Annotated in this window: 50 protein-coding genes (1 of these 50 only partly in view); 9 read left to right on the plus strand and 41 right to left on the minus strand. The window is 50.6% G+C overall.

Annotated elements, in window-relative coordinates; genetic code table 11:
* Positions 1 to 221: 221 nt before the first annotated feature.
* Together B9D94_RS25825 and B9D94_RS25830 are read right to left on the minus strand one after the other, a co-directional pair.
* Positions 222 to 593: a hypothetical protein gene (locus B9D94_RS25825; RefSeq protein WP_006207923.1), complete on the minus strand. Its 372-nt coding sequence runs from the start codon at positions 591 to 593 to the stop codon at positions 222 to 224.
* Between the two features lie 100 nt (positions 594 to 693).
* On the minus strand, positions 694 to 1278 hold the full coding sequence (locus B9D94_RS25830; protein ID WP_036643872.1) for a nitroreductase family protein: 585 nt from the start codon (positions 1276 to 1278) through the stop codon (positions 694 to 696).
* Positions 1279 to 1605: 327 nt separating this feature from the next.
* On the opposite strand from B9D94_RS25830, the gene B9D94_RS25835 reads away from it, so the two are divergent.
* Positions 1606 to 3606 carry an alpha/beta hydrolase family protein gene (locus B9D94_RS25835; protein WP_076151189.1) on the plus strand — a complete coding sequence of 667 codons (2001 nt, stop codon included), beginning with the start codon at positions 1606 to 1608 and terminating at the stop codon, positions 3604 to 3606.
* A gap of 242 nt (positions 3607 to 3848) precedes the next feature.
* Here the strand turns inward: B9D94_RS25835 and B9D94_RS25840 are convergent, their stop codons facing one another.
* The 15 genes from B9D94_RS25840 to B9D94_RS25905 form a co-directional block, all read right to left on the minus strand.
* Positions 3849 to 5009 carry an N-acetylglucosamine-6-phosphate deacetylase gene (locus B9D94_RS25840; protein WP_148248331.1) on the minus strand — a complete coding sequence of 387 codons (1161 nt, stop codon included), beginning with the start codon at positions 5007 to 5009 and terminating at the stop codon, positions 3849 to 3851.
* A gap of 97 nt (positions 5010 to 5106) precedes the next feature.
* The gene (locus B9D94_RS31810) at positions 5107 to 5229 is read right to left on the minus strand and encodes a hypothetical protein (RefSeq protein ID WP_006207919.1); all 123 of its coding nucleotides are present in this window, start codon (positions 5227 to 5229) and stop codon (positions 5107 to 5109) included.
* 88 nt (positions 5230 to 5317) lie between these two features.
* Entirely contained in the window at positions 5318 to 6055 is a 738-nt protein-coding gene (locus tag B9D94_RS25845; protein WP_148248332.1) for a glucosamine-6-phosphate deaminase, read from the minus strand.
* Positions 6056 to 6085: 30 nt separating this feature from the next.
* Positions 6086 to 7360, minus strand: coding sequence for a Gfo/Idh/MocA family protein (locus tag B9D94_RS25850; RefSeq protein ID WP_063478464.1), 1275 nt, complete (start codon positions 7358 to 7360; stop codon positions 6086 to 6088).
* Positions 7353 to 9473 carry an alpha/beta hydrolase family protein gene (locus B9D94_RS25855; protein WP_148248333.1) on the minus strand — a complete coding sequence of 707 codons (2121 nt, stop codon included), beginning with the start codon at positions 9471 to 9473 and terminating at the stop codon, positions 7353 to 7355. Before B9D94_RS25855 ends, B9D94_RS25850 begins: the two co-directional genes overlap by 8 nt.
* Positions 9470 to 10711: a Gfo/Idh/MocA family protein gene (locus B9D94_RS25860; RefSeq protein WP_148248334.1), complete on the minus strand. Its 1242-nt coding sequence runs from the start codon at positions 10709 to 10711 to the stop codon at positions 9470 to 9472. Before B9D94_RS25860 ends, B9D94_RS25855 begins: the two co-directional genes overlap by 4 nt.
* A 16-nt stretch (positions 10712 to 10727) precedes the next feature.
* Entirely contained in the window at positions 10728 to 11558 is an 831-nt protein-coding gene (locus tag B9D94_RS25865) for a carbohydrate ABC transporter permease (protein ID WP_063478461.1), read from the minus strand.
* Complete coding sequence (locus B9D94_RS25870; protein ID WP_006207913.1) at positions 11551 to 12432, minus strand: carbohydrate ABC transporter permease; 882 nt, start codon at positions 12430 to 12432, stop codon at positions 11551 to 11553. The genes B9D94_RS25865 and B9D94_RS25870 overlap by 8 nt, the downstream gene beginning before the upstream one ends.
* Positions 12433 to 12512: 80 nt before the next feature.
* Positions 12513 to 13826, minus strand: coding sequence for an ABC transporter substrate-binding protein (locus B9D94_RS25875; protein WP_148248335.1), 1314 nt, complete (start codon positions 13824 to 13826; stop codon positions 12513 to 12515).
* Positions 13827 to 14153: 327 nt separating this feature from the next.
* On the minus strand, positions 14154 to 15194 hold the full coding sequence (locus tag B9D94_RS25880) for a LacI family DNA-binding transcriptional regulator (RefSeq protein WP_006207911.1): 1041 nt from the start codon (positions 15192 to 15194) through the stop codon (positions 14154 to 14156).
* A 194-nt stretch (positions 15195 to 15388) separates the two neighbouring features.
* Positions 15389 to 16765, minus strand: coding sequence for a glycoside hydrolase family 5 protein (locus B9D94_RS25885; RefSeq protein WP_148248336.1), 1377 nt, complete (start codon positions 16763 to 16765; stop codon positions 15389 to 15391).
* Positions 16766 to 16956: 191 nt separating this feature from the next.
* A complete protein-coding gene (locus B9D94_RS25890) occupies positions 16957 to 18177 on the minus strand; it encodes an asparaginase (protein WP_148248337.1) in 1221 nt (406 codons plus the stop codon).
* Positions 18178 to 18753: 576 nt separating this feature from the next.
* A complete protein-coding gene (locus B9D94_RS25895; protein ID WP_148248338.1) occupies positions 18754 to 19569 on the minus strand; it encodes a hypothetical protein in 816 nt (271 codons plus the stop codon).
* Positions 19559 to 20101, minus strand: a complete 543-nt coding sequence (locus B9D94_RS25900; protein WP_006207907.1) for an RNA polymerase sigma factor — start codon at positions 20099 to 20101, stop codon at positions 19559 to 19561. The genes B9D94_RS25895 and B9D94_RS25900 overlap by 11 nt, the downstream gene beginning before the upstream one ends.
* A 154-nt stretch (positions 20102 to 20255) precedes the next feature.
* Positions 20256 to 21650: an MATE family efflux transporter gene (locus B9D94_RS25905; protein WP_148248339.1), complete on the minus strand. Its 1395-nt coding sequence runs from the start codon at positions 21648 to 21650 to the stop codon at positions 20256 to 20258.
* 156 nt (positions 21651 to 21806) lie between these two features.
* Here B9D94_RS25905 and B9D94_RS25910 point away from each other — a divergent pair, with 156 nt between their 5' ends.
* Together B9D94_RS25910 and B9D94_RS31180 are read left to right on the plus strand one after the other, a co-directional pair.
* A complete protein-coding gene (locus B9D94_RS25910) occupies positions 21807 to 22676 on the plus strand; it encodes an AraC family transcriptional regulator (RefSeq protein WP_148248340.1) in 870 nt (289 codons plus the stop codon).
* 188 nt (positions 22677 to 22864) lie between these two features.
* A complete protein-coding gene (locus B9D94_RS31180; protein WP_006207904.1) occupies positions 22865 to 23017 on the plus strand; it encodes a hypothetical protein in 153 nt (50 codons plus the stop codon).
* A gap of 117 nt (positions 23018 to 23134) precedes the next feature.
* On the opposite strand, the gene B9D94_RS25915 is transcribed toward B9D94_RS31180, so the two are convergent.
* From B9D94_RS25915 to B9D94_RS25965, 12 genes are all read right to left on the minus strand, one after another.
* Entirely contained in the window at positions 23135 to 23686 is a 552-nt protein-coding gene (locus B9D94_RS25915) for a hypothetical protein (protein ID WP_148248341.1), read from the minus strand.
* Between the two features lie 141 nt (positions 23687 to 23827).
* Positions 23828 to 25411 (minus strand): response regulator, encoded by a 1584-nt coding sequence (locus B9D94_RS25920; protein WP_148248342.1) that lies wholly within the window; start codon positions 25409 to 25411, stop codon positions 23828 to 23830.
* Positions 25383 to 27311 (minus strand): cache domain-containing sensor histidine kinase, encoded by a 1929-nt coding sequence (locus B9D94_RS25925; RefSeq protein WP_253806046.1) that lies wholly within the window; start codon positions 27309 to 27311, stop codon positions 25383 to 25385. Before B9D94_RS25925 ends, B9D94_RS25920 begins: the two co-directional genes overlap by 29 nt.
* A gap of 191 nt (positions 27312 to 27502) precedes the next feature.
* On the minus strand, positions 27503 to 29167 hold the full coding sequence (locus B9D94_RS25930; protein WP_006207900.1) for an extracellular solute-binding protein: 1665 nt from the start codon (positions 29165 to 29167) through the stop codon (positions 27503 to 27505).
* Between the two features lie 135 nt (positions 29168 to 29302).
* Complete coding sequence (locus tag B9D94_RS25935) at positions 29303 to 30184, minus strand: carbohydrate ABC transporter permease (RefSeq protein WP_006207899.1); 882 nt, start codon at positions 30182 to 30184, stop codon at positions 29303 to 29305.
* A gap of 22 nt (positions 30185 to 30206) precedes the next feature.
* Positions 30207 to 31202, minus strand: a complete 996-nt coding sequence (locus tag B9D94_RS25940) for an ABC transporter permease (protein ID WP_036643917.1) — start codon at positions 31200 to 31202, stop codon at positions 30207 to 30209.
* Positions 31203 to 31505: 303 nt separating this feature from the next.
* Complete coding sequence (locus tag B9D94_RS31185; protein ID WP_172964001.1) at positions 31506 to 31679, minus strand: hypothetical protein; 174 nt, start codon at positions 31677 to 31679, stop codon at positions 31506 to 31508.
* A gap of 190 nt (positions 31680 to 31869) precedes the next feature.
* Positions 31870 to 32106: a cold-shock protein gene (locus B9D94_RS25945; RefSeq protein ID WP_006207897.1), complete on the minus strand. Its 237-nt coding sequence runs from the start codon at positions 32104 to 32106 to the stop codon at positions 31870 to 31872.
* A gap of 96 nt (positions 32107 to 32202) precedes the next feature.
* On the minus strand, positions 32203 to 32403 hold the full coding sequence (gene cspD / locus B9D94_RS25950) for a cold-shock protein CspD (protein WP_006207896.1): 201 nt from the start codon (positions 32401 to 32403) through the stop codon (positions 32203 to 32205).
* A gap of 303 nt (positions 32404 to 32706) precedes the next feature.
* Entirely contained in the window at positions 32707 to 33171 is a 465-nt protein-coding gene (locus B9D94_RS25955) for a hypothetical protein (RefSeq protein WP_006207895.1), read from the minus strand.
* 28 nt (positions 33172 to 33199) lie between these two features.
* Entirely contained in the window at positions 33200 to 34840 is a 1641-nt protein-coding gene (locus tag B9D94_RS25960) for a cellulase family glycosylhydrolase (protein WP_148248344.1), read from the minus strand.
* Between the two features lie 194 nt (positions 34841 to 35034).
* Positions 35035 to 36216: an acyltransferase gene (locus tag B9D94_RS25965; protein WP_076151208.1), complete on the minus strand. Its 1182-nt coding sequence runs from the start codon at positions 36214 to 36216 to the stop codon at positions 35035 to 35037.
* A 170-nt stretch (positions 36217 to 36386) separates the two neighbouring features.
* On the opposite strand from B9D94_RS25965, the gene B9D94_RS25970 reads away from it, so the two are divergent.
* The 6 genes from B9D94_RS25970 (at position 36387) to B9D94_RS25995 (ending at position 40812) form a co-directional block, all read left to right on the plus strand.
* Positions 36387 to 37136 carry an amino acid ABC transporter ATP-binding protein gene (locus tag B9D94_RS25970; protein WP_036643923.1) on the plus strand — a complete coding sequence of 250 codons (750 nt, stop codon included), beginning with the start codon at positions 36387 to 36389 and terminating at the stop codon, positions 37134 to 37136.
* A gap of 82 nt (positions 37137 to 37218) precedes the next feature.
* The gene (locus B9D94_RS25975) at positions 37219 to 38028 is read left to right on the plus strand and encodes a glutamate ABC transporter substrate-binding protein (RefSeq protein WP_006207891.1); all 810 of its coding nucleotides are present in this window, start codon (positions 37219 to 37221) and stop codon (positions 38026 to 38028) included.
* Positions 38029 to 38156: 128 nt separating this feature from the next.
* Entirely contained in the window at positions 38157 to 38816 is a 660-nt protein-coding gene (locus B9D94_RS25980) for an amino acid ABC transporter permease (protein ID WP_006207890.1), read from the plus strand.
* Positions 38817 to 38858: 42 nt separating this feature from the next.
* The gene (locus tag B9D94_RS25985; protein WP_006207889.1) at positions 38859 to 39509 is read left to right on the plus strand and encodes an amino acid ABC transporter permease; all 651 of its coding nucleotides are present in this window, start codon (positions 38859 to 38861) and stop codon (positions 39507 to 39509) included.
* A 214-nt stretch (positions 39510 to 39723) separates the two neighbouring features.
* Positions 39724 to 40221 carry a hypothetical protein gene (locus B9D94_RS25990; protein ID WP_148248345.1) on the plus strand — a complete coding sequence of 166 codons (498 nt, stop codon included), beginning with the start codon at positions 39724 to 39726 and terminating at the stop codon, positions 40219 to 40221.
* 156 nt (positions 40222 to 40377) lie between these two features.
* Complete coding sequence (locus B9D94_RS25995; protein WP_036643928.1) at positions 40378 to 40812, plus strand: DUF6376 family protein; 435 nt, start codon at positions 40378 to 40380, stop codon at positions 40810 to 40812.
* An 86-nt stretch (positions 40813 to 40898) separates the two neighbouring features.
* Here the strand turns inward: B9D94_RS25995 and B9D94_RS26000 are convergent, their stop codons facing one another.
* From B9D94_RS26000 to B9D94_RS26055, 12 genes are all read right to left on the minus strand, one after another.
* On the minus strand, positions 40899 to 42002 hold the full coding sequence (locus tag B9D94_RS26000; RefSeq protein ID WP_253806047.1) for a hypothetical protein: 1104 nt from the start codon (positions 42000 to 42002) through the stop codon (positions 40899 to 40901).
* 179 nt (positions 42003 to 42181) lie between these two features.
* Positions 42182 to 42808, minus strand: a complete 627-nt coding sequence (locus B9D94_RS26005) for a nitroreductase family protein (RefSeq protein ID WP_006207884.1) — start codon at positions 42806 to 42808, stop codon at positions 42182 to 42184.
* A 523-nt stretch (positions 42809 to 43331) separates the two neighbouring features.
* A complete protein-coding gene (locus B9D94_RS26010) occupies positions 43332 to 45737 on the minus strand; it encodes an arabinan endo-1,5-alpha-L-arabinosidase AbnB (protein ID WP_148248346.1) in 2406 nt (801 codons plus the stop codon).
* A 273-nt stretch (positions 45738 to 46010) separates the two neighbouring features.
* Entirely contained in the window at positions 46011 to 47234 is a 1224-nt protein-coding gene (locus B9D94_RS26015) for a family 8 glycosyl hydrolase (RefSeq protein ID WP_148248347.1), read from the minus strand.
* A 400-nt stretch (positions 47235 to 47634) separates the two neighbouring features.
* Complete coding sequence (locus B9D94_RS26020) at positions 47635 to 48657, minus strand: zinc-dependent alcohol dehydrogenase (protein WP_148248348.1); 1023 nt, start codon at positions 48655 to 48657, stop codon at positions 47635 to 47637.
* A gap of 20 nt (positions 48658 to 48677) precedes the next feature.
* Positions 48678 to 50918, minus strand: a complete 2241-nt coding sequence (locus B9D94_RS26025; RefSeq protein WP_148248349.1) for a helix-turn-helix domain-containing protein — start codon at positions 50916 to 50918, stop codon at positions 48678 to 48680.
* Between the two features lie 65 nt (positions 50919 to 50983).
* Positions 50984 to 51862 (minus strand): carbohydrate ABC transporter permease, encoded by an 879-nt coding sequence (locus B9D94_RS26030; RefSeq protein ID WP_006207879.1) that lies wholly within the window; start codon positions 51860 to 51862, stop codon positions 50984 to 50986.
* Complete coding sequence (locus B9D94_RS26035; RefSeq protein ID WP_148248350.1) at positions 51856 to 52821, minus strand: ABC transporter permease; 966 nt, start codon at positions 52819 to 52821, stop codon at positions 51856 to 51858. Before B9D94_RS26035 ends, B9D94_RS26030 begins: the two co-directional genes overlap by 7 nt.
* A gap of 80 nt (positions 52822 to 52901) precedes the next feature.
* A complete protein-coding gene (locus B9D94_RS26040) occupies positions 52902 to 54518 on the minus strand; it encodes an extracellular solute-binding protein (RefSeq protein WP_148248351.1) in 1617 nt (538 codons plus the stop codon).
* Positions 54519 to 55045: 527 nt separating this feature from the next.
* Complete coding sequence (sdaAA, locus tag B9D94_RS26045; protein ID WP_063478445.1) at positions 55046 to 55978, minus strand: L-serine ammonia-lyase, iron-sulfur-dependent, subunit alpha; 933 nt, start codon at positions 55976 to 55978, stop codon at positions 55046 to 55048.
* A complete protein-coding gene (gene sdaAB / locus B9D94_RS26050; protein ID WP_006207873.1) occupies positions 55975 to 56658 on the minus strand; it encodes an L-serine ammonia-lyase, iron-sulfur-dependent subunit beta in 684 nt (227 codons plus the stop codon). The genes sdaAA and sdaAB overlap by 4 nt, the downstream gene beginning before the upstream one ends.
* A gap of 39 nt (positions 56659 to 56697) precedes the next feature.
* Positions 56698 to 57671, minus strand: the 3' portion of a protein-coding gene (locus B9D94_RS26055; RefSeq protein WP_006207872.1) for a dihydrodipicolinate synthase family protein. It continues 109 nt past the right edge of the window; the window shows 974 of its 1083 coding nt (coding positions 110-1083); its start codon lies beyond the right edge, outside the window — the gene reads right to left on this strand; it ends in the stop codon at positions 56698 to 56700.

Raw genomic sequence — 57671 nt, forward strand, 5'->3', positions numbered from 1 at the left:
ATACTGCGGTTAAAAGCCGCTCTCTTAAGTATATCAAAAGCCCAGTATCCCGCTCAATGTTACATCACATGCCAGGGCTTCATGTTCGGTTTGTGTTTTTTTCCATCTGATCCGGTTGTGATCACGCTTATTAGAGAAAAAAGGGCCGTCCCCAGCAGCCATCAGCCACTTCCAGGTCCAGCCCTTGATTCTTATAATTTGCATGTGCATGCAGCAGGAATCTAATATTTGCGTTTGAAAATCCCAAAACTCAGCAGCCCGCACGATACCATGAACAGATACGGCCCCGCAGCAGCCCCTCTGATTGTCTGCCCAAAAAAATCGACCGTTTTGGACGATACGTACATCATGGTCAAGATAATCGCTGCAAGCGCAAAAGCGTATGCAATAATCTTGTTCATCTTCTTCTCGCGAACCACTTTCAGAAATGGATAGATAAAACATACTATGAAAAACGCGCCGCCCTGCAAAAAGCCGTTCTCTGCAGCCACGCCAATATCCAGCCATTTAAAAAAGAAGGAAGCCAGCGCTAAACAGGTTGCTATAAAAATAAGTTTACTGCCCAGATCCCACAACTTGAATCGAAATTTCATCCATGTACACTCCCCTAGTGTCAATCGCCCGGATGCCATTACACCCTTCGACAAACTTAGGGTTAATTATACCGGATTTTCGCTGCCGAGGGTAGATAAACTACAGGTCTGCAGCACTATTCAGCCATACGGTCTTATTCGCTGCCGGTTGACGTTTTCCTTGCTTCGGCTCCATATCCGGATATCCGATGTACAGGAAGCCCAGCATTTTATCGTCTGGTTTCAAACCAAACGCTTGGTTCATCAGGGCATGAAAGCACGGCTCACCCGTTCTCCACACGGCACCAAGACCAAGCTCATGGATTTGCAGAAGCATATTCTGAGTTGCTGCAAACACCGCTCCGTACTCTTCAAGCTCAATCACCTTCGGGTCCGTGGAAGGCTCAACCGCCACACCGATGACAAGCGGTGCACGATAGGCCTTCGTGCGTCCCGATTCACGAGCTGCAGCTACCACCTCATCGCTGGTATCGTCGCCACCTGCAACCTGTATGTCTCCAAGAGCATTACCCAGCACGTCCCGTCCCTCTCCTTGCATCACAAAAAACTTCCACGGCTCCGTGAGCTTGTGGTTCGGCGCCCAGGTCCCTGCTTCTAAGATTTGCTCAATCCATTCCTGCGGCACGGCGTCAGGCTTGACTTTGCCAAGGCTGCGGCGCGTACGGATCGCTTCACTTACATTCATATCTGATTCCTCCCGAGCTATATATAGTTGATCTTTTTTACATACTCCTAATTGAGAGTCTATCTCAATTATAACAAAAAGAGAAGAGGAACTGCTGCGGAGTCTATCAACCACATTTCATATATAAATTGACCAGCAGAAAATTAACTGGACCTTTTCACTACGAAACCGCTATCTCATTACCTAGTATTATTGTAATTTCCCCCTCTATTTTACTAGCATTTGGATTGAAATGTTCACAATCTACCTCTTTCTTTTGTCTAGATTTTCATACCATTATCTGGGATAATAAAGGTTAACTCACAGAGAAGATTAGGAGGATGATTCATGACTGATAAGCGACTTATAACCCCGGAGGATTTGTACCGGATGCACTGGGTAAATGACCCCGTTGTCTCTCCCGCAAGCGGAGCTATAGCATACGTACATAAATCCGTCAGCGAAAAGTTCGACGGCTACCGCTCCCACATTCGTCTGCTGCCTGCAGTTGGAACCCAGGACATTCCCTTCACATCCGGCGAAGCCGATGCTGCACCTGCTTGGTCCCCCGACGGGTCAGAGCTCGCCTTCCTGCGTAAAAAAGGCGACAAGCCACAGATATGGATCATGCCTGCCAACGGAGGGGAAGCCCGCCCGGTTACCGACATGAAGCATGGTGTCAGTGCATTTAAATGGTCACCGGACAGCACGCGCCTTCTGATTCGAAGTGAGGCGGAAGCAGCGGAGTCTACCGAAAGCGAAGACCAAGGCAAAGACGATAAAAATAAGCTGCCCGAAGAAAAGATCATTAACCGCATTAAATATAAAGCCGATGGCGGCGGATTGTGGAATGGACGTAGAAATCATCTATATATCGTGAATCCGGCAACGGAGGAATGCAAGCAAATAACTGATGGCGATTATGACGTATATGCCTTCGCCTGGTCGCCGGATGGCGGCCACATCGCATACAGCAACAGTCTAGCCACGGAGCAGTTCCCGGATCCCGATCTGCGTTTGACCAACGATGTATTCGTGATGGACCTCACGGACAAATCCGTAACCGAAATAACGGACGGAACGCTGTCGATCGGGTCCATTGTTTTCACTCCGGATGGGCAGTATGTTCTTATGCTCGCCAGCGATCTCAGCTGCGGGTTTGCCACGCTGACCAAGATTCATCTCGTTCCGCTCTCCGGTGGAGAATCCCGTGTCCTCTTTACGGACATGGATGTTCAGCTAGGGCACGCCGCTGTAAGTGATATGAGATCCGGTGCAGGAACGCCTCCTCTGTTCAGCAAGGACGGTCAATCGGTATACCTCCAGCTTAGCCAGGACGGCGGCGTGCATATCGGACGTTTTGCACTGGACGGCTCATCTTTTGACCTGGTGGTATCGGGTGAACGCGAGGTATATCAATTTGCTTTAACTCCTGAGGATACAATCATTTTTGCCGCTGCTGACCTGCTCCAGCCCGGCGATCTGTTCAGCTACTCTGCAGCCGAGGACAAAGAACGCCGCCTGACCCACTGCAATGAAGAGCTCTGGAATGAGATTACGTTAAGCACGCCGGAGTCCTTTACGTTCCATACCTCCGATGGCTGGCCGATTCAAGGCTGGATCATGAAGCCTGCAGGCTTTACCGAAGGCTCCAAAGTTCCGGCCGTGCTTGAGATTCACGGTGGACCTCAAGCCATGTACGCTCACACGTTCATGCACGAATTCCAGCTGCTTGCTGCAGCCGGTTATGCTGTATTCTATACAAACCCCCGGGGCGGGCACGGGTACGGTCAGGTACACGTTAATACTGTCAGAGGAGATTACGGCGGACGTGACTATCAGGACCTGATGGAAGCTGTGGATTATGTTCTCGATACCTACACATATATTGATGCCTCCCGTCTTGGTGTCACCGGCGGCAGCTACGGCGGCTTCATGACCAACTGGATCGTGGGTCATACCGACCGCTTCCAAGCGGCAGTAACCCAACGTTCAATATCGAACTGGATTTCCTTCTACGGGGTCAGCGATATCGGTTACTCATTCACGCAGGATCAGATTTGGGGCAATCCGTGGGATGACCTGGAGAAGCTGTGGAAGCATTCACCTCTCGCTTACGTGAAGGACATGAACACCCCGCTCCTCATCCTTCATGGAGAACAGGATCTCCGCTGCCCGATCGAGCAGGGCGAACAGCTGTTCATCGCCTTGAAGCGGCTCGGGCGGGAAACCCAGCTGATCCGCTTCCCGGGAGCGGACCACAACTTGTCCCGTAGCGGCCACCCGCATCTGCGGGTAAAACGCTTGAGCCATATTGTCCGCTGGTTCGAAGAACATATCGAAAAATAGAACAAAGCCAAAAAACATCCCCGTGTGTGTCGCGCCACATCGGGGATTTTTTATGGCTGTTCGGCTGGGCGAAGGAGCGCGGCTGATCTGTAGAGCCTGCGAGCGCGGCGGTCGCTCTGCAAGTCCCTTTTAGGGACTTGCGCGGCCTGCGGGCGCGGCGGTTCGCGCTCATACTTTACACTCACACCCCGACGGAAAGTGAAATACTTCCCACGCTTCCCCTCTCGTTCACCATCCGGACATCAAACAGATCTATACACCGTCTCACCTGCAACTACGGTCTCCCGGATAGACATATTCGTCCCGTCCGCATGGCAATCGAACAGTGTCAGGTTCGCCGGACGACCAATGTCCAGCTCACCTAATTGCGGCACATTCAACACCATTGCCGGGCGGCTTGTGACCGCGCTTATCGCTTCCGCCAGCATCATGTCCGTATAGCGAATCGCATTCGCAACACCGACGTCCAGGGAAGAAGCGGAACCGGCCAGTATCGCCGGATTCTCTACCGTATGCAGGCGGCCGTCTGCCGTCAGTTCCACTGCGCCTCCGATGAGGCTGCTGTACTGTCCGGGGGCCATGCCGCCGAACATGACGGCATCGCTAACGAGCACTGCTTTCTCCCGTTTAGCTCGCAGCATGGCTTTCAGCACGGACGGTGCCAGATGGTGTGTATCCGGGATAAAGGTTGCCCATAACCGGTCATCAGCCAGCTGATGCCAGATATAGTTGGGGTGCCGCGGCAGAATCGGCTGTGAGCCGTTCCCCAGATGGGTCGACACCGTCGCCCCTGCCTGCACCGCTTGCTCGATCTGCTCCCCTGTAGCCATCGTATGCCCGATCGCTGCCACAACGCCTGATTTAACCAGTTTCTCAATAAAAGGAACCGCCCCCTCACGCTCCGGCGCAAGTGTTACCATCCGAATTAGCCCGTCCGCCGCATCCTGGAGCCGCTGAAACTCATCCCAATCCGGATTTCGGACGTACTCTCTCGGATGCGCCCCACGACTGCCGTCTTCACCGGATAGATAAGGTCCCTCCATATGAATGCCTGCAATTGAGGCACTTCCCAAATGCCTGGATTGGACATATTGGGATAAAGCGGTGAATGCCTGACGCATCCGGTCGTAACTGCCTGTAATGACGGTTGGCAAATAGGAAGCAACGCCCCGGCGATGCAGCGCCAGCGTCACGCCTTCGATATCACTCCTCGATGTCACGGTGCCGTTCAAATCGTAGCCGCCAAAACCATTGACCTGCAAATCGATCCAGCCGCAGCTGATCCAGGGCAGCTTCGCCGATGTCTCATGCTGACCCAACGGCCGCACATCCGCGATTCGTCCATCTAAAGCCTCTATTTCTACCAGTGCCCCGGTGTGCGGGAGCTTACCTCGCCACAACATAGGCGTCCCCCTAACTGTTCTATACTTGTTCTTCGCATAAATGAACTCGATATCTGTGCAAGTTCATTAAATTACACAATTACCCTCACAGGTTTGTTCATATGACGCTTTCCCAGGCAGCGGAAGCGGTGATCATGGCTTCATCGACATGCTCCTCCGCTCCAGACAGAGAACAGATGAGCATAACTTTCGGTTCACCCGCTTTGCGCGCTCTTTTCATGCTGCCGAGCACACCGGATGGTTTACACACTCGTATAACGGAATCAGCAGCTCTGCACGCATTACACCAGCATCCCTAATCTGAATAATTAAGCCCACTGATAAATCGGCGCTGCCGATGCTTTATCCAGATACAGCATCCAGCTTGGATGGGTCTTCAATATCGTGGCGGGCACCTGGTTATCTACTCCGCCTTGAATGGTATTCAGAATAGCAGCCGCCTTTGCCTGATGAGGCACAACCGATACGATATGGCGGCTCTTCAAAATCTGTTTGACCGTCATCGTAATCGCTTGCTGAGGCACTTTCTCATTCGATGCAAACCAGCCCTCCCTGACCTGCTGGTTCTTGCACGTATCGCTCAGGTTCACGATTGTATAAGGCGACTCGTTATCAAAATCAGCCGGCGGATCATTAAAGGCAATATGCGCATTTTCTCCGATTCCAATCAAGGCCAGATCCACAGGCGCTTTCACAATTTCCTCATTCAACCGCTTCACCATGTCCTCAGGATCGCCTTCGCCGTTAATCAGCCATGCCTTGCCGACATTCGCGTAGGCCAGAAAGCGTTCCTTCAAATATTTACGGAAGCTCGCGGGGTGAGATTCCGGCAGTGCGATATATTCATCCAAATGGAACATCTCGATCTTATTCCATTCCATATCCAGCTTCACAAAATGCGACAAAAACTCAAACTGTGACGCGCCTGTTGACAGGACGATGCGCGCACTTCCTTTTTCCGCGATCGTATCGCTAAGAATGGCCTCGCAAGCGCGGGCTGCCTCTAAACCTGCTTGCTCCGCATGCTCCAATATGTTCAACTGCATAATGATAATTCCTCCTTGTTGTACAGAAATTCAAGCCAGAGCGCCGCTATGCAAAAATTCCTCCAGCCTCACCATGCGCTTCTCTACTCGGGAACGCTCGGCGGCAAACGCCATCAGGTGGCTCTGTATCGACGCCTTGGCCGAAGTGGAGCTGTCATGCTGGCCCTGGGACCCCACCGACTTCACAAAATCCTGGATCAAGCGCATATCCCCGCCGCCATGGCCTACATGGCCTTCCGGATCGACGAGTTGAATCACTTCCGACTTGCCGCTGCCAAAGCGGCGGATCTCGATTTCATTGGTCTCCATCGTGGCCCGAATCTCGCCTTCGGTACCCATAAGCTTGATCGTGCGGTTGCATTTTTCCGTGAATGCACTCATCGTGAACACCGCCGTAATGTCATGCTCGAACTCCATGCTGACCACCTGATGGTCCACGACATCGTTATCGCAATGATAGACGCACCGGCCAAAAGGCCCCTCCAGCATCGCTTGGTAACGGGCCTCATAACTTGGATCGTTGCTTGCCGCCTCGCCCTTCCAGCCTGCGTTCTCGATCAGATAGGTGTTCGGCGCATAATACTGGCATTCATGGGACACCGGACATCCGTCCAGGCAGCGCTTCGGCGCGCCGGGCGGAGCGGATTCCGGGCGAAAATGAGACAGATGGCCATAGGATGCCACACTCAGGCATTGGCCTCCGGCCAGCCATTGCATGATGTCGAGATCATGACAGGATTTCGCCAGAATCATCGGGCTGGAGGACTCGGTGTTATTGAAATATCCACGCACGTACGAGTGCGCCTGATGCCAGTAGCCGACGTTCTCATTATGCTGGATCGACATCAAACGGCCGATCCGTCCTTCATCGAGCAGCCGCTTAAGCTCCTGGAAAAAGGGGGCGTACCGAAGAACATGGCAGATCGTTAGCGTACGGTCATAGGCTTCCGCCTGCCGGCCCATATCGATGCATTCCTGCCATTCCGGCGACATCGGCTTCTCCAGCAGCACATGGTATCCCGCCGCCAACGCCTTCATGGTCGGCTCATAATGATCCCGATCCCTTGTGCAGATAAAGACGGCATCCGATTGCCGCGGCCTTGCAAACAGCTCATCCCAGCTCGTAAAGCATCGCTCATCGGCCAGCCCGAACTTGGCCTGGCAGCGGCTTCGCCGCACCTCATCCGGATCGGCAACCGCCACAATCCGCATCTCATCCGGCCGCTGGAGTGCATAACTGCTATAGATCATGCCCCGGAGTCCGGCTCCGATCAGTGTGACGGTCAGTGGTTTTGATTTACTCATGTCCTTCCACTTCCTTTCTCTCTCGTTGCCCGCGGTCATCGCCCTGCGGTTCGTTTAGCTCGGGAAGATCAAGCACCTTCAACATGCCGGGAAACACAACGCTCATCGCTCCCTCTTCCTCAAGCTGCCGTGCACTGGCCAACTTCGAGATGCTGCTCAAAGAGTCAACGGCCTTAACCTGTCCAATCCCCGGATCGATCACAGCCGCAAGCTGCACGTAAAGCCCTTCCCGTCCCACGGCATAGAACGGGATGACTCCTCCCTGCCATTCATCAAAGTGCGAGACGGCTTCTACACATCGAAGTACATCGAACGTGCGCAGTGCGGCCAGGCTATCCCCGAGCCAGATCAGATCATCGGCCAGCTTATGCAGCACCCCGAAATAGGAATGTGCAGGCTTTCCGTATATCGGATAAGGCTCATGGGGACCGACCCCGGACGTATTCAGCACCAGTACAGCGCAGCCGGATCGACACGTCTCCTGAATCCATTCCCAGTGCTCCTTCAATCGGCGGGTCCCTCCCCGCCAAACAGCAACGGTCAACGGCTGTTTTCGCCCGACTGCACCCCCGGCAAGTCGGAATACATAACCGCTGTTCATGATGCCTTCCTGCGACCACCACAGACGGTAATCGGCCTCAAGACCCTCCACCACGCCTAGCCGGATCACGCGCGGATTCAATTCGCAAGGCTTGCGGAAAGCGTAGATCCTCTCCTGCAGCCACTTCCTTGCTTGATCCTGTCTTTGCTGCGTGGGCAGCAAGGACCGCGCCTGGGCCAGTCGATCGCAGCGATCCTCATTGAAATTCCTGATCGATCTTGCATCCGCATAATCCCGGTACACCTGACCGCTGGAGCAGCACCACAGATTTTCCGACGGCAATGCCTCTATCTTCATTTCATAAGCTGCATTCACCCTCACCTGAAGATGCTGAACAAAAAATGCTGCCGCGGCCTCTGCCAATCGGTCCGTATAGCGATGCGTGGAGGCATCGGTCACAAGCTGCACATGGTCTAGGTGACCCAGCAGCTCCCAGAAACGCCGGCTGCGATCAACGGTACGCCGCGTACCTTCAATCGGGAAGAAATCATATTCCACCGCCAGCACAAGCAGCGGCTTCGGCGCAAAGGCGATGAGCAGATCCTCATGGTCATAACCAAGTCTGGTTAATCCCGGCCATACCTGCTCGGCATCCTGCACGCCCCCGGCATGCATATACAGCTGCCGGTTCATGATGAAGGTGGCGGGAGCTGCCGCCGCAATGCGTTCATCGCAGACCATCATCATGGCCGTCTGGGTTCCGCCGCCGGAGTTTCCCGTTACGCCAATCCTTGCCTCATCCACCTCAGGCCGCTCGCACAAATAATCCACGGCCCGCATGGCATCATGAACGAAATAGCGTGCAATGCTGTCTCCGAGCCAGTGACACTGAAACCCGCATTGCTGATGCTCTTGCGTGCCCCAAATGCGGCTCCCTTCCTTCTCCTCCGAGTTACAGAAGCTAAGGCGCTCTCCCTGTCCTATCGGATCGATAGCCATCACAATCAGGCCCGCCCGGACAAATTGCTGGATGACACGCTGATAATAAGCGTTGTGCTTGCCTTCGAACTCGTGACCGCTCAGGAAGAGGACGGCCGCGGACCGCTCCTCCCGATGATCGGGCAGGTACAGATTCGAGGTGACATAATATCCCGGACTGGACTCAAACACGACTTTCTCTACCTGAAAGCCAGCCCCACGAGTCACACCGGTCGTGCGCCCCTTAAGGAAGGGATCCGATCTGACACCTGACGCTTCACCGAACCCCCTCGCCGTCCGGATCGAACGTCCCTTAAGCGGAGCGCTGTCAAGCGATTTATCCTCCCCGGTTGTCGGCCCTTCCTCCGTTTCCGGATTCGCAGAGACATCGGGAAGCCCGCCGATGGACCTCAGGAAAGCCTCCCTGATCTCCACCTGTCGCACTCTTGCCGCCTCGGGCGTGACGATGGCATCCCGTATGGCGTCCCCGGCTGCAAATGCAGCATCGGAGCGGTCAAATACATGCGTCTTCAACTGATCCCGCGTGTCATATAAAGTACAGATATACTGCTCCAGTTCCTGCACGCTGTTCATCTCAACGAGCTCCCATTAACGAAATTCGGTGATATATCCGGGAGTGTAAGGGCCCTGCCTTCGGCAATGGAGCGGTTGGCCGTAGCGCCGATCAGAAGGGATTCCGCGCCTACCGAGCTATCCGCTTGCTGCCCCAGCGGGTCGTCAATTCCCCCTTCAAACAGCGCCTTGCGCAGCTTCTCATCACCGCCACCATGACCGGCGGCCGAGGTATTAACCTCTACAACCTCCTCGGAGCCATCGGTTCGGTAAATATGAATCCTGCTTGCTTCCCCTTGCTTCATATCCGCATTACTGTATATATTTGAGACTTCAATTCGCCCTTTACTGCCGTTGATTGCGGCGCGCCATCCCTCATACGGGCTGTACGCGACCAGGGAATAGGTAAGCATCGCATCATTGTCATACCGGACGTTGACCGACATCGTATCGTAAATATCGATCCGGCTGTCAAACAGGCAGCGGTCCCGAATATATCCGTCCTCTTCTTCAGCCTGATGATAGTATTGTTCAATGAACGGGTCCTTCTCAATATCCATATAGAACTCGCAATCGGCTTTCCGGTGACAGGTCAGACACCTTGCTCCATGCTCCTGCCGATCGTCACCATACACCCGTCTCGTTCCGAAAGCATGCACTTCAGCGGGACGGCTGTCCATCCACCAGTTCATGATGTCAAAGTGATGCGTGGACTTGTGCACCAGCAGTCCGCCGCTGTTCTTCATCTCGGCATGCCATCTGCGGAAGTAATCCGCTCCATGCCTTCGGTCCAGAAACCACTCCAGATCCATATGGTAGATCTCGCCGATCGCCCCTTGAAGCAGCAGTTCCTTCACGGCTGCAAAATATGGCGCAAACCGCAGGTTGAAGGTGACCGTCACCTTCTTGCCGCTCGCCTGCTCCGCTTGCAGAATTTCACGGCATTTGTCTTCATCAATCGTCATCGGCTTCTCGCTGATGACATCACACCCGGCGCTCAAAGCTTGCACGATATAAGTGTGGTGCGTATAATCCGTACTCGCCACGATGACCACATCCGGCTTCACAGCCGCGATCATCTCGTGGAAATCGTCATATACGGGAATTCCTCCACACTCCTCGCTAAGAAGGCGCGCCCGCAGCGGATTGGCATCATATACGCCTTCAAAGGCCGCGATGTGACTCCAGTCCGTTACCATCGGCTTAGCAAACATATACAGCGCTCTGGATCCAGCGCCGACCAGCACGTACTTCTTCATGTCGTAAGTTCCTCCTTCAGCCCTTCATCCCTGTCGAAGCGATACCCTGAACAAATTGCTTCTGCGCGAACAGATAAACCAAGACAACAGGCAGTGTCGTAATGACGGCCCCTGCCATCAGCAGCGCTTGGTTGACATTCTCCGATTTCAGGTAGAGCAAGCCGAGCGGTAATGTATATAATTCCTTGTCTTGCAAGTAAATCAAGGGTCCCAGCGTGTTGTTCCACGCGCCCATGAAGGTGAATACCCCCAGCGCAGCCAGTGCCGGCTTGCACAGCGGCAGATAGATTTTGAAGAATATGCCCGGAGGGCTGCAGCCATCAATCGTAGCCGATTCATACAGCTCTTTAGGCAAGGACTTGATGAACTGGTGCATCAGGAAAATACCGAACGCCCCGCCCAGAAAGCTGGGCACAATCAAAGGGTAATACGAGTTCAATGCGCCAAATTCTTTCCAGATGAAATAGGTTGGAATCATCGTCACTTGAGACGGTATCATCAAGGTTGCCAGCATGATCATATAGATGAGACCCCGCAGACGGAAGGTGAACATCGCAAGCCCAAAGGCCACAAATGCGCTGGAGACCAAGGAACCCACCATCTCGATCGAAACGATGAAAAAACTGTTCATGGTGTAACGACCGAAGTCGATTTTGTTCCATATCGTCATATAGTTATCCCAATTCATCGGATTCGGGATTAACTGCGGCGGCATCTGCGAAATGGCGCCTACCGTTTTCAGCGACGTAGACAACATCCATATGAATGGGAACACCATGAACACCGAACCAACGATCAGCAGCAGGTACATAAGCACCTTAAGTAAGGGGTGAGTGGTCTTAGTCATAGTGCACCCACTTCTTCTCGAAATACTTCTGGAACAGGGTGAAGACTAGAATGATGACAAACAGCAGCCACGCCGTGGCGGATGCAGGGCCCATTTTGAAGAGCAGGAACGCATCCCGGTACACCAGCAGATTCGGAACCATATTCCGTTCCGGGATCCCCGTGGTGATGGAACCGAACAAACCGAGGAACACATCAAATGCCTGAAACGCCGATATGGTCGACAAAATCATCACGAGATACACCATCGGCGTTACCATCGGGAACACAACCTTCGTCAGCTGCTTCCAGCCATTGGCGCCATCGATTTGCGAGGCTTCCAGCACCTCCTTCGGAACATTTTGCATGCCTGCCAGAATCATGATCATGGATTGTCCTACGCCCTTCCAGACCTGAACGATTGCGATGCTGGAGATCACCATCAGCCAATTACTGCTATCAATCCATTTCACAGGGTCGAGCCCCATGGATTCCAGTGCCCAGTTGATGACACCGTATTGGTAGTTGAACATCCATACCCATACCACGCCGCCGGCGATCCACGGGGTTACGACGGGCAGGAAGTAGAACAGGCGGAACAATCCCTTTGCCCGAATGGCCTGATTCAGCATAAAGGCGATCACAAACGCCATGATTGTCTGAATCGGTACGAAAATGAGCGCAAACACAAATACATTTCGGATGGACACCCAGAACTCATGTTTGTTCAAGACGCGAACCCAGTTGTCCAGCCCGATCCATCTCGGCGCGTTAAACAAATCCCACTCCGTGAAGGAAATATACGTGGAGAACACAATCGGAAATAAGAGGAATACCACGACGTTAACGACAAATGGCAATGTGAATATATAGCCCCAGTATCCTTGTTTCTGCATGACACACCTACCTTTCGATAGCGGGAAAGAGATGCAATCCGCTACTTCGTCAAGACTGCACCCGCTCTGATCCCATGAAGCTATTTACTGGAGTCCAGCACTTCCTGAACCTTGGTATGAATATCTTTCGCGCCTTCCTCAACTGAAACATTGCCTACCATGATTTCATTGACCACCTGCTGCACCAGAATGCGCCATTCGCTCCAGGTAGCATTCTCATCCAGGGTAACGCCGCCTTCATCAATGCCGTCCGTGAAAGCTGCCTTGTTCAGCGGTTTCGTTGTACTGTCCTTCAATTGATCCAACGCCGACTTCTTCACAGGCAATGTGGAACCCGTCTTGACGATCATGTCCTGTACTTCGTCGCTGAGATAATATTTCAGGAACTCCCAGGCAGCATCCTTGGATTCCTGCTTCGCTCTGGAGGAGACAAGCCAAGTGTTGGCTACCATTGGAACATAACGCTTGCCGTCAACGCCTTTCGGAATTTTGACAACATCCCAGTTCGTATCCGCAAAGCTCTCGTTCATATTCACCTGCAAGCTGTATTGGAGGAAATACATCGCCGCCTTGCCGCTTGCAAATACTTCGAGCTCGCCGCCGTTCGCTTTCAGAAAGTCGATGTCCGCAAAATATCCCTGGTCCAGCCCATCGTACAGCTGCTGCAACCCGGTTGCAGTCTTGGGGTCGTCAAACCGCGATTTCGTCAAGGTATCATCCAGTGCGGATCCGCCTGCCTGCTTGATCCAAGGGAACCATCCGTTGGTTATGGAGAACGATCCGATAAATCCGAATTGACTCGTTCTGTCTCCTTCCTTGACCGTCAGTGCCTTGGAGGCTTCGATCAGATCGTTATAGGTCCAGTCATCCGTCGGCACCGCGACGCCAGCTTTCTCGAAAACATCCTGGTTATACGCGAGTGCAATCGGATTAATGCCATGAGGCACACCCCAGACCTTGCCGTCGGGTGCCTTGGCCGAGAACAAACCGTCGATATATTCGTCTGCCTTCAGATCTGCTTCAATGTAGGAGGATAGATCCTCTGCTACACCGCGCTGTCCGTAGCTAAGTATGGTAGCGTTCTCTTGGAACCAGACATCCGGCATCGTGTTGCCTGCGATTTGTGTGGCGATCTTGGATGTGAAGTCCCCCCACGGCGCTTCTTGAATTTCAACCTTAATGTGCGGATGGGAGGTTATAAATCCATCGATAATCTCCTTGCTCGTCACCTCGTAGCTTCCAGGCAGCCCAATCTTCAGGGTCACTTTCTCTTTATTGTCTGTTGATTGATCAGGTGATGCCTCCCCATCGGTTGACCCGCCGGATGAGGAGCATGCGCTGAAAATCATCATAAACGCCAGCATCAGGGAGATCGCACTAAACTTCTTCGACATTGAAAACCCTCCTTTTTTTGTTTAAAAATAGGATTGCGTGTTTTCTGCTCCAGCTCATTCCAAATGTTTTAAAATTTATAGTAATCGATTTCTGTACCGAGTATAGCATGGAAGCCCTTTCTTGAATAGAGTTTTCTATTATCTAAATAATGATTTTTATTTCACAAGTCCGAGGTCAGGCTTTGTATAAGGTATTACGAGGTTTATTAGGCATAGTTTTCCACATGTTGTTACTGAATGGGATCAAGTCATTATTCAGTAATCGATATCTTTTTAACGCAAAAAATAAAGCCCGAGCAATACCTGCTCAGGCTTTATTCCGCTGCATCATTTCCCCTCGCCCCGGATATCCCGGATCGACTTTCTCTCCAGCAGCTTAGGTTGAAGCATCACGTCAAACATCGGGCTGTCATCGCCCTGCATCATATCCAGCAGCATTTTGCAGGCCATCTTCCCCATCTCATAATCTGGCTGCTTAATCGTCGTGAGCGGCGGATGAATCATCTGTCCCACGTCGATGCCGTCAAACCCCATAACCGAAACCTGCTCCGGCACCTGAATATCGCGCTGGGACAGCTCGTTGATCACACCGAAGGCCATCATGTCATTGCATGCAAAAATCGCCGTCGGCTGCGGCGAGTGCTCCAGCAATTTCTGCGTCAGCTGCTTGCCGGTATCGAATTCGGTGATGGCATTGTACACTTCCTCAGTCTGAGACTCGACCACCAGCGGCTTCAAACCCGCGTCCTTCATGGCCGACATGTAACCCTGGTGAATGCTTCGGCGGCTAGGACGATCCAGCTTGGAAGTAACATAACCAATGCGTTCATGCCCCTTCTCCTGCAGATGCTTGGTCGCCAGGTAGCCTGCTTTATGGTAGTCGAACTCAATCTGATTGACGTTGTCCTCATCGATCTTCTGGTCAATTGCGATGACATTCAAGCCAAGCTTCATCAATTGTGTCAGTTGACTCTTGTCCTTGGAAATCGAGGAGATAATCAAGCCCTTGACCTGTTTCTCCATGATCGTCCTTAAATATTCATCCTCCAGCGCAGGATCTTGCAAGGAATTGCACACGATAACGGTAAAGTTATTCTGCCGGGCTACCTCTTCGATCCCGAAAATGACGGAAGAATAAAACGGATTCACAATAGAAGGAATGATGACTCCGATCGTATTGCTGCTATTCTTCTTCAGCTGTTTACCCAGCATATTCGGGATATAATTGGATTCCTTCGCGATTTGCTGGATACGCTCCTTAAGCTCCTTGCTGACAGGATAGCTGCTGTTGCTCAACACGCGTGAAACCGTCGCCGAAGAAACGTTTGCCATCTTGGCTATATCATGTATCGTGGTCGGCTTCTTCATAGTATCCCTCACTTGTAGTAATCGTTTACTATAGTAAAGTATACAAATAGCTGACATAGAAAGCAATAGAAGCTGGAGGACTTTCGTTTGCCCATCAACTTACTCAGTCAAGCGGCAGCAGACTGATAAATTGAAATGGCGGTACAAGGATTACCCTGAGCACCGCCATTTCTCTATTTAACATTTTTCGGCAACTACTGCTTATCAAGTCCCTCTTTCAGAGCATCCCACATCGGACTGTCGATCTCTATTCGAGGCGGCTGCTCTCCCTTTTCAATTGCCTCCCAGTACTTCCAATTCGGCTTTTTATCTCCCATCTCGTAATCCATCCCGTCCCAAGTGTCTTCTCTGAATGCGTAGAACGCCCAATGCCAGCCATATTCGTTAAATATGGATATCAAATCGGCTAGATATTGATCTGCTCCGGTTACCATCCGGTTAATCCCGAACTCCTCGGCAATAATCCGATTGGCAGGAACGTTATGTTCAGCCGCCCATTTGGCAACGGGCTCCAGAAATTGTTTTAAAGTTTCTTTGTTGAATTCCTTTTCTGTTTGCTGTTCTCCAACCTTCACTTTTCCCGGATATTCAATTGCAAGGCCCTTTTTCTTGTTCTGACTTGTCAGTTCATAAGGCTCATACATATGGAAAGCGTATAACACGTTATCATCCTGCACCGGCTTCAAATATTGGAATGCCCACGGCGTGGCATATAGGCCCGAGTTTAAAATAATGGGTGTGTCGGAATCCACCGTTCGAATGGCCTTGACGATAGTATCGTACAGCTTGTTCAAGTCTGCGGCTGTGCCCTCAACCCCCTTATACCATTCGGCATAATCCTCAGTCCAGAAATCGTGAAAGCCCGTCGCCGTTTCGGGATGCGGCTCGTTGATCAGATTGTAACCAATCACCGCCGGGTGATCCTTCAATCGGCTTGCAAGATCTCTCCAGAAAAGTGCTGCTTGTTCATGATAAGTTTCATCTTCCCATATCCGATCATCGTTCTTCTTGTTATTAAACTGCCTCCAGCGGTCTCCCGGGAGACTGAGGACAGTCAGCACTACTTTGGAGCCGCGAGCTTCAGCCGCATCCAGATCGCCCTTTAATTTAGCAAAATCCTCCTCCACCAAGCCTTCATATTGATCTGCATTCCCGATAAGGAAGTCACGGTTCGGCTTCGAGTCCGGCTGGTCATTAAACAGAAAATCACGGTCCTTGGCCCATTTGTCCGGGGCAAGCCGAATAAACTCGATATAACGTTCCTTGGCGGCTTCGTAATTCTCCGGCAGCGATTCGGAATTCATAAAGTTTGTCCCTTTGCGCTGCTGGTTCCAAAATGTAATTTTGCCCTTGGGCTCCTCTTGTATTTGCCCAGATCCATTCTCCCCATTTACCGGGGGCTTGGTGTTAGGGGCAGATTCACCGCATCCGGCTACGAGCATTACAATGGATGCCAGGAGGAGCAGCCCGGAGGCTCTCCAGCGCCTCTTCACCCGGTGCCTTACCGCACTTTGGGAACTAACGCGTTGCGAAATACCTCCTGCGTTTCTTTTTTTGAATTGTATTTTCATATCATCACCTCAGAACCTACTCTAACCCCGGTTTGTTACACGAATGTGACAATCCATCATGCCCATTGGTCTTACTGCTGTCTGCATGCACAAAAAAAGACCGCCAGGGTATCCCTGGCGGCAAAATATATGGTGGAGGAAGGAACTTCATCGTTCAGTAGGAATAAGGAGCAGCTAAAAAATGACTGAGATTACACTTCAGGCGTTCCGTAAGTTGCAAACCAGCCTTTGATGGTATTGAAATCATCTGTAAAGGACAGGGAGAGCTGCAGCAGCACACGCGCTTGTTGAGGACTCAGGTTGTCACCTGAAATGATGCCTTCCCCGCCGCTGTATACGCTACCGGAGCCTGTCCGGGTCGTTGTTACGAAAACCACCCCCTTCTCGATCGCTTCTTTACGGGCCGCACTCATCTCTCTCGAGATACCGCCTGCGCCGGTACCGGAAGTGACGATGCCTTTTGCTCCGTCGGCAACAAAGCCTTTAATCGCGCCGCCGCCAGCTTCCTGATAGGAAACCGCAATCTCAACCTTCGCCAAATCCGCTTTCGTGATTTTGCTCAGGTCAAATACCGGCTTCCCTTCTCCCTCTGCCTTCATTGCACGAAGCGGGGCACGATATATCCGGATATTCTCATCATCGATATATCCGACTGCGCCGAGCATCGGCGTTTCGAAAGTGTCGGTGCGGTAGTCATTGGTTTTGGTTACGCCGCGCGCCAGATGGATCGTATCATTCAGCATGAGCACGGTACCGAAGGATTCTGTGCGGCCGCTTCCGGCAAGCTTGATGGCATTGTACAGGTTCGCTTGGGCATCGGAACCGATAACCGTCCAAGGTCTCATGGAGCCTGTAATCACCACAGGCTTATCGCTTTGCACGGTCAGATCAAGGAAGTACGCAATCTCTTCCATCGTATCTGTTCCCGTTGTGACAACAACGCTGTCATACACCTTCAGGGCTTGGTCGACGGTCTGGGATAGATCATACAAATCCGCCATCGTATAGGCGCTGGATCCGGAGTTGCCGAACTGGAGAGTGCTGATATCCGCAATCTTGTCCGTGTTCGGGAGTTCACCCACCATGTCTTCAATCTTCAGCGTACCCGCCCGGTAAGATTGGAAGCTAGTGGCATCTGTCGATTGACCTGCCAATGTCCCGCCTGTCGCAACTACCAGAACGTTAGGTTTCGCCGACTGCTTGGAAGCTTGCGATAATGGAGGAACCGTCGTATTTCTCCCAGGCGCTGCAGGGGTCTGTGCAGGGGCTGGCGTACTAACCGTTCCCTTGACTTCCGTCACCGCAGCAGCGTGCGCCGCATAACTTCCGATCGGGGATAAGGAAATAACAAAAGCAGTTAATGCAGCGGTACTCCAGACGGCTATGGGACGTTTTGACTTTGGTTTCATCATTGCACTCTCCTTTGATGTAAGGTTATGTCATATTAACTGACTCAATAATATGTATTCGTTAGCGTTATTCTATTTAATGTTAGTTAATATAACAAAATTGACATGTAATAGAAAAAGCGTTTACAAATAGAGATATGAAACGATATTCTTATATTTTTAGCCATTTTCAACAAATTGAAAATATTAAATTCCAAGATTCGGGAGAGCTTCTATTTATATATAAACCTTATCAATGTGTTATATAACACTACATATAAGGTGATGTATTTATCATTGATAAAAAAAAGGATAGCCCACACCATCCGGTTGGACTATCCTTTTGCAACTCACTCTTTATCCATGTTAATCCGACAACATCGCAGGTTTGCTTCATTCAGCGAATACGCTTCGGCCTCAATCTGCCTGCCCCGGTTTCTCCATAGCCCCTTCCTGTGTCATCCGATACACCCTTATTCAAGTCCTTGCACGGAAGTGTCAACCGGAGGCTCTGCCAAAGGCGGTTTCATTGCTGCATCCCCCCATAACAAGGGCTGACACTGACGCTATCAACATCATTCTAATTTTATTCATAAATCCTTACTCTTTATCGTCCTTTGTATTTGTATTCGAGGTAATATGGAACTCTTCCATCATGTTCCGGAAACGTACGCCGAAGCCTTCCGAGGCCTCCAGGAAATACTGCTGCTTCACAACAAAGCTGCCGCCCTGCCCGTTATCAAAAACATAATACCGCACTACCGGATCGTCCCACTCTTTACCGCCGGTTCCGCCAATGGCACGCACTTCCCAGCCTTGAACCGGTTCCTCGACCAGATTCGACTCTACCTTCGGATAGTCTTGCAACTCACCCTGGATTCGCTCCGCTGCAGCTTTAGGGGCGATGCCCTCCTGCGAGATTTCCATGAACACTTCCGGATAGCGGTCATCCGTCGGCTTCTCCTTCAATTCAATGCGGTCAACGTCCGCTCCATGAACCATCTTAAACCGGCTCTCATCTATATAAATCACGTAATCCGCACCCTCATGCAAGGAATCCACACTTGTTTCCGGCATCCCTTCAAGCTCCTGCTCCACCGTTTTCTCTGGAGCAAACCATTCCTTCACCTGATCGATAAAAGCCTGGACAGGCACCGTCTGAAAGCTGACGGCAAACACGATCGCTGCTGCGGCTGCGGTTCCCACGATCCAGCCGGCAGCTCTTCGCCGAGGCCGGCGCCTTACCTTCGACTCGCGCGGAGTGAATGGCGCTTCGGATTCGGCCTTTTGCGGCGCAGGCTCACTATGAATACGCTCTTTAATCGACGTCCATATCTCATCTTTATATTGCATCGCATCATCCGTACCCTTCTCTAAGCTGTCTTTAAGCTGTTTATCCAATGGATCACGTCCCATGCTGATTCCCTCCCCTTTTTTGCAGCATCCATTCCTTTAACTTCTTTCTTGCTCTGAACAATCTGGATTTCACCGTGTTGACGTTCAGCTCCATCATGTCGGCAATATCCTTCTCGGCAAAATCATTCAAATATTTCAGAATCACCGGGATCCGATGCTCGTCATCAAGCCGCTGTACCATCTCGTACACCTCACCATGCCGGTCGAAATCGTAGGTGTCGGTTTCCGAAGGAAGATCCCGCTCCTCCGAAATCTCGGAGGGCACCATCCTCGAATGTTTCTTCAAATACCGGTTGCACTCATTATAGAGAATCCGGTTGAACCACGGATCGAAGGGCCTGCTCAAATCATAGGACCCCAGATTGCGGTAAACCCGGATAAAGGTTTCCTGGACTACATCGGCAGCGCTTGCCGCACTTCCGGTTACCGCCGTTGCCGTGCGAATCGCCCGATCCGCATATAACCGGTACAGCTCTTCAAAACCTTCATCGCTGTATTCTGTTTTTAGTCGTTGTATAAGGTCGTGTACCAAACCGTGTTTCCCTCCTTCCACTTGGCCAATCACTTATAATACCCTGCCATGCCGGAGAAAAGTTTTCGATATTTATTTTTTTTGTATCTCACAAAAAAAGGATACCTCGATGCCGCACGGCCGAAGTATCCTTTATCTATATTATACCCTGAAATTACACCTGTGCCGGTATCGGCTCGATTGGGGTCGTGTGATGGTTCATCGGCTCTGCCTGCCGCTCTGCCTTGCGCAGGTACTTCTGATTGCGCCAGCGGAAGTAAGACAGTGCACCTCTCAGATATTCGTCAGCGATCATGCACGAATAGATACCGATCAGTCCCCAGCCCATATGAACGCCGAGCACGTAGGACAGCACCGTGGCGACCAGCCACATCGAACCAAGGGAAATATACATCGTGAACCTCGTATCGCCCACAGCATTGAGTGAGTTGCCTAGTGCCATGTTGAGCATTTTGCCCGGCTGAAGAATCAGGTTCATGCCCAGCAGAGAGGCCCCGATTGCGATGATGGTCTGATCATTGGTAAACATGCCAAGCAGCTGCTTGCCGAATACAAACAAGATAAAGCCGTTAACAACAACATAAATCGTGCCGAAGCCCAGCGCGCGGTAGGCGCTTCGGTAGGCCTCCTTCGTACGTCCTGCCCCGAACAGATGGGCAATTTGAATTTGGGCGGCCATCGCGATGGACGAGCCAAGCAGGAAGCAGAAGGATTCGAGTGTATTCATATACGTGCGGGCAGCGAGCTCCGCAGCGCCAAGCGTAGCAATGAAGGTGTAAATGATGAGCTGCGAGAACACCCAGCAGGACATATTCACCCCGAGCGGCCAGCCGATTTTTAATACCTCGCCAAACAGCGGACGGTCAAACACTCGGAATTCTCTCCACTTGACCCGGTATTCAAACGAACGCAGGAATATATAGAGCAGCAGCAGCACAGCAAGCAGACGGCTGACCACCGTCGAAATTGCCACACCGGTTAGCCCCCACTGCGGGAAGCCAAAGGCCCCAAAAATAAAGCCGTAGTTCATAATCACGTGGATAATGTTCATCCCAATGGCTACGTACATGGGGGCTCGGGTGTTCCCGGTATTGCGAATGACGGTGCTCATCGTCGCCATCATGGCAATCAGCACCATGCCGCCCCCAACAATCGAGATATAGGTGCCGGCAAGTGGAAGCAGGTTCTCCGGCAATTGAAGGACAGCGGCAATCTGCTCCGGCACAGCAAATAAGATCACGCTGCATACGATGCCGATTAAGGTAGTCACACTTAGTGCCATAATCGCGATCGTTCGGGCATCCCCTGATTTGCTGGAGCCGATTTTTTGCGCAATGAGGATACCGGCACCGCTGGCAACTGTCATAAACAGCGTTGTCATCGCCTGAAAGAGCTGATTGGAGAAGCCTACCACCGCAACCGCGTCATCAGATATACGGCTAACCATCAATGTATCGACTGCTCCAAGCAGAAACTGCAGGAACAGCTCAATAAATATAGGCCACGCAAGGACCCATAGTGTAAATTTGCTTGTGTTTTTATCCAACATTCCAACCTCCACCCATGATGTAAGGGTTAAACACAATTCATGATAAAACGGTCTTTAACCTTCTCAAATTATAGATGGTATACTGGAGTTATAATATCATTTTCCGAACGAAAAATATAAAAATTCAAACCTCGAGGATCACGAAAGGGCTTTCCTATGACCATCCTGAATTTCACCGTTCCGCCGCTTCCGGAATATATCAATAGCGGTCTCACCCGGGCTCCCATCCATGGTGGACATCCCAACCGCAAGAACATCGGCATTTTCGATCTGCTCGTTGTCATGAAGGGTCGGCTTGATGTTACAGAGAATGGAAATCCCTATGAGATCAAACCGGGCATGTATCTCATCCTGCGGCCCGATACGCATCATTTTGGTACAAACGGATGTACCGAAGAGACCGATTATTACTGGCTCCATTTCCAGACCTCCGGGGACTGGCATGCCGACGAGACCGTCCAGGCGCCAAGAAAAGAGGAGGTGCCGGAGCTGAAAGCGATGGCGCCGAACTATTTTACCGTCAAAATCCCCCAGTTCGGCACCCTGCCTCAACCGGAGAAAGCCATGGAGCTTCTGGCAACCATGTCCTCGCTGGTTCAGTACGGCCATCAGGCCAAATTTTTATGGCGGCAGCAGGTGGTTTTTCAAGAGCTCATTGAACAGCTGACCGCCGCACTCGATACGCCGGTATCCTCGCCTTCGTCCGCTTGCGCCGAACGGGCCGCGGCTTATTTGCGGAAGCATTATCGTGAGGAATTCAAGGTGCAGGAGCTTGGTGACCGCATCAACTTTCACCCTGTGTATATTGCGCGCTGCATGCAGAAGGAATTCGGCTGCTCGCCTGTTGAATATTTGCAGCGCTACCGGATCGAGCAAGCCAAGATGCTGCTGATGCAGACGGATTTCAATATCAGTCGTATCGCAGAGGAGGTCGGATTCAACCATGCGGCCTACTTTACCTCCTGCTTCACGAAGCAGGAAGGCATATCTCCGCGGAAATATAGACAGCGGTTCTTTATGAATTAAAATCATTTTCGAAAAATTCGAGAAAGTGACTTGCATCCCGTGCGGGAAGTCTTTATAATGAGAATTAGCCACATGATAATGATTATCATTACCGGACAAGTGAGAATGTGTTGAGAATCTATGCAACACTTGAGGTTACACCTGTTTCGCTTGGAGAGTCTATAGATAAAAGGAGAGCCGATTGACTTATGAAAACGACTTCCCGCCGCTGTTCTCTGCAAATGGATGACTATCTGGACCTGCTGAATCTCGCCATCCAGCTCGGAGACGTGAAATGGCAGAAAGAAATCACCCGCAAAATGGAAATGACGCTGTCCATGCTGGAAACAGCCGCTCAGTAAATATAGAAGACACAAGGATTACATAATCCTGTATATAGGAAAGACACCCATCGCTAATTCCAGGCAGGAACCAGGAACCCCGGTAAGGTGTCTTTTTTTGCTATGTATGAATGCCTTCTACTTGACCGAATAACCATGAAGATCTTGCCCCAAACGTTTGTTAAGCGCTACCAATCCATCGTAATTGGATATATTCAGCGTCACCTCGGCACCCTCCTGCGACTCTGGTAGATAGTATACCTCGCTCATAAGGGAGAGCAGCGCTTCCGAATCCCGCATGATGAGAGCGTATTTATCCTCGTCAGCTTCCAGGAAACGACCGTTCTCTGCGTAGCTGTCCCGAATGCTATCCGACAAGGCCAGCATCTTCTCCGCAATCGGGTTTAACAATGAAGAATGGACAGCCTTATCCGCCGTCCTGGAGTATGCTTCAATCGCCGCAAGCTTCAATCGAACCTCCGCCAGGCGCGCTTCATGAAGCGGCATCGACTTCAGCTTCAGGATGTCGGTATAGTGGCTCCATATTTGAGCAAGAGACGTCCCCAATACGCTTTGCAGGGTCATTCTCGCCCCCTGCTCCATCCTCTTCTGATGTTCAAGCACAACAACGGTACATACAACAATTAAGGCTACAATCCATACCCAGACCCATTTGGCCGATTTCGACATGACACACCTCCAACAATTTATTTTACCATAAAAAGGATAAAGCAAGAGGTTGGATATCTCCTCTCACTTAAAACATCCCGCCATTTTCCAAGCGCAGAAAACGGCAGGATGATAAGGGATGCACAGGAAATGGCAGCCAGGCTATCCCTGCTGCAGCCCGGCATCCGTCTGAACCTTAATCCGGAATTCATGCGGCGAGATCCCTTCAAGCTCCTTGAACACACGTGAGAATTGCTTGATGTTCTCAAACCCGACGGCTTTGCCTATGTCTGTAAGCTTCAGTGTCCCATCCTGGATTAGATCTTTGGCCTTGGCAATCCGCAGCTTCTTGAGAAAGACCACAAAGTTCTCGCCCGTATGAGCCTTGAACGCTTCACTGAAATAGGAATAATTCAAAGAAACATGATTGCTGACCATCGCCATATTAAGCGGTCTATGGAAATTCTCCTCCATGTAACTCACAGCGGCTTTGATCTCGGAATGCTCGCTGTGGGCGGAGCGGATGCCCTTGATGTATTCATTCACGTTAAGCAGCAGATGCTCCAGATTTCTGAAATACGAGTGAAAATGACGGTAATTGTCCATCGTGCCTACCTTGCGGTACAGCTTCAATACCTCCACCATAGACTCCCCGTAAATTCGAAACACTTCATCCAGTACCTGTTCATTAATCCGCTTGCTGACCTGCTCCAAATAATCAATGGCTACATGCGGCATATCCTCGATATGAAAAATATCCAGCAGCAGCGCCTTGATCTCACGCTCGCGTTCTGTACCCAGCATATTGCCCAGCTTGCGGATATCCTCCTCCGGCACCGGATAGGTATGCAGCGCTCCCTGAATATCGTCATGACTCATCAACTTAACGTTAGGATGTATGAACGTATAATTCATCGCGGTCAGGGCTTGCTTGTAGCAAGCCCTGATATCTTCCACCCGGAAACCCTCGCAGCTGATCCCTACGAAGAGCCCGTCCATCTCTCGCTCGGTAAACTGCCGTGCAAGCTCCTCGAATAAACCGTCCGGGCTCCCGATCAGCACAACCTTTCCTGTGCCGTCCAGGAAGCAAGCACTGATTCGCCCTTCGACAGAAGCCATTATATGATCAATCAGTTGCTTGAGCTCATTCTTGTTCATGGCATTGCCGTCTTCATACTTATACTTCATCACTGCAAGTCGGAACGGCTTCATAAACGTATCAAAGCCGATCTCTTTCGCCGCAGCTTCCATATCCTTAAGGGAACCTTCCGGCTGCTCTAACAGCTCCTTCAGGCGATGGGCCTGCAGCTGCTGAAAATACACCTCGCTGGCCGCCATTCGTTTATGCACATCCGCCTGCCAGAGCAACGCTTCTTCCGTCTTTCTCAGCGCGGCGAACAGTTCATCCCGGCGAATCGGCTTAAGCAAATACTCCTTCACCTGATACCGGATCGCTGCCTTCGCATATTCAAAATCATCATAACCACTTAAGATTAGCACGATGGGCTTAACCCCCAGTGTGCTCTCCAGCTCAGTAAATGCCTCAATCAGGCGAATCCCGTCCATGACCGGCATCCGGATGTCTGTAATTACGATATCGGCCGGCTGCTCATGAAAGGAATCCAGCGCTTCCTGTCCCTGTGCAGCTATCCGGATATCGTATTGATCCGGGAACTCCCGTTCAATCATCATTTTCAGTCCATGCCGGATATTCTTCTCATCGTCTACGATCATCAGACTTCTCATGTCCACTGCCTCCTCCTGTTAACAGAACCTTAGGGAACGTCATGGTCACCTGCGTGAATATTCCTTCTTCGCTCTTCACTTCGAGTCCATAATCGTTTCCGTAGAACAACCGGATTCGCTGGTGCACATTCCGAAGTCCGATTCCTCCAGCCTGTGCCCCTCCCCTTCCGTAGTCCCCGGAAGGAAGGTCTTCATTGTCAACCGTGCGCAGACTCTCACCCAGCCTGCCCAGTCGATACGGCTCAATACCGATCCCGTTATCCGTTACGTTAATCGTAATTCGGTCCTCTTCCCATGCAATCACGTTGATCTTAACCCGTTTCTCCTGATCCAGCGCCTCTGGCCAGGCATGCTTGACGGCATTCTCCACAATCGGCTGCAGTGACATCTTGAGCACCTCAAGCTCCATAAATTCAGACGGTATGTTAAGCTCAAGCCATATCGGTTCATCAAAACGGATATTCATCACATCAATATAATTGCGGATATGACGGATCTCATCCCTCAGCTTCACGTACTCTCCCGACCACTTAAAGTTGTAGCGCATCATCCCGCCGAGCGAGGTCAGCGCGTCCGAGATCGTCCGCTGCCCTTCAATTTCCGCCAGCATCTTAATATTCTCAAGTGTATTGTACAGAAAGTGGGAGTCAATCTGACTATGCAGCGTCCGAAGCTCTGCCTCCTTGGTCACCGCTTGCTTCCTTACCCCTTGGGCAATCAGTTCGTTAATGGTTCGGATTAATTTGTTAAAATGATGCGCCAGCTCTCCAACCTCGCCGCCGCCCTGTATGGTCAGGCCCGCAGTGACTTCCCCTTTGCGGACTCTTTTCATTGCCTCCGTTAAACGCCTCAAACTCTTCAGGATGATGGAATTCATGTAGTACGTAATGATCGACAGCAGAATGATCAGCAGGATATTGGCTGCTATAATCTGGCCCTGGGCTTTGGATACGTTATTCAGAGCCCCTTCCAGCGACACGACATTCAGCACGTAAGCATGAAGCCGCTCCACCGGCGTTGCAATCAGCAAGAACGAGGAACCATTCACGCTGAATTGCGCATGCACCGTTTTTTCCAGATCATCGGCCTGCTGCCTCAGGTTAGCGAATTGGACCTCGACCTCTTTCCGCAAGCCCTCATGGCCGGTCATGAACGATTGGCTTCTGTCCATGAACAGCTGCCCCTCCTGATCTACGATCATCATCTGTGAGCTTTCATCCAGGATACCGGCAAAGGTCTTCGGAGCAAAGTACTTGAGCAGCATGTCAACCTGGACCACTCCGCTGTAACTCCCGAGATGGACCTGACGGATCAAGGATACCTTTGGCAATTCCTCGGACACATCCGCTGCGTAACGCTGTAAAATATCAGGGTCACGGTGGTTGAACACCCATAGTTCCCCACCGTTTAATTCCTTGATTTTAGAAAACCAGGGCTCACCGACAATCCGGTTCTCCTGAAATATAATAGGCCACATCTCCGTAACGTTCGGATTATCCGTAAATAAACGAAGGTGGGTAATGTTAGGGTTGTTCGTCTGAATTCGCTGCATGTCCTTAAATGGCCCCCAAGCCAACTCAATCAGCCATGCCGGTTCGGGTTCTTCACTCAACCGCAGATACTCCTTGATTCCATCATCCGAAATCGACAGCTGTGCAGCCATTTCGATCGCCTCAATCTGGTTAAGCATGTTCATCTTCTCGATCTCCAGCAGGAATGAGTTCTGGTTCAGCGCATCGCTAATATAGGTCTCCCGAATCTGCTTGAAAAAATAGTTCGATACGATGATGCTCGGAATGAGCAGAATCAATATATAGGCCGCAACCAGACGGCTCTGCATGGACCTGCGGCCAAACCAATAAGTAAACGATTGAATAAGCGATGCCATTCGTTTCACCATGACTGTCACATCCCGTTTTATGTAATGAACATACCCTAATCCAGAATGGACAAGGACAACAGCATCAGCCGATCGGATACAAACCCTATATTATCTCGTGATGCGACAAAAGGCACCCTATTTCGACAAAATCGAGGATAGGGTACCTAAAGCCTTCATTCTGTTCATCTACCAGATCGTAAACGAAATCCTTATTGCAGGAATTCCTCAAGCTTCTTCACGTTCTCTTCGTATTCTTTCTGTCTGTATTCATGCACTTTGGCAAATCCGAGCGATTCGCGTTTTTCCAAATAACCGTTCCAAATCTGATCAAACTCGGCATCGGTTTTGGCAAAGATCAGTTTCGGCAGTATTTTACCCCACTCGTTCATGACCTTGTCATTTATAATGCCTTCCTCAGAACTTGCATCCGGGTCCAATTGGTCAAATTGCGAGAAGCTTTCCGTCTTGCCGCGCGTCCAGTCTTCCAGCTGCTTGAACGGCTCTACAGCCGGAGGTGCCCAAGCAGGCGTAATATTGGTATCCATCAGCATCCAGAAGGTATGGGATGCTCCGTACTTCTTGTCGAACGCTCCGCGGTCGCTGTTCAGCAGCTGCGCAACTTCAGGCAGGAACTGGTCTTTGCCGTCAATCGTATCCCATGTTACGCCTTTTTCGCCAAGGTAGGTGTCACGCTGTCCTTCTTCGGAGATCAGGTAATCCAGGAAGCGGATGGCACGTGCTTTGTCCTTTACGTTCTTGGAGATCAATGTAACCGTCCAGCCGGAAATCGATGGACCGGACAGGGTCGGCTGATCCAGATTGGAGTTGGCCGGTCCGTCAACCGCGATGTACACGGAGTTCGGATCATTAGCAAACAGCGCGTTCTGCTGGTTCGCCATATCACTGCGCTGGTAGAGCATCGCGAAGTAACGGCCCTGTGCCATTTTCTCTTCCATTTGCGGACGTTTATCCACAAAGATATCTTTGGACATCAGTCCCTTTTCATTAGCAAGACGCAGGGTCTTGAGCCATTTTACATATTCCGGATCTGTCGTGCGGTCATTCAGCTTTCCGTCTTTATCCTGTGGAATGGCCAGAAAGTTCTGCAGGTAGCCTTCCAACGAGCTGTTGCCTTTTTCATGGAAATCATGCAGACCAAACGGAATGAGCGGTTGCCCGTTCACATCCGGGAACATTTTCTTGGCGTCCTCAAGCGCTTTCAGGAAACCTTCCGGTGTGCGCATCTCCGGGCTTCCAAGCGCCTCATACATGTCTTTACGTACCAGGAACGTTTGGTTCGACGTGATGTTGTCGCCAAACTTCTCATAGTCCTTCGGTGATGAGGAAGCATTCGGATAACCGTAGATGTTGCCGTCATCCTTCGTGTACCATGACACTTTTGCAGGGTCGGATACTTTATAGAAATACGGATCATACTGATCGGCCAATTCGTTCAGAGGCAGGACCAGATCGCCTTCAATCATTTTTTTGACAGCGTCTTCATACCATCCCAGCGTAATAAAATCGGGCAAGGTACCGGATGCAATCATCGTATTCATCTTCTCGGCTTCGTTCCCCGCCGGTACGATCAGGTTAAGATTCACCCCGGTCTTCTTGGTTACGTATTGGGAAGTAATATCCTCGCCCCATTTGTTCGGGAACCAGGCAAAGTTGATGTACCAGTCAAACGTAATCGGTGAAGTGTCAACTTGCCACCCCGGCTGATCCTGAGTCAGTTTCACTTCTTCTGCCGGTTTTTCCTCCTCTTTTTCCGACGCGCTATTATCACCGCCGGACGAGCATGCTGTTGTAAAGGCCATGACCAGTGCGAACATCAACAACAGAAGGCTCTTTGGCTTAAGCATCTTGCTCATGTGTTTTCCCCTTTTCTTATTTAAAAATATGATTATATAGAACTCCCGCCGGATGTGGCAAGAGAAGCTACCGCCTGTATCTCTCTCTCCTCCCGGATTTCTCCGGAAGATGGGAGAGGAAAGCTGAACACCGACTTATCCCTTAATGGAACCAATCATCATCCCTTTGACGAAGTACCGCTGCAGGAACGGATATACGAATACAATAGGCGCAGTGGTCACCACCATGGTCGCCATTTTGATTGATTGCGATGTGACCGTCTTGGCGACACCGCCCGGAACCTGGGCCATCATCTGGTTGGAGCTGGATTGAGCCACAACCTTATACAAATACGTCTGGATCGGCTGCAAATCCGTATTGTTAATGTAGATAACCCCGGTGAAATAATCGTTCCACTGGAACACCCCATGAAAAAGTGCGATCGTCGCGATAACCGGCATAGACACTGGCAGCACCACCCGGAGGAAGATCGACCAGTCGTTGGCTCCGTCAATCTTCGCAGCCTCCTCCAGACCGTCCGGGATTTCCCGGAAGAACGTCATGAAGATGATGAGATCGAAGAAGCTGAACATTGCCGGAATGATGTATACCAGGAAGCTGTCCAGCATGTTTAAGTCCTTGATCAGCAGATAGGTAGGAATGAGGCCCCCGCCAAAGAACATGGTCACCGTTCCCATCAGAATATACAACTTGCCGCCAATCAAGCCTTTGCGGGAGAAAGCATACGCAACCATTGCCGTGAAGAGGACGTGGATCAACACGCCGATCACGGTTTTGGCCACGGTAATTCCCATGGCAGTCATGATGCCGGAGCTCTGAAACACCGCGCTGAAATTCTCGAAGCTGAATACCCGTGGCCACCAGTAGATACCTCCGCGCATGGCATCCTGCCCGTCGTTGAAGGCATTCACCAGCACGTACCAGATCGGGTATATCGTCAAAAAGCATACAATCAACATGCCAAAGTTGTTGAATATATCGAAGAAGGCTTCGCCTTTGGTTCTGCGTTTAAGCATGGAATTTCCGTCTCCCTTCCCGTTAGAATAGTGATGTGTCGTTCAGCTTTTTGGTAACCTGGTTCGCGATCAGCAGCAGGATAATGGCAATGACGGACTTGAAGAGTGCGACCGCTTGCGCGTAGGAGTAACGTCCGTTCTGCATCCCGGTGTGGTACACGAAAATATCGATTACGTTACTCGCGCTTTCATTAAGCGAGTTCCGCAGCACCAAAATCTGATCGAAGTTGGAATTGAGCACACCACCGACCGCCAGAATGAAAAGAATGGAGATGGTCGATTTGATACTTGGAAGCGTAATGTACCACATCTTCTGGAACCGTCCTGCACCGTCAATCGTGGATGCCTCGTACATTTCAGGAGAAATGCTGGCGATGGCTGCCAGATAAATAATCGCAGACCAACCAAGCTCCTTCCATATATCCGAGGTGATGATAATCCCCCAGAAATATTTCGGTTCGGCCAGATACGTGATCGGCGCATCAATGATATTCAGAGCCAGCAAGATATTGTTGATAATTCCGATGTCGGCAAGCCAGGTCATCAGAATGCCGCCCAGTATAACCCATGACAAGAAGTGAGGAAGATAAGAGATCGTCTGGATTGTTCTCTTGTAGCGAACAGACCGAATCTCATTCAGGAAAAGCGCAAAGATAATCGGAAGCGGAAAACCGATGAACAGCTTCAGCAAGCTGATGCCGAGTGTGTTCCGCATGACGTTCGTAAAGTCCTCGTCCGAGAAAAACTCCTTAAAATGCTCCAGCCCAACCCATGGGGCCTCGCCAATGGACTTCACAATGTTGAATTCTTTAAATGCGATGATGACACCGTACATGGGAATGTAGTTAAAGATGATCATCCACACAATGCCGAGCAGTGCCATAATTTGAAGATGCCGTTGACCGTAGAGCTTTCGGAGCCATCTTTTTCTATCAAGTTTCTTCTGATCCTGCGCAGAAGGTTCCCTCGATGGACCGACACCGGTTTCGGAAACGTCGGCATGAAGTTGATTTTGCATGGTTATGACCTCCAAGTTGATCCTATCAGATTGAAAACCCTTACATTCTCTATGTTTCTATTGTAGATCGTACTTCCCCTGCATGTAAGGTTTCAGATTTCGTTTCAAGGGGCTCATTTTTCGGGTAAACTCCCTCGATGAGAGCCCTTGTCCTCCCCATAACACAAAAAAGGCATGAACAGCAGCTTCAAGAGCTGTCATTCATGCCTCAATCCTGCAAATGAATCCTGCTATCCGTGATCTAACCGATCACGTCAGCAGCATTATCCGCTTTTTTCCAACGTATATCAAACGGTTTCCCAGTTAATCCTCTTTGTCTTCCTCACGCTGTTCCTGTTTACTCTCGTGTTCCTGTTGATACTTCTCACGCATCAGCTTCTGCATGATGAATTTCTCCTGATCGTTCAAGCCGCCTTGGTTCTCCTGAATGATCATGTTGTCGATGTTTCGCTTCAGTACCTCGGTTTGCGTGTTCAATACATTTCACTCCTTTGAATTTTGCGACCCCTATGCTGCGAAATCACTCTGAGCTCAGAATGTTAAGGGTACACATATTACTAACCATTCTCCTTCCAATGAAACAGAAATAGACGGATTTACCATAAAATCCGAAGGTAGCTTCAAGAAGAATTCGTATTTGCCCAGCGCTTTCTCTAGGTATTAGCTGCTATTTGCGTTCGATCTGAATCCCCTTAGCCAGAGATTTCTGTTGTTTATTGGTATTAACAAGCTGCGGCAGACTTCTCGATTCCTTGACCATAGGGGAATGACACAAATGGCATACCGGTTCCGTGTCGAACGCAAAATCGTCCCGCATCCACCCTTTGCAGTCTTCCTTTGTGCATGCCCAAACTTCCGTTATTTCTTCAGGAATACTCTCCATCGAGTTTTTACGCGAATACATGAACGCTCCTCCTTATTTTCGTCTTAGAAAACAGAAACGCCGTATAAAAGAAAACTGCCCTTAATGTCTCACATTAAGGGCAGTTTTCAATTGTAATTACAATTTAACAACGTTCTCAGCTTGTGGTCCACGGTTTCCTTCAACAATGTTGAATTCAACGCGTTGGCCTTCGTCAAGCGTTTTGAAGCCGTCGCCTTGGATCGCGCTGAAGTGAACGAATACATCGTTACCGCCTTCAACTTCGATGAAACCAAAGCCCTTTTCAGCATTAAACCATTTAACAGTTCCTGTTTGCATGGGGGAATCCTCCTTGATATATATTTACATGACCTTTTTTCTTCGCAGACGGAATAAAAAAATTCACATATTGCACAAGGTTACCAGAAATGACAACCCTCTACAATATGTGAATTCAGGTCGATTTCGATATTCATATCTTAACACATCTGGCCGCCGATAGCAAATACCAAACCAAAAGATTCTGCGTAAAATTATAAGCTGCCTTATTCGGCATCATTCCGATTAACCACAGCGAGGCATATACAACTCCCGGCATATGCCGGGAGCCATATATAGAGCCTTTATTTCACAAGGAAACGTTTACTTGAGCAGTTCCTCAATCGTTTCCTTCCACCGCCCCAGCACTTCATCCGGGTCGTGCAGCTGGATCTTCACCGCCGAGAGAATGTCGGCATACTTCGCGATATCCTCGCGTACAGCCACCACTTCGGCGGCAAAACGCTGCCGCGGATGCCGGGCATCCGGCAGATCGGGAAGTGCCTGAAGCCGCAGCCGAACATAATGGGCTGCTCCATCATGAATAGCCACCAGGGTTGCCTGACCTGAGCGCAGAAGGTTCCCGGTTGTCACCGTCCCCGGCCAGAGCGCAAGTCTAAGCCTGCTCCGGTCCAGAGCGACAATCTCTCCTACGCTTATCATCGCCGTATGCGGCCACAGATCTTCCGTTACACTAAGCAGCATCATTGCCGTGCCCTGCTTCGATTCCAGATCGGAGCCGTCCAGCCATTGGTACAGCCCTTCCGATATACCAGCCTGCTCTGTCACAGCCGCATCTCCCCTTTACCATCTAAATTCAACGGGATTCCGAGAACTCCAGCCAATCCAGCTCGATTACGCCTTTGTTCACCATCATCACCACATCGACCGGTCCTTCCTCGACCGGCATAGCCTCAGTCAGCTTATATATTTGCCACTGCCATTCACCGGACTCCGATAACGAGATAACCTCAGGCTCCCGCTCCCCTACCTGAAGCATGATGTCTACGGAACCCGTCGGAAGCTGCGCCCGAATGTCCAGATCGAAGACGCCTGCTGATGCGCTTAGCGCATCATAAGCGAGCCAATCCCCCTCCTGGAGCTGCAAGCATACCAAGTTATCCTCTACCCATGGCTTGCCGCCTTCCGGCGCATAACTTGGTTTTTCCATCTTGCCTGTAATCATCCGCATCGGAACACCGTCACGAACCCGAAAGCCGATATCCTGCCTGGCCTTTGCTCCAACATGGTAAGAGAGGCCCTCACCACGATATCCGTAAAACTCTGCCGGGATCTGTATGGGCAGCTGGCGCAGCAGGGACCGGGACACGTTCGGATAGGCATCACATGCTTCCAGCGGAAGATGATCCAGGTATTGGCCCAGAATAGCCTCCGCTTCGGCAGGAGATGGCTTCGCTCCACCTTCCAGATAACCCGTCAGTTGATCCCAGCCCTCCGGCATTCTGATCGAGAACGGCGAGTTTTGAGTGTTCATCTTCTTCCAAGTCCAGAAGTTCCAGGATATATTATGGTCCTCGAACATCCGAAATGCCCCCGTGTACCACTGCGGGTTGTTCTCGCCGCCCTCCCCCATGAAGATCGGCACATTCCATTCCTCGCGCAGATCAAGATACTTCTGAATGCTCTCCGTATCGGGATTATTCCAGTACTTATGGAATTGCAGCATGAGGTTGTCATCAAATTTATCGTCGAAAATACTCCAGTCCGTAGACCAGTGCACTCCTTCCAAAATAATCATATGCCGCTTGTCCACTTCGCGTATCGCTGCGGTGATCTCCTTGTACAGCGGCATCACCCGGTCATTGTACTCGCTGAACCAATCCGGCAGCGGCTCATTGAGCAGGTCGTAACCGGCAACGATCCATTCATCTTTATATCGCTCGGCCAGCATCCGCCACAGCGCCACCGTACGCGTTGCGTTCAGCGGGTCGGTGAACAGCTCCGGTAAATCCCGCTCGGAATCGTCTATATTCGCACCCGTCTGTCCGCCAGGTGCGCCGTGCAAATCCAGAATAACATACAGCGAATACGTCCTGCACCAATCGATGACCCGGTCGATCATCTTCAAATGACCTTCGTGATATGCAAAAGGCGGCTGCTGCCCCTCCTCCATAATGAACCTGGCATTGATGGGCACCCGAATCGAGTTGTAGCCCTCATGGGCCATTTGCCGAATATCAGCTTCGGCGATATACCGTTCATAATAGGTTTCCCAGAACGCCGATGCCTTCTCCTCTCCGATCAGATCTTTGACCATGCCTTCGATGCGCCGCGGACGGTCTCCCTGCTCCGGCAGCTTCCACATATATCCTTCCGGCAACAGCCAGCTTCCCAGTCCGACGCCCTGCAGCAAAATCTCCTGACCATCCCCATTAATAATCCGTTTGCCATCCGCCTTAATGAAACCGCTTACTATTTGATTTCTGCTACCACTCATATTGCCATTCCCTCGCTTTCATGTATGTAACGAATGTGGTTGACCTGTGTTTAAAACAAAATATAACATGACATTCGGACAGCTTAACCTCATTCCGAAAATCAGGGAGTCATTCTGAAATATCGCCACCTGAAGCCAAAAGAAAAAGGCGCTCTCCCCTGCCGAGGAAAGCACCTTATTAAATCCACAGATTTCTACGATGATGTCTCTGTAAGAGGCGGCGCCTGAACCGGTGACCCCGTAGCTCGTCCCGGCCGCAGGTTTCCCGGCAGCTTGCCAAAGAAGATCCATGTCCAGCGGCCAAGGCGGCTGATGCTGTATACCACCATGTACGAAACGGCCAGCGCACTGACCAGCCCCCCTGCATACCACGCCAGCAGCAGCCAGGAGTTCTCTGTATGGGGAGGGAAATCCCGGTAGATCAGCAAAACCAAAGGATGAACCAGATAAATACCGAAGGAATATACCCCGATCCGCCTGAATCCGTTCAGCCACCACGCACGCTTATTCCCGAAGCTCAGCGCTACTTGGAGCATAACCAGCGCAGTCGTTAATGTGTGTACATTCCAGAACGCATCGTAGAGCAGCGGGTGATATTCCATGCCCAGCAGCCGCTGATTGTATCGAAGACCTATATGCACCAGCGCGGCGCCCAGCCACACTGCCCAAAGCGCGACCCAGCCCAGCTTGCGCAGCGTTGGCGTTGCGGTCCCCTGTGCTGAAGTCAGCCAATCTTTTACCCGGTCATAATAGATGCCAATCCATGCCCCGAGAAAATAATACGACAAAAATGACAGCGACCAGCTGTTGCGGTTGGTCACGTCCCACCAGGCATCATTGCCGAGATAGAACAGCCATTGCAGTACGATGCCCACCAGCACGCTCGACGCCGCGAAGCCGCGGAACCGCTTCAGCAGCATCAGCACCAGCGGGAACAGCACATAGAACTGAATGTTAATGAAGATGAAATATAAGTGCGTGTAAGATTTTCCCGTCAACAGCTTGGGCCAGAAGCTCTCTAGCATCGCTGCTAGATTCGACTCGCCCCCGCGATGATACCAGGCCACGGTAAAGAACAGAATCGAGAACAGCAGATACGGGACCAGAATATACATCAGCCGGTTCTTGAAGAACCGCGCAAGATCGCTGCCCTTGAACGGACGATGGTAATAGTTATAGAACAGCACAAAGCTGCTCAGGAAAATAAATGTTGTCGTTCCGACCTTCGAAAAAATGTTCAGGAAGTTATATAAGCCAAAAAAATCGTCCCCGCGCATCTGAACTGTGGCGAATGAAGTTGCATGCACCATCAGCACACCCATCATCGCAAAGCCCCGAACCAGGTCGATTTCGGTCAATTTTGCACGTTTATCCATGTTGCCTCCTTCATCCTAATGACGCACCCTATTATATCTCACTCCCCACCGCTTGGATACTAAATTTTCCTAAAAGTGGCATGGAACAAGCTCCCTTTGCCATACCAGTGTAAAAAGGGCCTGGCACCAAGACAGGACAAAAGCTTACATGCCTGCAGCGTCATTTTAAAGTGAATAGGAGGGGATTTCTACTGATCGAATTCAGCCGAGTCAACAAATTTTTCGGAACCTTCCATGTTCTGAAAGAAATCGACCTGACCATTTCCCAGGGGGAAGTCGTTGTCATCGTGGGGCCATCCGGCTCCGGAAAAAGCACGCTGCTGCGCTGCATCAACCGACTCGAAGGCATAAGCGATGGCGAGCTTGTTGTGAATGGAGTCAAGCTTCATGACCGAAAGATCGACATTAATAAATTCCGACGGGATATCGGCATGGTGTTCCAGCATTTCAATCTGTATCCGCACAGGAAGGTAATCGACAACATCATCCTTGCACCCATGAAGGTGCTGGGAATGACCAAAGCGGAAGCCACGGAAAAAGCGATGACGTACCTGCAGCGGGTCGGGATTGCGGACAAAGCGGACAGCTATCCCTCCCAGCTCTCAGGCGGCCAGCAGCAGCGGGTTGCCATTGCCCGCGGATTGACGATGAACCCGAAAATCATGCTGTTTGATGAACCAACATCCGCACTCGACCCGGAAATGATAGGCGAAGTGCTGGATGTCATGCGTTCGCTCGCTCACCAAGGCATGACCATGGCCGTGGTTACGCATGAGATGGGCTTCGCCCGTGAAGCCGCAGACCGGGTCGTCTTTATGGATGAAGGGCGCATCATTGAGGATGCCGCTTCCTCCGAATTCTTCAATCAACCGCGGGAAGAAAGAGCGCGGGCATTCCTGAGTCGTCTGCTGCACCACTAACCGCCGACCATGTTACGGCTAGCATAACCGCTTTCAGTAGAACCGGCTGTGAGAAATTATATCTTTGAGGGGGATCTGAAGTATGAAGAACAGGTTTACAAGGAAGTTCCGATGGAGCGCGGCGATTCTGTCGCTAATTATGATGCTGATCGCATCAGGATGCGGAGGCTCCGGCAATACAGACACCCTGGATGCCATCAAGAAACGGGGCAAACTGGTGGCGGGCGTGAAATATGATACGAAGCTGTTTGGACTTCAGGACCCGGCCACCGGCAATGTGGAGGGTTTTGATATCGACATCGCCAAAGCGCTTGCCAAGAAGATTCTTGGTGATGAAACCAAAGTCGAGCTGAAGGAGGTTACCTCCAAAACGCGGATCGATATGCTCAAGAACGGGGACATCGATATCATTATCGCCACCATGACCATTACGGAGGAACGCAAGGAACAGGTGGATTTCAGCGATGTGTATTTTGAAGCTGGCCAATCCTTGCTGGTGAAAAAGGGCAGCCCCATTACAGGACTCGAAAGCCTGAACAAGGATACGAAGGTACTCACCGTGAAGGGCTCCACCTCCGCGCAGAACATCCGTGAGAAAGCCCCTGACGCCGTAATCCTGGAATTCGAGAATTACCAGGACGCCTTTACCGCTCTCAAAGCAGGGCAGGGTGATGCCCTGACCACCGACAATTCGATTTTGCTCGGCATGCAGCAGCAGGACCCCAGCTTTGAACTGGTCGGCGGCAACTTTACGGATGAGCCATACGGCATGGCAATCAAGAAAGGGAATCCCGAGTTTGTGAAAACCGTTAACGAGTTGTTGAAGGAAATGAAGGATAGCGGCGATTACGACAAGCTGTACGAACAGTGGATGGGCGTTAAACCGGAATAACTGTCACATGTAATGGCCGGGTCGGTTCCAGAAGACTTGCTTCTAATGATAAGGGATCTTCCTTAGGGAGGGGACCTTCTCTTCCGACCGGCCCATCAATTTTAATCCCCAATTGGAGGTGAGGCATTTTGACCTTGTGGGATTTTAACATTCTGGTTGAGCATTGGGATCAATTCATGGCAGGCCTGGGTCAGACTATTCTGGCCAGCCTGTTCGGGCTGATTGGCAGCTTGGTGCTGGGCACACTCATTGCCATTCTGCGCATTGCCCCATTCCGCATACTAAAGGCCATCGGTGCCATCTATGTGGAGTTTATCCGCAACATTCCGCTCCTGGTGGTTGTATTTTTCTTTTTCCTGGGTCTCCCTGCTCTGGGTGTGCCGGTTGATCCGTTCACCTCAGGGACGCTCGGATTGATGGTGTATACAGCGGCCTTCATCGCCGAAGCCATTCGGGCAGGCATTCAGGCGGTACCGTCAGGACAGACCGAGGCCGCACGGTCCTCCGGGCTGAGTTATGTCCAGAACATGCGCTACATCATTCTTCCCCAGGCGGTCAAAATCGTACTCCCGGCTATCGGCAATCAATTGATTAATTTAGTTAAGAACTCCTCTGTTTTGGGCGTTATCGCAGGACTCGATCTGATGTATTATGCCGATCTTATTAATCTAAGCACCTTTAAGGGCATACCTGTCTACACGTTTGTAGCCCTGTTCTATCTTCTCCTGACCGTTCCGCTCAGTCTGGCCGTCCACTACATGGAGCGCCGATTTGCGAGAAGCAATTGACGTTAACACGAAGTTCGCCTATTAAACAGGAGGTGGCATGAGATGGATTTTATCGGTGCGTACTCCTGGCCGAATCTGCGATATCTCCTTCAAGGCTTTTGGATCACGGTGCAGGTTGCCGGCTTATCGATTATATTCAGCTTCATTATTGGAACCGTACTCGGGACTGTAAGGTATACGCGAACCCCCTTCCTATCACGGACAACGGCCTTTTTCGTGGATATAATCCGCAACCTGCCGCTGCTGCTGATCATTTTCTTCATCGGCATGGTGCTGCCGCAGACAGGGATTCGCATTCCAACCTTTTGGGCGGCTGTGGTCGGGCTGAGCATTTTCGAAGGGGCCATGATAGCGGAGATTGTCCGCAGCGGTCTTGTATCGGTAGATAAAGGCCAGATCGAGGCGGCACGGGCCTCGGGTCTCTCTTATATGCAGACATTGAGGCATGTGATTCTCCCGCTGGCACTGCGCCGAATGTCCCCGCCCATGGTCAGCCAGTTCATTTCGCTCATTAAGGATACTTCGCTCGCTGTCATCATCTCGCTGCCTGAGCTGATGCGTAACGTGCAGATTCTAAGCGGCTCCAGCTATTCCTACGTTATACCGGCCCTTGTCTTTGCATCGCTATTGTACTTCACGCTGAATTATCTTCTGTCCATCATCGCCAAACAGCTGGAAGCCAGGCAAATTTAACCCTGATTTCAGTTCTTGGGTCATACTATCGTTATTGACCACCAACCGATTTTCGGGAATGAACTCCAGCTCCGCAGGCCGGCCGGCTTGCGGAGTATTTGGTTTATGCGTGAAACAGTTACACTCCCTTATCATTTTCATAAGGCTGCAACAATGCCCCTATCGGACACGTCTACATATGTATCCATCTCCCAAAAAAAAGGAGCACTCCAAAATGAAAAAGGGCATCCTCATTGCGGTCAGTCTGTCCCTCGTTGTCGGATTATGGCTTGGCATCGATAACACCAAGGTTTCTGCGCTATCTTGTGCGGAGCCTAGAGAGGTTACCGAGGAATTGAAAATATCAGACACGGTATTTAGGGGCACCTTGACCTCATCTAACCCCGAAGCCGACATGTCCAAAACCCATTATGAGTTTCAGGTATCCGAATGGTGGAAAGGAGAGCATACCTCCTCCACCGTCAAGCTGTATTCCAATGGCTGGGAATCCTTCGAGCCGGGCAAAGAATATATCGTATTCGTGGACAAGAGCGAGAAGAGACTCAAACCCCGTCTATGCGGAAATACCGGTCTTTCCTCATCCGTTGACGTTACGGCTTTGGGTGAAGGCATTCTGCCGGAGAAGCTCGTCCAATCATCCGGTAATCCAAGGCCCGACGGTCTTCTTCAAGTTTTCATGGAATGGATCCGCGATCTGCTGGGCAGAATCTAACCCCCTTCTCTCGCTAACCCATTCCTCGGAAATCCAGCTGTCCGCCTTTTTTTACCAGGGAACCCCCAGCCTCATCCTTATAAAAAAATACAACCATTGTCTGAGTCATCCGTATACAACCTATAAGAACTTGCTGTTTATACAGGAGGATGAGAGATGATCAAAAGATTATTGTTAATTTCACTTGTTCTGGGTGTCCTCTCCGGCTGTTCATTGGTGGACAATGTGAACAATTCGCTGGATTACACTCAAGAAGCAACCACTTTTATGAATGAGGCTGCCCAGTTCGCCGAGTCCATTCCGGAGCTCGCACAACAGGCTGCAACAAATGCAGACGCTCAGGAAACGCTAACCAAGGAACTTGAAGCGATGAAAACCCGAATCTCGGAGTTTAACGGGATTGAAGCTCCTGCCTTTGCGCAGACGATCCATGAACAGCTTGTCGCATTAAACGACACTTTGCTAACGGACATTAACGGCTACATGGATCAAATCCAGAACGGGGTCACCGATTTCCAGAACTCCAACATCGCTCAGACCATCAATAAAATAAACGAAACCATGGATAAACTCCAAAATCTTCAGCCGTGATGGTGCCTTACATTAAGACATGGAACCCCTGCTCTTCATGAGCAGGGGTTCCTGTGCTGTACTCGATTATGTAGATAGTTAGTCCATCATCTGAAAAATGATTCCAAATTGGCTGTAAGCACCTGCCTCACCACATACCGGCTTTCGTCCCCGCCGGGAGCCATGATCCAGTATGTTCCCTGATAACTTGCTTCACCCTCCGAACCCCAAGCCACAATGAATTGCCAGGCTGAACCAAAACGCTTATCGAATTCCACTCTATAATTTTCGGCAATGTTCTCCTTCGAAACAGGTTCGATCCGGACATGCTGTACGCTCTCAAAAGACTTCATCCATTCCGTAAACTCCACCATGTCCTGGACATAATGACCGGAGAAATAACCTTCGGCCCCCCCCGATATGGCGTAAAAGGTCTCCTGATCCTCGGCTTGAGCCGCCTGATACAGCAAAGAAACCGTCTGCACCGGGGTCAAGACAGGCATCTTCGCTTTCGCTGCCAGAAATGCCCTGTCTTCCGCGGTATGACGAATTTCCACAGCAATGAGCTCCTCCATCGCCGCCTCTCTGCCAAGCTCGTAAGCTCCCGGGTAAATCGTGGATTGCTCTACCACTTTAAGCCCATCCGTGAACGCCGTCACGAACCACAGGTTGTGGTCCCCCTGACTGAGCTCCTCCAGCACAATCTCGGCCTGACTGCCGTACGTAATCGCAAGCAGCTGGCGGCTTGCCTGATCCAGCATCTCTTTATCGAAAACCATGAAGCGTTCCGGCCGCACTTCCCGTTTGCCGGCCTCTTCGATTAATACCTTCAGCTTGGCCGGGGAAATCCGGACACTCGGAATGTCGGCATGCTGGAAATACGATTCGGAATCGTCAGCCTGAAGCGCCTCGTACATTCGGAGAACCGCCTCAATCGGATTCCTGTTGGTATCCCCTTTTGGCTCGGACCCTTGCTCCGCCTGGCGATCGACTTGTTCTTCTTGCCGGAATGCCGTACGCAACGATTCCTTAGCCGATGCTGACGTCTCCGATTCTTCTCTGACGGATTTCCCGGCATTCGGTATGGAGGCAGCGGACGTTGGCTGCACAGATGATGGCTCCTCCTTGCTGCAAGCAACTGTTAACAGGATCGTCAGTACAGCCAAAGCAAGAGTCAGTCCATACTGCTTATACAGCTTGCCGATATTCAATTCATTCACCCCCTATATATAGATAATGACCCCACTGTATTTAGGATTTGTACTGCCATCTATCTCTTTATATTCATCATCGTCATTCCGCAAGGGAATGTTTATTGTTATAAGCAAAAAAGCTCCCGCCTCAGATCTTGAGACCTTGAGTGAGAGCTCTTACGCGTACCCTGGATAACTTAAAACTGATTATAGCTTACAAATTCCAATACCGGCTTGCGATAGCCGCGGGGGCGGGGCTTTCTGGTATCCTCCTTGCCGATGGCAATCAACATCGCAGGTACGTAGGAATTCGGAACATTTAATGTCTTCCGCAAAACTTCAGGATCAAATCCGATCATCGGGCAGGTATCCCAGCCCTTGTCCTTGGCTACCATCATCAGCAGCATCGAGGACAGGCTTGCATTACGAATGGCCTCTTCCCTCATAAAAGAGTCTCCGCCCGCTTCATAGAAATCCGTCACCGATTCAACCGTCATATCAAACTCCAGTTTATCGATCACTCCGAGGTTCAAGAAACCCTCATTCATTCTTCCGATGTCCTCATAGGCGAGCTTGTTTCCAAACACAACGATGACGGCAGAGGCGGTGTGGATCTTGTACTGTTTGTGGGCCGCTTCGTAAATTTGGTGCTTGATATCGGGATCCTTCACCACAACATAATGCGTGTGCTGTAAATTAAACGCCGAAGGAGCGTATTTAACCTCATTAAATATTTCATTCAAATCCTTGTCCGGAATTTCGATTCCTTCAATAAACAGATTAGCCGACCTCCGGCTCTTAATCAACGATGTCAGATCACTCATATCTATACAACTCCTAATTCATCCTATTAATTATAAAAAATACAGCATCCATCAAATACAGTTCGAATTCATAACTATTCGCTGCAGCCCGGTGCAAGTTCGGTCTTCATATGCATGGGTTTCATCTGATCGCCAGTTCCCATTCTTATTATTTTCTACCTTTATCGTTTATATTGAAGTTATGTACATCACACTTGCCCTTGCTCTTTAGTTGCGTTAATTAAACCATTTACAAGGTTAACTATGAGGCATTCGCCAAAACTTACCACTTTCAATCCACTAACTTTTATATAGTTATTTATCTTGATTTAAAGATATATGATTATCCCCTATCTGTCAACCATTATTTAACTACTCATACCGGCTACCCCATCCGCTGTTTGGCAACCATGGAAGTCTGTTTCCTAATGCCTGGCAGCACTTCATCACCCGTAAATTCAAGTCAAAAAAAGCGTGCAGACATTGTCTGCACGCCATCAACTTGTAAAAAAGGAGATACCCCTTGGATTAGGATCATCGCCCCCTATTCCGCCAGCTTTTTGATCTCCTCTACGGTCAGGGCCTTGTTATAGATCCGTACCTCATCCAGACTGCCGTTAAAATAAGGATCGGCCGCAAACCGGCTTTTGCCCAAATAAACTTCCGTTGCCAGCAGCTCGTTCGGATTCAGCTTCATATAGTCTCCTGACGCAACGACTTGACCATTCACGTACAGCTTGCCTGTATCTCCTTGCAAAGTGACTGCAACATGAGTCCATTCATTGGTCGGCAATGGTACGGCAGACAAGAGGCTCTGATCTCCACCACTTCCATGCAGCGTGAATTGCAGCACACCGGAGTGCTGGGATGGCGTCAAGAACATATGCCGGGCCAGTCCGTTCCCTGCATCCAGCACTCTCTGCCACGGAGCTCCTCCCTTCCAATATACCCAGGCCGCAAAAGTAAAGTCCTCGGTATCGGTCACCTGATTTGGCAGCTCAATATAGCCATCCGTGCCGTTGAACTCCATCCCGCCGCCTTGCCGGCTCTGCTCGTTCCACTGGACGCCTCCAACCACCTTGCCATGAAATCCATTAGCTGAGCTGTCTAACACCGCATTGCCCTTATTCTCACTGAATGGGTAGTTCAGCAGCAGCGGACCTGCCGGCTGCTGCAAGACGTTCACTTCAAAGGCTCTGGAAGCCTTTGATTTGCCCTTTGTAATTTGAGCGGTCAATGTAACCTTGGCATCCCCTGTCCCCGCAGCAGGGCGCTTCACCTTACCGCTTGCGGTTATAACTTCCGGATGAGAGGAACTCCAGCCAATGACCGTTCCACCCGAAGCCTGGGAAGGCAGGGTCAGATCGTAAAAAATACCGCTCACGTCCCCTATGGACAGATCCTTCTTCACTGCATTCACCGTCTCCTTATCACTCCGGTCAAGCTGACGCGCGCCCCACACGGCCGCCCCATCCGCTGAAAGAGCCGTAAAGGTCATCACCTGCCGCTTCGCATCAGGGTCCCACTGCTCGGCGAGCACCCCTGTATAACCCACTCCATCCAGCGTAAGCTGCACATCCCGTTTTCCGCTGATCTTCCATGTGCCCGCTGCTCCACCCGTGACTTTGCCGTTCTTATGAAGCTCAATGGATACGGATTCTTTCATGGCAGCTGAGATATCTTTGCCGTGATGAATCAGCTTGTATTCTCCAGCCGCATCATTCGGCGTAATCTTATGGTTATGCTTCGCTTCCTCGCCCGCGTATCGGTATGGTGCCGCTACAGGCCAACCCTCCTCATTCATGTACAGTTCATGCACCCGAATCTCATGCTCTTCTCCCCGCAGCGGGAATCGGCTGTGAAAAATAAGAAATGTTCTTCCGCTCCGCTCATCATAATAAACGGAGTTATGTCCTGGGGATACGGCTCCCGTTCCGATTCCCGTTCCCGGATCACCAATCAAGCGTTGAAACAAATAGTTTCCCATCAGCTTCACGCCGTACGGTTCAATCGACCGGTCATCAAAAAGCGGAAGCGCAGGATCCGCCTTCACCTCTCTCATATCGTTGCCTTCTGCATCGTAGAAGGGACCATCCGGACTTTTTGAACGAACGACCCGCATATTGTAACCTCCAGCCGCATCCAAGCCGCCGTACGAAAGATACAGATAATAATAGTCCGTCTCCGGGTTGTAGAGCATGTACGGCCCTTCAATCCGGCTGTGATTGCCGCCGAGCAGCTTCTTGCCATATCCCTGTCCAGGCAGCGGCTTGCCTGTCTTGGCATCCATCTCCATAATGAAAATGCCGCCGGAGTATGAGCCGTATACCATCCACAGCTTGCCGTTCTTATCGAAGAATACATCCGGATCTACCACGTTCGGGTGCTTGGTGGCATCATAGACGGTTCCATCCTCACTGATCTCATTCCACATGCCGGATTTCAGAATAATGCCCGTGTCCTTATAAGGTCCCTCGATCTGGTCTGCAACCGCGACCCCCATAGCGGATCGCGGGGAATCTCCTTTGCAGGCGTTGTAATACATATAGAATTTGCCGTCAGCCAGTTGAATCACATCCGCTGCCCACAAGGTATCGCTCTGCGCCCAGGCGAGTGTCTCCTTCAGTTCCTCCGTTACATTCGGGATCAACGGGTTGCCGTTCGCGACTCCCGATGCAACCATATCCCAGTTCAGCAGATCCTTCGATTTGGCCGCAGCCAGATGGGAACCGAACACATAATATGTATCCCCGGTCTTGATGACGGACGGATCATGAACGGACGCTTCCCGGAATACAGGCGTCTTATCTGCCTTCTTGCTTGCTCCCGCCTCAGCGTACACATCCGGACTGCTCACCACCGCCCCCTGACCCATAGAGGTTAACCCCCCAATCAATAAGGCTGCAGCCAAGCTTGCAGCAGCCGTCTTACGCAGCATGTTCTGGTGCATGCGATTCTCCCTTCACTTCATTTTTTGTAAACCCTTTCACAAATAAAAAAACCAAGAAGATGTAATTTTTGAAGCTTTGTTCATTTAATTCAAAATAATATAAAACGTTTTATATTTGATAAGATATTAACATTGCCTGTTATGGAATATCAATCCTAAATCTCATTATTTTTATTAACAAATATAATAATGGGAGGAAAGACCTAAAAACCCTGATCTATTACGGATCAGGGTTTTATTTTATATTTTAATGAAATTAAATCAGGGAATCACTCAGTAGCTCCACCAGTTACCCGACATCACAATCATGGAGAACAGCTTGATGCTCTCCTCATAATATCCCTCTGCAGATGCGTTCGTTGTGTAACTCCACACAGAGTTCAACCAGCTCTGATGACTGGATGAAGTCATGGCGCTCACGCCGAACGGTGCATAGAAGGCTCCGCTGTTATAGGTCACCAGCGCGGTGCCGTTCAGATTATATCCTGCCTTAACATTAGCCGGATTGCTGCTCGTAGCTGATTTAATGAAGGTGTTCATTTTGTTCAATTGATTCAGTGCACGTGAATCGCCTGTCATCAGGTAATCGGTTGTTATCCGCCAAGGGGTTCGGGATGAATTGTAATAATATTTCCCATCGTTTGCTCCCTCCAAGAATCCCGCTGCAGCAGGCTGATAATTACTGCCTGACATGACAACGAAATCCGGCAGCAAGCCGGTATTCGAGCTGTAACCGTTGTAGATCGAATTGATGATGGTATAGGTCTTGTTAATGACGTTATCCCAGCGAGCATCGCCTGTGGCCGACCGGAATGCCTTCATATGATTCAGCATGAAATCCGATGGGCGGGTGGCGGTGTTGTAGTTACCGCTCGTAGCCCAATCGCCAAGCCGCAGCGTCCATTGAGACTGGTTCACGTCGTTGCTCATAATCGCGTTAATGATATTTTTGGCCGCTTGCAGGTAATTGATCGAGCCGCTGCTTCCCCACTGCTTGTCCGCAAGCAGAAGGGCATAAGCACTGTCCATGTCGCCGTCCGTTGCCGAATTGGCTCCCTCGATATTCTGGAAGCTGCTGTTCTGTTTCCATGCCATTAAATACGGATTGTTATCACTAGGGTGCGCTTTATAATAACGATAAAGTCCATCAAAATACGTCTGTGCATTATTGTCATACCCTGCCATGAGAACGGTGAATAACATGCCGTAGCCATGAGCCTCGGACACCGTCTCCCCTGCGGAATTGTATTTCACGTAATATTGTCCTGAAGCAGCCGGTTTCAAGAACGAGCCCTTCCAGCTGTTCCACTTGCTCTGAACCGCATTATCCATCACAGTCTGTGTCACATGATTAGGCTTAATGGAGCCGCTCGTATAGGTTGTATGCTGAGGAAACGGCTTGTTGGCCGCCATAGACAATCCGGCTGGCAGAACCATAACCACGGCACAGAGCAATACCACAGATTTACGAATAATTGATTTTCGGAATAGCTTCATCAAATTTCGCTCCTTTGATTTTCGAATAGGAAATCTATTACCATGGCAACCTGGTAAACCGGTTTCGGATTCGACCACCACCCTTCCCAATTATCGCTGGAAACGAGGAGACTGATTATATGTATGCGCTACCAATAAAAACGGATATATACCTTCTTTCATATAAAAAGAGTGCATATCCATATCTACTATTATTATAATATAACTGTATATTATTGTAAATTGATAGTTTGTGTATTCCCCTTATTCCGGGCAAGAAAAAAAGCTGTCCTCCCGCAGTGAAAACACGGCTTGAAGAGACAGCTATCCGCTACCACTCTCTATTCTTTGCAGATTGTTGCAAGGCATGGCTTGCAATGACAGTTATATCCATTCCACCCCGATATCGGCGGGTTCCGCATTAAGCTTCTGCACCCACTGGATCATCATCATATTTAAAAATCGTTCCCAGTGTTGCAGATCCCGGACCATACCGCTCATAAGCCTTGCCCGCTTCATCCACGGGGATTACATGCGAGATCAGCGGTTTAACCGTTATTCTCCCTTCGGCAAGGAGACGAATATATTCGGCGATGTTGCGCCCTTCCGTCCAGCGCACGAAACCAATCGGATAATCCGTATTGCGGAGTTCATAATCCGTTTCATACCGGCCAGGACCTCCTGCGCGCGATATGAGCACCTGTGCCTCCTTGCCAAACATCGCTTCCCTGGAATAGCTCATGGATAAATCGCCGACCATGACGATTTTGCCCTTATCCCGTATCCATCCCATCGAGGCGTTCATGAGCTCCTCCCCAGGTCCGCTCGCACACAGAATCACGCTGTCAACTCCATGTCCGCCGGTCATAAGCTGAATCCGCTCCTCAAGCAGCTCCTGACTGTCATACGCATAGGGAATATACCGCTTCATCTCCTTCACCCGTTCCGGGTTCAGATCTAGCCCCGCAACAGGGCAGGCTGACGCGTGGGCAATCTGGGCAATCATCTGCCCGAGTATGCCAAGACCAACAATCACTGCCGATTCGCCGAAATGCAGATCCGCTACTCGCAGGGCATGGATGGCAATCGCCCCAAGCCCGGCAAAGGCTGCCTCCTTCGGATCCACCCCATCCGGGACAGCAGCCGTCAGGTTGGAAGGCACTGCAAGCCACTGGGCATGACGCACGTAAGGCGCCCCATAACAGGCCACCCTTTGCCCGATGGCAAGCCTCTCCACGCCAGCGCCCAATGCCTCGATAATCCCGACAGCGCTGTAACCCATGATGACTTTTTGATCCGATGCTCTTCGAATAAAAATCATTTCCGTACCCGGGCTGACCGCCGAATATTCGGTACGAACAAGCACATGACCTGCCGGCAATCCGGCCGGCTTGTCGATTTGATCCACGATAACTTCTCCAAGAATGGTAGCCACAGCTTTCATACGAACCCTCCCACTTCGCTTTATTTTCCTGATGCTTTTCGATATTCGCTCGGCGAGACGCCGCTATATTTCTTAAAGGTTGTTGTAAACGTGGATGAGTTCGAATACCCCGTCTTCTCTCCGATTTCGGCAATGCTTAAGTCCGTGTTCCGAAGATACTCCCGCGCATGCGATAATCGGACCTTGTTCAAATACTCCACGTAGTTCACGCCAAATGTTTTCTTGAAATAATTCGAAAAGTATTTCGAACTGGTATCCAGCACTTCAGCCATATGATCCAAATACAAATTCTCCATATAATGAAGTTCGATATATTGAGAGATGAATGCGGGATTCAGCTTGCTTCGCGGGTCATGGTTCCGCGTATTTGCCACCACGCGCATCACCTCGATCAGCGCCTTCTGAAGTTCTTCACAGGTAAATGCCTGATCGACCTTCCTGATGAAATCACTCTCCAGCCGGAACAGCTCATGGCGGTCGGCAGACGGCGAATCCGCCTGCTTCATGACAAGAAAGAACATACTCTTCGTGACGTGAACCATCTGATGATGATGGATCTGAAGATTCACATTGTGCTGAAATATGTCGTTCACAATCTGCAATCCTTCATCCACCTTGCCGCTGAGCATGCAATTACTCAATTTCTCAATCTGCTGGAGGGGATAATAAAGATCCGGCACGTAGCGGATCTGCTCGGTATCCACCATATCCGTGTCCGCATTCACGTTGCGGTACAACTGACCGTCCTGAATGTTCCGATAGGCTTCACGGCAATTGCTGATCTTGGATTCATAGGTCCTGCTGACACATCCCCATGCCTTAAACGAATCGGCAAACTCCCGGTTGAACATATCGATGTATTCTTCGAACCCCCGTACCAGCTGCCTGCGCTCCGAGGGCTGGTCCAAGCCAATTAACGCGAGGAATTTCAGCTGTTCCACATGATAAACCACCGCATGCCCATAACGCTCCTGCAGGCTGCTGCGAATCTGAGCCGTCAGCTCCTCCAAGACAAATTCCGCCTTGACTGCCTCCTTACCCGACGCCTGCAAATAGACAGCCGCCATCATAAAATGACGGCACTGAAAAAAGTGCGTGTAGTGCTTCTGCATCTGCATTTCCTGCTCACGTGAATGGTGATGACCATCCAGCGTCTGCAGGAATACGCTGCGGCGAATATCTTCATCCACCAGGTCCATCTGCTTCTTCAGGGATTCATTCTCCCGCTGCACCTTGATGATACCGCTTTGAATTTTCACAAAATCATTTCCTTTAAGCGAACTGCCCCCGAGCAGGCTCACAATGTTCTTCACCGGCCGGTACAGGTAAATACTCAGCAGCAAGGAGAGAATTGCGGCCAGCACAATCGCGCCGTACATGATCCACCGGTTGGCGTTTGTGACGGAATCGATATTCTGAAACTTATAAGGCAGCTTGTTTATATAGATGAAGCCGTTATAGTCCGATTTGTAGAAGTTGTATTCATAGTTGCCGTGAGTCAGGGAAGCCTCCTGGGAAGGATTGAAGTAGACATCGTTCAGGATATCCACCAGATCCAGATTCTCCTCCGTGCTCAGAATGACGTTCTTGTCCGCATCCATCACGATAAGCGAGGCGCCTGGCATCATCGAATGCAGATCGATCCCCTTGAGCAGCTTGTTCACATTAATCAGAACCATGAGGTTCTTATTCGACATCCTGACCTTGTTGCTGTCGACAGCGATCATCAGATTTCTTCCGAATCCGCTGGCCATATCCGCGTAAACCTCAGCGGGAAAGACCGTAAGCTCATGCTCCGACCGGGTGAAGGTCTTCCAGAACATGGAGTTGAACTTCTGGGACTTGTACCTTCTGTCGAACAAGGCATCCAAATTGCTGGTCCCGCGGCTCGTAATCGCCAGATCATGATCGTCAAACGAAACGATCACATCCTCCACGATATCCATGTTCGAAGCAAAACTTGCGATGCTGTCCCGAAGCGAGATAACCTTCTCCATGTCCATCGAGCCGTTATCCAGCTTCACCCGGTCCGAAGGAAGCGAGTGAATGTTAAAAATCAGATTGTTTACAGAGGAGAAGTGGGTGTCGAACGACTGAATTATATTTTTGATCACCATCCGGTTGTTCTCGCTCACCTTGTCATAAATTCCGTTGATGGAATTTTTGTACACAATGTAATTGAATATGAACATGATGCCGATGACGAGCTGCAAAGCGAAAAAAATCTGAAGCAGCCCCCTGCTTGCGATCAATCGATTCATTCGGAATCACCTCTCTTGGATGTCATTCCTTCATATTCAACAAGCGCGGTCCTTGTCCCTTCCTGTCATCCCTTCTCCGAACCCAGCATAACCCCTTTCGCAAAATACTTCTGGGCAAACGGATAGATGAGCAGCACCGGAATCATGGACAACACAATCGTAGCGTTCTTCATGGCCTGCGGCGCCAATGCCGAGGAATCGACCAGGCTTGCATTATTGCCGCCTTCACTGAATATCAGCATGTCCCGGAGCACCACCTGCAGCGGATACATGTTGGCATCATTCAGATAAATCATGGGGATAAAGAAGCTGTTCCAATGCCCCATGAAATAAAACAACCCGATGGATGCCAGTGCAGGCTTCGAGAGGGGAATCACGATCTGGAACAGGATACGGTATTCAGACGCTCCATCCACAACGGCCGCTTCACGCAGCGATTCAGACATATTTTCATAAAAGCTTTTTAAGATCAGAAGCTCAAAGGTCCAAATCGCATTCGGAAGTACAAGTGCCCATACGCTGTCAATCAGCCCTAGTTCCGACACAATGAGATAATTAGGGATAATTCCCGGATTCAGAAACATGGTCAGAATGATGGCCATCAAAAAGAAATTGCGGCCGAACATATCCCTGCGCGCCAGCGGATAGGCTGCTATGGCTGTCAGCAACAGATTGATTGCCGTTCCGAGCGCTGTGTACATCAACGTGTTCAGATAAGCCCGCGGAACCCGATTATCCGTAAGAACCTGGGCGTACGCCTCCAGATTGAACCCTCTGGGAAACAACGTAACATGGCCTTGCACAACCTCCGAGGTTGAACTGAGTGAAACCGCCGTAATGTAAATGACCGGATACACCGTCACGACGGCCAAACTGAGCAGAATCAGTGTATTGATCACATGAAACAGGGAGATGTTTCTGAGTCTGAACCGCTTGCTTACCATAGTCCGCTCCCTCCCAATCTCTTGCTTAAATAGTTGGACGACAGGAGCAGGATCATAGCCACCAGCGCCTCGAACAGCCCAACGGCAGTCGCATAGCTGTAATTCGCTTCCAGAAGTCCTTTGCGATACACATAGGTGGAGAATACGTCCGCCACGTCATAGGTCATCGGGTTGTAGAGCAGCAGCACCTTCTCATAGCCGATGCGGAGCATCGATCCGGTCTTCAGAATGAACATGATAATGATGGTAGGCATTATGGCCGGTATCGTAATCCTGAATATCATATGGCGCCTCTTCGCACCATCGACTTTGGCTGCTTCGTACAAGGAAGGACTGATCCCGGCGATGGCAGCCATATAGATAATCGCTTCGTACCCGACGTTAGCCCAAATATCCGAGGACACATAGATGGTCCGGAACCAATTCGGATCGATAAGGAAATATTTCTTCTCAAACCCGAGGGAGGCCAGAAGCTGATTCAGGATGCCTTGATTGGGCGAGAGAAAATCGATAATCATGCTGCTGATAATGACCACGGACAGGAAAGAGGGAAGGTAGCTTAGCGTCTGAACCGACTTCTTAAACCATTTGATCCTCACCTCGTTCAGGAGAATTGCCAAAATGATCGGGAACGGAAATCCGAAGATCAGATTGTATACGCCAAGCAGCAGGGTGTTCTTGAACAGCATCCAAAAATCAGCGCTGCCGAAAAATTTCTCGAAATGCTTCAGTCCCACCCAATCACTCTCCAATATGCCGGTGAACACGCTGTAGTCCTTGAAGGCAATGATCATGCCGTATAGCGGCCCATATCGGAAAATGAGGTAAAAGAGCAGGCAGGGAATCAGCAATATCAGAAGCTGTCTATCGCGTTTGATACGCTGAAAAGCTGCAGTCGTTCGCTTGGCAAATCCGGCACGGGGCCGGGCATTATTCGTTTTGGTGCCTGCACTGGCCATGGGGTAACCTCCTTAAAGCTGAAGGGGCAGCATCGGTATAAGAACGGATGCTGCCTACGAGCAGCTTTATTCTGTCTTCATTACTTGGATGCATTTGCCTCATCAAATCGCTTCTGTGCGTTGTTGAAAATTTCGACCAATTGGGAAGCCCCTTGCTTCTCGGCCGCTGCCTGCCATTGCTGCCACTCGGCATCTCCATAATTCTTGTTCAGAATGTATTTGGAATTGAACTCATTCGCCGATTTGTTGAGCGCGGTATGAAGCTCGGCAATCTTCGATGTTTCCTCATCCGTAAAGTTCAGGATGGGATCGTACGGCTCAAAGTTGCCTGCATTCAGGCGCTTATCCTGCGCTTCCTGCTCCTTCTCCGTAAAGTTGTAATACACACTGCGTTTGTCGGAGTTTACATACATCCCCTGCAGCCACAATCCATAACGGTCCTCCAGCACTTTAATGTCCACGAGCGGTACATCGGTAAGCTCCGGATAAACCGCCTTATCGCCTTCGATCTTGAATGTCTCTCCTTCAACCCCCGTCGTGACAAGGGTCGCACCCGACGGGCTTGTTAAATAATCAAGAAGCTTGAGCGCTGCTTCCTTGTTATCGTTGTTGGCTACAGCAATACTGAAACTGTTGTCGATCTTGGGCAGCGTAGCCCCGTTGCCTGTCGGTCCAACCGGCGTGCCGTAACGGAGATTATAATTCGGGTTCTGATCCTTAATCTGGTTGTAGAACAGGTCGAGTCGGCCGATCCAGTCAAAGGTTACGAAGGACTTGTTGCCGGATGTCATCTTGGCTGTCCAGGACTCATCCGTATCCGTCAGAAATTCAGGGTCCATCAACCCTTCGTTGTACAGCTTCTTCATGAAATCAATCATCTCTTTATGTTCCGGCTGGATGGAGGCATACTTCCACTGCTTGGATGCCTCGTCATAATAAGTAGGATAATCTTTGCCTCCAAGCCCCCATCCGTAAGACCAATCACGGAAGATGAACTCTTTGGTTTTCGAAGCGTAGGGATAGGAGTCCGGATGGGCTTCTTTCAGCTTTTTCAAAGCTTCATAGAATTCTTCCGTCGTGCTCCATTCTTTTATCCCAATTTCATCAAATACATCCTTGCGGTACAGAAAACCGTGATTGACGTCGCGGTTGATGTTGGCAATCGGCCAGGTGTAAATATTGCCCTCTTGATCGCCGAAGGACGATATGACCCACGGATTCTCCTCGACATACAATTTCTTGAAGTTTGGCAGCATATCGATGTATTCATTGATAGCCACGACCGCATTTTGCTGACCGATCTTCTTAAGTTCCGATGGCGTAAGCCCGTGGAATACGTCCGGGAGCTTGCCGGAGGCCACCGTCACTCTCAATTTATCAGCGAAGGTTGCCGGTGAATATGCTTGAAAGTTCACCTTGATTCCCGTCCGTTTCTCTATTTCTTTGGCAATGAGGGAATCATTCAAATTGGTCTTCTCGCTCGCAACCATCCACGTAATCGTGGTTGGTTTATCCACGAGCGGAAGCGCAAGCCCGCCGGTATCCCCGTATTGGTCAGGATTTGCCGGTACCGAAGGAGACGGTGCCGTTTCTTCGCCCGCTTTCGGAGCGGCCCCTTTGTCTCCCCCGCTGCACGCTGCCAGCATCGAAACGATGAATGTGAACACAAGTACCATGCATAGCCATTTTTTTGTCATGTGCTTACCTCCTCTAAATCTATTCTTTGTCATTGAATTCCACTGACTGAACCTGTGCGCAATCGCTATTCTACCCCCGTCATTCTTCTCGTCTTTTCTCGCCTGCTGTATTCTGCTGACAACATGTTCAATGCAAGATACTCCCTATCACTCCTCCTCAAGTTGTGAACTCCCTATCCCAAACAGGGAATATTCTAAAATGGTTCAGGCAGCTGCTGCCGATTCTCCGGCACGTCTTTTTCCACCCATCCACATCATAAAAACGCTTCCATCATTCGTAAAGCAGTGTATTTCTGCGAGATGCTGTTTTTTCCGCTTTTTGAGGTTCGAGCGCTGAAAACCCGCACAGCATCAAGCTTTATTAACATGTGGAAAATGCTAAAGCGGTAGAAATAGATAAAAAAATAGAGGGATTTCATAACGAAATCCCTCACGGAGCATGTTAAATTTCTTCTCTTCTTCATCGTACATTTACGGGGCAGAACACTTAGGGAGTTCTATTGCAGCGGGTCACAGAGGATGTAAGTTCACTCAGCCGGTAGATCTTTTTTTGCTTTGGCACCCTTTTCCCTCAGTTTCTTGCCTTCCTTGCCGTACAGGTCCTTCAGGATTTTTTTCCCTGTCGGTGTCTGTGCAAGTCCGCCCTTCGCCGTTTCCCTATGCTTGGACGGCATGGCCGTGCCCACTTCCAGCATCACGTCAATCACTTCATCGGATGGAATGACACTGCGTACGCCGGCAAGCGCCATGTCTGAAGCTGCCAGTGCCGTCACGGCACCGAAGCCGTTGCGCACGATGCAGGGGATCTCCACCAAACCGCCGACCGGGTCACAGATAAGCCCGAGGGAATTCTTCAGTGCGAGGCCTACAGCATGAACGGCCTGCTCAGGCGTGCCGCCCCGCAGTTCTGTCAATGCTCCTGCTGCCATGCCGATGGCCGAGCCGACTTCCGCCTGACAACCGCCCTCAGCACCGGAAATAAAGGAATTGTTGGCAATCACATATCCGATCGCGCCTGCACTGAACAGCCCCATAACCAGGTGCTCGTCATCCCAGCCGAACCGCTCCTGGGTACTGACAAACACTCCGGGAATAATGCCGCATGACCCCGCAGTCGGTGTAGCCACGATGCGTCCCATTGAAGCATTCACTTCCGATACAGACAAGGCATAAGCCAGTGCCGTACAAGCATCGGTGCCCAGCGCGGGTACGCCGCTGCTCATATACTGATGAACACGAACCGCATCCCCGCCGGTCAGCCCGCTTTTGGAAGGGACCGGTTCATGAATTCCCCGGTGGACCGCTTCCTTCATGATGCCATAGTAGTCGGCCATCTGCTTGAATGTCTCTTCCTCGCTCTTGCCGGTCTCCTTGATCTGCTCCTTCAGCATGAGCTGGCCTATCGTAACCTGATCCTCCCGGCAGCATGCGATAATCTGCTCCAGTGTAGAGAATTTCATGACTGTACCTCCTCTGCGGTCAAATCCGCAACTACGACGCGATGCACACTCGGCAGTCCTTCAATATGCTTCATCAGCTCAACAGGAACCGCCTCATCCGACTCGACTACCGTCATGGCATCGCCGCCCCTTCCCTTACGATCCACATCCATATAGGCAATGTTCACGCCGCCGCCATCCAGGAGTCTGGTAATATGGGCGACCATGCCCGGCGTATCATCATGGAAGACGAGCAGCACCGGATAATTCATCGTAAACTTGACGTCAAAACCATTCACGCGCAGCATCTCCACACTGCCTCCGCCAATGGAAGCGCCTGCAATGATATCGGTATGCTCCCCGTCTTTCAGTCTTAACTCCACGGTATTCGGATGAAAGGCCACATTCTGTGCGGTCCTGAACTTGAGTTCGATGCCTGCCGCTTCGGCAAGTTCAATGGAATTCCGGATGCGCATATCGTCCGTGGCAAAATCGAGCAATCCGCCCACGACAGCCAGATCGGTGCCGTGACCGCGGTAGGTTTCAGCAAAAGAACCGTAAAATACAATTTCCGCCTGATCGGGGAACGCTCCAAATATGCGCCGCGCAGCTCTGCCGATCCGCACGGCCCCTGCGGTATGAGAGCTGGACGGCCCTACCATACTGGGCCCAATAATAGAAAATACATCTTTAAACCGCATGCGCGATTCCCCACTTTCGACTATTCTGCCCTCATTGTATCAGTCCGCGAGCCATCTTTCCAAGTGCTCTTGAATAAATTCATCATCGTTCAAATGCGGATAGTCCCGGTAAACTCTGTCAATCTCCGCGGATTGGCCCGAAGACAGCGTTTCATGCGGATTCAGGCACCATGTGCCTCGCAGCAGCCCCTGTCTGCGGAGCACCTCATGAATGCCTGGAATGCAGCCTGCAAACTGATGTGCAGGATCGAAGAAGGCTGCATTGGAATCCGTGACCTCGGCATTACGGGTCAGCCATTCCTTGGCAAGGTGGTCCTGTCCGCGGGCTTCCTTGATCTCTTCCAGCAGCTTCACCGCTTTATTCGTCCAAACCGCCCAGTGACCAAGCAGGCCGCCGACAATCGGCTTGGTGACCATCGTTCCGTTCACCCGGAACCGATACGTTGTCAGCAGATCGTTAACGATGTTGTCATCGTTCCCCGTATATAGCGCAATATCCTCGCTGCGGCTTGAATAACAGACGGCACGAACGACGTCAATCGTCTGGTAGCGGTTGAAGGGAGCCATTTTGATAGCAACGATATTCGGAATTTCAGCGAATGCTCGCCAGAAGTCGAACGAGAAGATATTGCCGCCAACCGATGGCTGAAGATAGAATCCGATCACCGGCATGATGCTCGCAATTCTCTCCGTGCGCTCCAGAATGTCCTCCTCGCTCCAGCCGTTTAAGCCGCCCATACTGAGAAGAACCGCATCATAACCAAGCCTGCGAGCAACCTCCGTCTCCTCCACCGCCTGTTCCGTCGGACCACAGACTCCGGCCACCATGATAAAGGGTCGAGCAGGCGCAGCCTTGCGAATTTCCTCTGCTGCAAGACGCAGCACCGGTTCATACAGATCGATGCCTTTGTCTCGAATCTCGAATTGAGTGGAATGAACACCAACCGCAACACCTCCTGCACCGGAGGCGGCATAATAGCGGGTTAATGCCCGCTGGCGACGTTCATCCAGCC

It is taken from the genome of Paenibacillus sp. Cedars (assembly GCF_003184205.1).
Taxonomy (GTDB): Bacteria; Bacillota; Bacilli; order Paenibacillales; family Paenibacillaceae; genus Paenibacillus_AQ; species Paenibacillus_AQ glucanolyticus.

Bases quoted from the DNA above. Each gene is read 5' to 3' on its own strand.
- B9D94_RS25825 (WP_006207923.1), bottom strand. From the start codon at position 593: ATGAAATTTCGATTCAAGTTGTGGGATCTGGGCAGTAAACTTATTTTT.
- B9D94_RS25830 (WP_036643872.1), bottom strand. From the start codon at position 1,278: ATGAATGTAAGTGAAGCGATCCGTACGCGCCGCAGCCTTGGCAAAGTC.
- B9D94_RS25835 (WP_076151189.1), top strand. From the start codon at position 1,606: ATGACTGATAAGCGACTTATAACCCCGGAGGATTTGTACCGGATGCAC.
- B9D94_RS25840 (WP_148248331.1), bottom strand. From the start codon at position 5,009: ATGTTGTGGCGAGGTAAGCTCCCGCACACCGGGGCACTGGTAGAAATA.
- B9D94_RS31810 (WP_006207919.1), bottom strand. From the start codon at position 5,229: ATGAAAAGAGCGCGCAAAGCGGGTGAACCGAAAGTTATGCTCATCTGT.
- B9D94_RS25845 (WP_148248332.1), bottom strand. From the start codon at position 6,055: ATGCAGTTGAACATATTGGAGCATGCGGAGCAAGCAGGTTTAGAGGCA.
- B9D94_RS25850 (WP_063478464.1), bottom strand. From the start codon at position 7,360: ATGAGTAAATCAAAACCACTGACCGTCACACTGATCGGAGCCGGACTC.
- B9D94_RS25855 (WP_148248333.1), bottom strand. From the start codon at position 9,473: ATGAACAGCGTGCAGGAACTGGAGCAGTATATCTGTACTTTATATGAC.
- B9D94_RS25860 (WP_148248334.1), bottom strand. From the start codon at position 10,711: ATGAAGAAGTACGTGCTGGTCGGCGCTGGATCCAGAGCGCTGTATATG.
- B9D94_RS25865 (WP_063478461.1), bottom strand. From the start codon at position 11,558: ATGACTAAGACCACTCACCCCTTACTTAAGGTGCTTATGTACCTGCTG.
- B9D94_RS25870 (WP_006207913.1), bottom strand. From the start codon at position 12,432: ATGCAGAAACAAGGATACTGGGGCTATATATTCACATTGCCATTTGTC.
- B9D94_RS25875 (WP_148248335.1), bottom strand. From the start codon at position 13,826: ATGTCGAAGAAGTTTAGTGCGATCTCCCTGATGCTGGCGTTTATGATG.
- B9D94_RS25880 (WP_006207911.1), bottom strand. From the start codon at position 15,194: ATGAAGAAGCCGACCACGATACATGATATAGCCAAGATGGCAAACGTT.
- B9D94_RS25885 (WP_148248336.1), bottom strand. From the start codon at position 16,765: ATGAAAATACAATTCAAAAAAAGAAACGCAGGAGGTATTTCGCAACGC.
- B9D94_RS25890 (WP_148248337.1), bottom strand. From the start codon at position 18,177: ATGATGAAACCAAAGTCAAAACGTCCCATAGCCGTCTGGAGTACCGCT.
- B9D94_RS25895 (WP_148248338.1), bottom strand. From the start codon at position 19,569: ATGGGACGTGATCCATTGGATAAACAGCTTAAAGACAGCTTAGAGAAG.
- B9D94_RS25905 (WP_148248339.1), bottom strand. From the start codon at position 21,650: ATGTTGGATAAAAACACAAGCAAATTTACACTATGGGTCCTTGCGTGG.
- B9D94_RS25910 (WP_148248340.1), top strand. From the start codon at position 21,807: ATGACCATCCTGAATTTCACCGTTCCGCCGCTTCCGGAATATATCAAT.
- B9D94_RS31180 (WP_006207904.1), top strand. From the start codon at position 22,865: ATGAAAACGACTTCCCGCCGCTGTTCTCTGCAAATGGATGACTATCTG.
- B9D94_RS25915 (WP_148248341.1), bottom strand. From the start codon at position 23,686: ATGTCGAAATCGGCCAAATGGGTCTGGGTATGGATTGTAGCCTTAATT.
- B9D94_RS25920 (WP_148248342.1), bottom strand. From the start codon at position 25,411: ATGAGAAGTCTGATGATCGTAGACGATGAGAAGAATATCCGGCATGGA.
- B9D94_RS25925 (WP_253806046.1), bottom strand. From the start codon at position 27,311: ATGGTGAAACGAATGGCATCGCTTATTCAATCGTTTACTTATTGGTTT.
- B9D94_RS25930 (WP_006207900.1), bottom strand. From the start codon at position 29,167: ATGAGCAAGATGCTTAAGCCAAAGAGCCTTCTGTTGTTGATGTTCGCA.
- B9D94_RS25935 (WP_006207899.1), bottom strand. From the start codon at position 30,184: ATGCTTAAACGCAGAACCAAAGGCGAAGCCTTCTTCGATATATTCAAC.
- B9D94_RS25940 (WP_036643917.1), bottom strand. From the start codon at position 31,202: ATGCAAAATCAACTTCATGCCGACGTTTCCGAAACCGGTGTCGGTCCA.
- B9D94_RS25945 (WP_006207897.1), bottom strand. From the start codon at position 32,106: ATGTATTCGCGTAAAAACTCGATGGAGAGTATTCCTGAAGAAATAACG.
- cspD (WP_006207896.1), bottom strand. From the start codon at position 32,403: ATGCAAACAGGAACTGTTAAATGGTTTAATGCTGAAAAGGGCTTTGGT.
- B9D94_RS25960 (WP_148248344.1), bottom strand. From the start codon at position 34,840: ATGAGTGGTAGCAGAAATCAAATAGTAAGCGGTTTCATTAAGGCGGAT.
- B9D94_RS25965 (WP_076151208.1), bottom strand. From the start codon at position 36,216: ATGGATAAACGTGCAAAATTGACCGAAATCGACCTGGTTCGGGGCTTT.
- B9D94_RS25975 (WP_006207891.1), top strand. From the start codon at position 37,219: ATGAAGAACAGGTTTACAAGGAAGTTCCGATGGAGCGCGGCGATTCTG.
- B9D94_RS25985 (WP_006207889.1), top strand. From the start codon at position 38,859: ATGGATTTTATCGGTGCGTACTCCTGGCCGAATCTGCGATATCTCCTT.
- B9D94_RS25990 (WP_148248345.1), top strand. From the start codon at position 39,724: ATGAAAAAGGGCATCCTCATTGCGGTCAGTCTGTCCCTCGTTGTCGGA.
- B9D94_RS25995 (WP_036643928.1), top strand. From the start codon at position 40,378: ATGATCAAAAGATTATTGTTAATTTCACTTGTTCTGGGTGTCCTCTCC.
- B9D94_RS26005 (WP_006207884.1), bottom strand. From the start codon at position 42,808: ATGAGTGATCTGACATCGTTGATTAAGAGCCGGAGGTCGGCTAATCTG.
- B9D94_RS26010 (WP_148248346.1), bottom strand. From the start codon at position 45,737: ATGCACCAGAACATGCTGCGTAAGACGGCTGCTGCAAGCTTGGCTGCA.
- B9D94_RS26015 (WP_148248347.1), bottom strand. From the start codon at position 47,234: ATGAAGCTATTCCGAAAATCAATTATTCGTAAATCTGTGGTATTGCTC.
- B9D94_RS26020 (WP_148248348.1), bottom strand. From the start codon at position 48,657: ATGAAAGCTGTGGCTACCATTCTTGGAGAAGTTATCGTGGATCAAATC.
- B9D94_RS26025 (WP_148248349.1), bottom strand. From the start codon at position 50,918: ATGAATCGATTGATCGCAAGCAGGGGGCTGCTTCAGATTTTTTTCGCT.
- B9D94_RS26030 (WP_006207879.1), bottom strand. From the start codon at position 51,862: ATGGTAAGCAAGCGGTTCAGACTCAGAAACATCTCCCTGTTTCATGTG.
- B9D94_RS26035 (WP_148248350.1), bottom strand. From the start codon at position 52,821: ATGGCCAGTGCAGGCACCAAAACGAATAATGCCCGGCCCCGTGCCGGA.
- B9D94_RS26040 (WP_148248351.1), bottom strand. From the start codon at position 54,518: ATGACAAAAAAATGGCTATGCATGGTACTTGTGTTCACATTCATCGTT.
- sdaAA (WP_063478445.1), bottom strand. From the start codon at position 55,978: ATGAAATTCTCTACACTGGAGCAGATTATCGCATGCTGCCGGGAGGAT.
- sdaAB (WP_006207873.1), bottom strand. From the start codon at position 56,658: ATGCGGTTTAAAGATGTATTTTCTATTATTGGGCCCAGTATGGTAGGG.